This is a genomic window from Natronococcus sp., assembly GCF_047921035.1.
Classification (GTDB): Archaea; Halobacteriota; Halobacteria; order Halobacteriales; family Natrialbaceae; genus Natronococcus.
In genome coordinates, this window is record NZ_JBLRWX010000011.1 from 1 (window position 1) to 46985 (window position 46985).

General features: G+C 66.3%; 41 protein-coding genes. 24 read left to right on the top strand and 17 right to left on the bottom strand.

Annotated elements, in window-relative coordinates; all coding sequences use genetic code 11:
- The first annotated feature begins 166 nt into the window (after nt 1–166).
- Complete coding sequence (locus ACNA7R_RS03905; protein ID WP_416282238.1) at nt 167–1312, top strand: thiamine ABC transporter substrate-binding protein; 1146 nt, start codon at nt 167–169, stop codon at nt 1310–1312.
- A gap of 118 nt (nt 1313–1430) precedes the next feature.
- Nucleotides 1431–1739, top strand: a complete 309-nt coding sequence (locus ACNA7R_RS03910) for a hypothetical protein (RefSeq protein WP_416282239.1) — start codon at nt 1431–1433, stop codon at nt 1737–1739.
- A gap of 127 nt (nt 1740–1866) precedes the next feature.
- On the opposite strand, the gene ACNA7R_RS03915 is transcribed toward ACNA7R_RS03910, so the two are convergent.
- Both ACNA7R_RS03915 and ACNA7R_RS03920 read right to left on the bottom strand, forming a co-directional pair.
- Complete coding sequence (locus ACNA7R_RS03915) at nt 1867–4248, bottom strand: ATP-dependent DNA helicase (RefSeq protein ID WP_416282292.1); 2382 nt, start codon at nt 4246–4248, stop codon at nt 1867–1869.
- 108 nt (nt 4249–4356) lie between these two features.
- Complete coding sequence (locus ACNA7R_RS03920) at nt 4357–4983, bottom strand: metal-dependent hydrolase (protein WP_416282240.1); 627 nt, start codon at nt 4981–4983, stop codon at nt 4357–4359.
- Nucleotides 4984–5104: 121 nt separating this feature from the next.
- Between ACNA7R_RS03920 and ACNA7R_RS03925 the strand changes: the two genes are divergently transcribed.
- Complete coding sequence (locus ACNA7R_RS03925) at nt 5105–5680, top strand: DUF1684 domain-containing protein (protein WP_416282241.1); 576 nt, start codon at nt 5105–5107, stop codon at nt 5678–5680.
- A gap of 81 nt (nt 5681–5761) precedes the next feature.
- On the opposite strand, the gene ACNA7R_RS03930 is transcribed toward ACNA7R_RS03925, so the two are convergent.
- Entirely contained in the window at nt 5762–6442 is a 681-nt protein-coding gene (locus tag ACNA7R_RS03930) for a class I SAM-dependent methyltransferase (RefSeq protein WP_416282242.1), read from the bottom strand.
- Between the two features lie 236 nt (nt 6443–6678).
- Here ACNA7R_RS03930 and ACNA7R_RS03935 point away from each other — a divergent pair, with 236 nt between their 5' ends.
- The 3 genes from ACNA7R_RS03935 to ACNA7R_RS03945 all read left to right on the top strand — a co-directional run bounded on the left by ACNA7R_RS03935 (nt 6679) and on the right by ACNA7R_RS03945 (nt 10367).
- Complete coding sequence (locus tag ACNA7R_RS03935) at nt 6679–7863, top strand: extracellular solute-binding protein (protein ID WP_416282243.1); 1185 nt, start codon at nt 6679–6681, stop codon at nt 7861–7863.
- Between the two features lie 152 nt (nt 7864–8015).
- Entirely contained in the window at nt 8016–9620 is a 1605-nt protein-coding gene (locus ACNA7R_RS03940) for an ABC transporter permease (RefSeq protein WP_416282244.1), read from the top strand.
- A gap of 168 nt (nt 9621–9788) precedes the next feature.
- Complete coding sequence (locus ACNA7R_RS03945) at nt 9789–10367, top strand: hypothetical protein (protein WP_416282245.1); 579 nt, start codon at nt 9789–9791, stop codon at nt 10365–10367.
- Here the strand turns inward: ACNA7R_RS03945 and ACNA7R_RS03950 are convergent.
- The 4 genes from ACNA7R_RS03950 to ACNA7R_RS03965 all read right to left on the bottom strand — a co-directional run bounded on the left by ACNA7R_RS03950 (nt 10364) and on the right by ACNA7R_RS03965 (nt 13591).
- The gene (locus ACNA7R_RS03950; RefSeq protein WP_416282246.1) at nt 10364–11146 is read right to left on the bottom strand and encodes a hypothetical protein; all 783 of its coding nucleotides are present in this window, start codon (nt 11144–11146) and stop codon (nt 10364–10366) included. The genes ACNA7R_RS03945 and ACNA7R_RS03950 overlap by 4 nt on opposite strands.
- A gap of 352 nt (nt 11147–11498) precedes the next feature.
- On the bottom strand, nt 11499–12542 hold the full coding sequence (locus tag ACNA7R_RS03955) for an OapC/ArvC family zinc-ribbon domain-containing protein (protein ID WP_416282247.1): 1044 nt from the start codon (nt 12540–12542) through the stop codon (nt 11499–11501).
- The gene (locus tag ACNA7R_RS03960; protein ID WP_416282248.1) at nt 12542–12946 is read right to left on the bottom strand and encodes a DUF2073 domain-containing protein; all 405 of its coding nucleotides are present in this window, start codon (nt 12944–12946) and stop codon (nt 12542–12544) included. The genes ACNA7R_RS03955 and ACNA7R_RS03960 overlap by 1 nt, the downstream gene beginning before the upstream one ends.
- 6 nt (nt 12947–12952) lie before the next feature.
- Complete coding sequence (locus tag ACNA7R_RS03965; protein WP_278301256.1) at nt 12953–13591, bottom strand: Era-like GTP-binding protein; 639 nt, start codon at nt 13589–13591, stop codon at nt 12953–12955.
- A gap of 1245 nt (nt 13592–14836) precedes the next feature.
- Between ACNA7R_RS03965 and ACNA7R_RS03970 the strand changes: the two genes are divergently transcribed.
- Entirely contained in the window at nt 14837–16483 is a 1647-nt protein-coding gene (locus ACNA7R_RS03970; RefSeq protein WP_416282249.1) for a Cdc6/Cdc18 family protein, read from the top strand.
- Nucleotides 16484–16686: 203 nt separating this feature from the next.
- On the opposite strand, the gene ACNA7R_RS03975 is transcribed toward ACNA7R_RS03970, so the two are convergent.
- Nucleotides 16687–17697: a S26 family signal peptidase gene (locus tag ACNA7R_RS03975; RefSeq protein ID WP_416282250.1), complete on the bottom strand. Its 1011-nt coding sequence runs from the start codon at nt 17695–17697 to the stop codon at nt 16687–16689.
- A gap of 105 nt (nt 17698–17802) precedes the next feature.
- On the opposite strand from ACNA7R_RS03975, the gene ACNA7R_RS03980 reads away from it, so the two are divergent.
- Complete coding sequence (locus ACNA7R_RS03980) at nt 17803–19419, top strand: DNA-directed DNA polymerase II small subunit (RefSeq protein ID WP_416282251.1); 1617 nt, start codon at nt 17803–17805, stop codon at nt 19417–19419.
- Nucleotides 19420–19473: 54 nt separating this feature from the next.
- Here the strand turns inward: ACNA7R_RS03980 and ACNA7R_RS03985 are convergent, their stop codons facing one another.
- Nucleotides 19474–19923, bottom strand: coding sequence for a hypothetical protein (locus tag ACNA7R_RS03985; protein ID WP_416282252.1), 450 nt, complete (start codon nt 19921–19923; stop codon nt 19474–19476).
- A 193-nt stretch (nt 19924–20116) separates the two neighbouring features.
- Here ACNA7R_RS03985 and ACNA7R_RS03990 point away from each other — a divergent pair, with 193 nt between their 5' ends.
- Both ACNA7R_RS03990 and ACNA7R_RS03995 read left to right on the top strand, forming a co-directional pair.
- Nucleotides 20117–21295 (top strand): aspartate kinase, encoded by a 1179-nt coding sequence (locus tag ACNA7R_RS03990; RefSeq protein ID WP_416282253.1) that lies wholly within the window; start codon nt 20117–20119, stop codon nt 21293–21295.
- Between the two features lie 126 nt (nt 21296–21421).
- The gene (locus tag ACNA7R_RS03995; RefSeq protein WP_005554807.1) at nt 21422–21568 is read left to right on the top strand and encodes a DUF1328 family protein; all 147 of its coding nucleotides are present in this window, start codon (nt 21422–21424) and stop codon (nt 21566–21568) included.
- A gap of 119 nt (nt 21569–21687) precedes the next feature.
- Here ACNA7R_RS03995 and ACNA7R_RS04000 read toward each other — a convergent pair whose 3' ends face one another.
- Complete coding sequence (locus tag ACNA7R_RS04000) at nt 21688–23316, bottom strand: long-chain fatty acid--CoA ligase (RefSeq protein ID WP_416282254.1); 1629 nt, start codon at nt 23314–23316, stop codon at nt 21688–21690.
- A 225-nt stretch (nt 23317–23541) separates the two neighbouring features.
- Between ACNA7R_RS04000 and ACNA7R_RS04005 the strand changes: the two genes are divergently transcribed.
- Entirely contained in the window at nt 23542–24891 is a 1350-nt protein-coding gene (locus tag ACNA7R_RS04005; protein ID WP_416282256.1) for a tryptophanase, read from the top strand.
- Between the two features lie 52 nt (nt 24892–24943).
- On the opposite strand, the gene ACNA7R_RS04010 is transcribed toward ACNA7R_RS04005, so the two are convergent.
- Both ACNA7R_RS04010 and ACNA7R_RS04015 read right to left on the bottom strand, forming a co-directional pair.
- The gene (locus ACNA7R_RS04010) at nt 24944–25303 is read right to left on the bottom strand and encodes a hypothetical protein (RefSeq protein WP_416282257.1); all 360 of its coding nucleotides are present in this window, start codon (nt 25301–25303) and stop codon (nt 24944–24946) included.
- 62 nt (nt 25304–25365) lie between these two features.
- Nucleotides 25366–25764, bottom strand: a complete 399-nt coding sequence (locus tag ACNA7R_RS04015) for a GNAT family N-acetyltransferase (protein ID WP_416282258.1) — start codon at nt 25762–25764, stop codon at nt 25366–25368.
- 137 nt (nt 25765–25901) lie between these two features.
- On the opposite strand from ACNA7R_RS04015, the gene ACNA7R_RS04020 reads away from it, so the two are divergent.
- Nucleotides 25902–26609 (top strand): TOBE domain-containing protein, encoded by a 708-nt coding sequence (locus ACNA7R_RS04020; RefSeq protein WP_416282259.1) that lies wholly within the window; start codon nt 25902–25904, stop codon nt 26607–26609.
- A gap of 31 nt (nt 26610–26640) precedes the next feature.
- Here the strand turns inward: ACNA7R_RS04020 and samp2 are convergent, their stop codons facing one another.
- Nucleotides 26641–26859 (bottom strand): ubiquitin-like small modifier protein SAMP2, encoded by a 219-nt coding sequence (samp2, locus tag ACNA7R_RS04025; protein ID WP_416282260.1) that lies wholly within the window; start codon nt 26857–26859, stop codon nt 26641–26643.
- A 56-nt stretch (nt 26860–26915) separates the two neighbouring features.
- Complete coding sequence (locus tag ACNA7R_RS04030) at nt 26916–27386, bottom strand: hypothetical protein (protein ID WP_416282261.1); 471 nt, start codon at nt 27384–27386, stop codon at nt 26916–26918.
- Between the two features lie 160 nt (nt 27387–27546).
- Between ACNA7R_RS04030 and ACNA7R_RS04035 the strand changes: the two genes are divergently transcribed.
- The 3 genes from ACNA7R_RS04035 (at nt 27547) to alaS (ending at nt 34584) form a co-directional block, all read left to right on the top strand.
- Nucleotides 27547–30636 carry a replication factor C small subunit gene (locus ACNA7R_RS04035; RefSeq protein WP_416282262.1) on the top strand — a complete coding sequence of 1030 codons (3090 nt, stop codon included), beginning with the start codon at nt 27547–27549 and terminating at the stop codon, nt 30634–30636.
- A gap of 553 nt (nt 30637–31189) precedes the next feature.
- Nucleotides 31190–31684 carry a hypothetical protein gene (locus ACNA7R_RS04040; protein ID WP_416282263.1) on the top strand — a complete coding sequence of 165 codons (495 nt, stop codon included), beginning with the start codon at nt 31190–31192 and terminating at the stop codon, nt 31682–31684.
- Between the two features lie 119 nt (nt 31685–31803).
- Nucleotides 31804–34584 (top strand): alanine--tRNA ligase, encoded by a 2781-nt coding sequence (gene alaS / locus ACNA7R_RS04045; protein ID WP_416282264.1) that lies wholly within the window; start codon nt 31804–31806, stop codon nt 34582–34584.
- Nucleotides 34585–34615: 31 nt separating this feature from the next.
- On the opposite strand, the gene ACNA7R_RS04050 is transcribed toward alaS, so the two are convergent.
- Together ACNA7R_RS04050 and ACNA7R_RS04055 are read right to left on the bottom strand one after the other, a co-directional pair.
- Nucleotides 34616–35602, bottom strand: coding sequence for an acetamidase/formamidase family protein (locus ACNA7R_RS04050; RefSeq protein WP_416282265.1), 987 nt, complete (start codon nt 35600–35602; stop codon nt 34616–34618).
- Between the two features lie 112 nt (nt 35603–35714).
- Nucleotides 35715–37019 carry an ArgE/DapE family deacylase gene (locus ACNA7R_RS04055; protein WP_416282266.1) on the bottom strand — a complete coding sequence of 435 codons (1305 nt, stop codon included), beginning with the start codon at nt 37017–37019 and terminating at the stop codon, nt 35715–35717.
- A 208-nt stretch (nt 37020–37227) separates the two neighbouring features.
- Between ACNA7R_RS04055 and ACNA7R_RS04060 the strand changes: the two genes are divergently transcribed.
- From ACNA7R_RS04060 to ACNA7R_RS04100, 9 genes are all read left to right on the top strand, one after another.
- Entirely contained in the window at nt 37228–38271 is a 1044-nt protein-coding gene (locus ACNA7R_RS04060) for a Bug family tripartite tricarboxylate transporter substrate binding protein (protein WP_416282267.1), read from the top strand.
- A 196-nt stretch (nt 38272–38467) separates the two neighbouring features.
- Complete coding sequence (locus ACNA7R_RS04065) at nt 38468–39355, top strand: hypothetical protein (protein WP_416282269.1); 888 nt, start codon at nt 38468–38470, stop codon at nt 39353–39355.
- On the top strand, nt 39352–40863 hold the full coding sequence (locus ACNA7R_RS04070; protein WP_416282270.1) for a tripartite tricarboxylate transporter permease: 1512 nt from the start codon (nt 39352–39354) through the stop codon (nt 40861–40863). Before ACNA7R_RS04065 ends, ACNA7R_RS04070 begins: the two co-directional genes overlap by 4 nt.
- 73 nt (nt 40864–40936) lie before the next feature.
- Nucleotides 40937–42175 (top strand): ArgE/DapE family deacylase, encoded by a 1239-nt coding sequence (locus ACNA7R_RS04075; RefSeq protein ID WP_416282272.1) that lies wholly within the window; start codon nt 40937–40939, stop codon nt 42173–42175.
- Nucleotides 42176–42229: 54 nt separating this feature from the next.
- Nucleotides 42230–43027, top strand: coding sequence for an alpha/beta fold hydrolase (locus tag ACNA7R_RS04080; RefSeq protein WP_416282273.1), 798 nt, complete (start codon nt 42230–42232; stop codon nt 43025–43027).
- A 21-nt stretch (nt 43028–43048) separates the two neighbouring features.
- Nucleotides 43049–44284, top strand: a complete 1236-nt coding sequence (locus ACNA7R_RS04085) for an AMP-binding protein (protein ID WP_416282274.1) — start codon at nt 43049–43051, stop codon at nt 44282–44284.
- Between the two features lie 102 nt (nt 44285–44386).
- A complete protein-coding gene (locus ACNA7R_RS04090; RefSeq protein ID WP_416282276.1) occupies nt 44387–45118 on the top strand; it encodes a type 1 glutamine amidotransferase in 732 nt (243 codons plus the stop codon).
- 232 nt (nt 45119–45350) lie between these two features.
- Nucleotides 45351–45629: a hypothetical protein gene (locus tag ACNA7R_RS04095; RefSeq protein ID WP_416282277.1), complete on the top strand. Its 279-nt coding sequence runs from the start codon at nt 45351–45353 to the stop codon at nt 45627–45629.
- Entirely contained in the window at nt 45626–46066 is a 441-nt protein-coding gene (locus tag ACNA7R_RS04100) for a type II toxin-antitoxin system VapC family toxin (RefSeq protein WP_416282278.1), read from the top strand. Before ACNA7R_RS04095 ends, ACNA7R_RS04100 begins: the two co-directional genes overlap by 4 nt.
- A 60-nt stretch (nt 46067–46126) precedes the next feature.
- Here ACNA7R_RS04100 and ACNA7R_RS04105 read toward each other — a convergent pair.
- On the bottom strand, nt 46127–46985 hold an 859-nt coding region (locus tag ACNA7R_RS04105; protein ID WP_416282279.1), incomplete at its 5' end, for a (Fe-S)-binding protein.

The following is a 46985-nucleotide window of genomic DNA, read 5'->3' on the forward strand; positions in this document are numbered from 1 at the left end:
CCGCGACGACGACGCCGAGCACGTAGCGCCGCCGCGGCGAGTTCGTGGTGGCTGTCACACGGGCCGATGGCCGTCGACCGTCATAGCCTTTCCGTGACGAGGGCGACCGATCGGTATCCGTCGGGCGATCCCGGCGCTTAAGGCGACACGGCGTGTCACTCCCACCATGAATCGGCGTTCGGTCGTGCGGGCCGTCGGCGTCGGCGCGCTCGCCGGGACGGCGGGCTGTTTCTCCCGCGAGGACGACGAGGAACGCGAGGAGAACGGAGACGACGAGGACGCGACCGACGCGACCGAGCGCGACGACACCGAGCGCGGCGATCCCGATCTCGAGGGGACGTTTCGCGTGGCGACGACCGAGTCGACGGTCGTCGGGGAGCGAGCCGCCGGCGAGTGGCTCAGGGAGGCCTTCGAGGAGGAGTTTCCCGACGCCGAACTCCAGTGGACGATCCCGGAGGCCGGCCTCGATCACTACCGCAGACGCGCCGAACAGGGCGCCGAGATCGACGCCGACGTGTATCTCGGGCTCACGCCGCCCGACCTCGCCCGTCTCGACGCCGATCTCGCGCCGAACACTCTCTTCCGGGACGTCGACGCCGACCGGCTCCCCGCGGCCGAGCGGATCCGTGACGGCCTCGAGTTCGGGGATCCATCGGGGCGCGTCGTTTCGACTGGGGTACGGTACAGCTGTCTGTGGTACGACGAGGGCGACCTCGAGGAACCCGACGGGCTCACCGATCTGCTCGACGAGGAGTACGAGGGGACCCTGCTCGCTCCGCGTCCCGATCGCTCCGAGGCCGGTCTCGCCTTCCTGCTCTGGACGATCGAAGCGGTCGGCGACGACGGCTACCGCCGCTACTGGGGCGACCTCGAGGAGAACGGGCTCGAACTCGTCGACGACTGGATAACGTCGACGGCCGCGTTCGCCGACGGCGACCGACCGCTCGCGGTCGGCTACTCGACCGACGCCGCCGTCGCCGAGCGGGAGGGGCGGGATACCGACGACTGGGAACTCGCGTTCCCGGAGGAGCAGGGGTACGAGACGCCCGTCGGCGCGGCCGTCTTCGAGGACGCCGAACAGGTAGAGCTCGCCTACGACTTCCTGAACTTCCTGCTCTCGAGCGACGTTCAGGCCGAGCTCGCCGTCCGTCAGTCCCAGATACCGGCCCTCAGTCGAGCGTTCCTCGAACTCGACGAGACGTTCGAGGAAACGGCGGCGGTCCCGTCCGAACCCGTTTCGGTGGGCTACGATCGACTCCGCTCCGACCTCGAGCGGTGGCTCGACGGCTGGAGTGAGACGATCGGTCAGTGACGAATCCCGACGGTTCCGCTCGAGTGGGAACCGGCCACCCGACTGAAGTACCAGCGTGATCCAGCGGTGAACGAACGGGTCCTCGAGCGGGCTCCCCGCTCGAGGCTCGAGGAACCACATGAACGAATACAGCGTCCTCATCGCAATCGCGAACACGGCAACGTTGCTCACCGGCGGCGCGGTCGCGGCGCTCGCCTACCGCGCGTTCCGGCGAACCGGAGCCGGACCGCTCCGGGCGGTCGCCGTCGGGTTCGGACTGCTCGTCGCCGGCTCGGTCCTCGGCGGAGCGATCCACCTCGTCGGCGGGCGGATCGCGCTCGGCGTCGCCGTCCAGAGCTCGTTCACCGCCGGGGGCTGTGCGGTGCTGCTGTACTCGCTGTACGCGGAGACGCCGACGACGACCGTCACGGTGCGAAAGTCGACCTGATCGGTCGTCGACCGGGATCGTCGGCGGACGCCACCGAATCCGCTCGCTCGAGCCCGGCTATAGTAGCCACTGAAAGTCAGTGCGCACCCGATCGCACAGCAGTCGTGCGATCGGTGTGCAAACAGTTTCAGTTGTTACTATAGAGCCGCGACCGGAACCGATCGAGCCCGACCTCGAGCATGTCGGGACTGACGGGCTGGAACTCGCCGTCGTCGGGGAGGTACTCCCGCACCGAGTCCCAGCTATCCCGGGCGTAGCGCTCGTCGAGCAGCACCCGGACGCCGACGTCCTCGGCCGAACGGATGACCCTGCCGACGGCCTGTCTGGACTTTCGAACCGCGGGGATGGTCAGGGCGTACTCGAACCCGTCGCCGAAGGCGTCGTCGTAGGCCCGGCGCACGGCCGTCGTCCGCGGGCTCGAGGTGTTGACGATCGGGACGCCACAGACCACGGCGGCCGCGAGGCGGTCGCCGCTGTAGTCGACGCCCTCGGTGAGCGTCCCTCGCAGGCTCGTGACCAGCACCTTGCCCTCGCCCGCGAAGAAGTCGCTCTTGAGCGACTGGGTCGTCTCGTCGTCGCTGGCGGAATCGAGCAGAACCGGTTTCTCGATCCGGTCCTCGAGGGCGCCCGCGATCCACTCGGCCTCCGCGTAGCTTGGCATCCCGACGAGCACGTTGCCGGGAAGGCGGGCGACCGACGCGACGGCGTCGGCGTAGTGGGTCCGCGTCGAGTTGGTCTCGCCAGGTCGCCCCCGGTTGTCGTAGGTGTACTTCGGCGCGGCGACCGCGAAGCTCTCGCGGTTCTCCTCGGGAAAGTGCAGCCCGTACCGGCGTTCGACCACCGGTCGGTCCTCCTCGTCGGCGAGGTAGTCGAGTCCCGTCACCTCGGTGAACGCGTCGACGGGCTCGAGGGTCGCGCTCATCAGGATCCCGCCGCCGAACGCCGCCAGCCGATCGCCGATCGCCTCGCTGGGGACGCAGTTGTGCAGGGCGAGCCGGGCGGTGTAGGCCCGTCGCCAGGAGTCGGCGGGCTCGGTCTCGTCCCAGGTGCGCTCGAGTTCGATCTCCCGGAAGTAGTCGGTGTGATCCCGCCGGTACCACTCCCCGAGGACGCGACCGACGGCGGGCGCCGCGCGGGTTCGGTCCTCGTCTTCTGCCTCGTTCAGCACGCGCTCGGCGACGGCGCCGACGTCCTCGGCCCGGACCCAGACGGCGTCGCTGTAGCCGGCGCCGGCGGCCCACTCGGTGAGATCGTCGACGGCCGGTTCCTGGGGATCCCGGAGCGGAATTTCGGCGTCCGAGAGTTCGGTGAGATTGGACTGCCACCCACGGTGGTTCCGGTCGAGGTGGGCGATAACGCGGCGATCGAGTTCGTCCCGGAGGTCCCGAACGAACTCGAGCGTACGCGAGAGTTCCTCGACGGAGACGTCGCTGTCCTCAAGTTCGCCCCGCACGAGGTCGGCGTCGGCGGTCTTCGAGCCGCCCTGTGCGTCGCGGCCCTCGCGCTCGAACCTGATCGGCTGGAGGACTCGGGAGAGTTCCGTCTCGGCGTCCCGAAGCGTTTGGTCGGCGACGCCGTCGCTGACTAGATCGCGCACGCGGGGCTCGAGCATGTGGGCCTCGTCGCAGACGACGAACGTCGAGTCGTCGAGGAGAGCCCCGGTAAAGGCGGTCGTCGTGGTCGGATCGAACGCGTGGTAGTAGTTGCCGATGACGACCTCGACGTGGCCCAGCGCGGCGCCCATCACGGAGTGGGGGCAGGTACCGTTGCGAACCGAGCGGGCGACGAGGTCGTCGGGGGTCATCATTCCGGTACTCGTGAAATCGAACGGGACCGCCTTGGCCGCGTCGCCCTCGCTCTCTTCCTCGGGAAGGTCCTCGAGGTACTGGGCGTAGAACGGACAGTACTCCGTCTCGGCGCCGACCGCGCCGCCGTCGGAGTACGTCGGCATCTCCGGCGGGTAGGCCGCGGTCTCCCCGGCGGTCTCGAGGAACCGTCCCGTCGCGCCAGTCGTCCCGCTGTCGGCGAGTCCGGTCTGTTGCTGGCGGGCGCGGGCGGTCAGCGTGCCCGCGGTCGTCTCGCCGCCCTCGCCGGTCAGCTCGCGGGTCCGGTCCCGAAGGCTCTCACACCGGTCGTAGACGTTGCCGTCGTCGATTCCTCCTGCACCGGCGCGGTTGTACGGACAGACGTCGGCCTTCCCGACCAGCGTCAGCCCCGAGACGGGGTTCCAGTCGTCCGGGAGATTGTCGTTGATCGTCTCGAGGTCGGCCTCGAACTGGCGAAGCTGCTGTTTGACGCTCGTGAGGACGAAGACGCGCTCGTAGTCGGTGCCGGGGTCGCGCACGAGGTCGATCCCGGCCGTGAGCGCGATCATCGTCTTCCCGGTGCCGCAGGCCCCCTCGACGACGGTGTAGCCGCCGTCTCGAGCCGTCTCGACCGCGGTCTCGATACCGTCGACCTGCTCGTCGTAGGGCTGGGGGTGGCCGAAGATCGAGCGCCAGTCGGTCATTCCTGCCGTACTCATCGTCGGTCGCTCATAGCGTTGACGGACCGTAGCCGCGCCTTCGGATATAAACGTCGGGCGTCCTCGAGCGGAGGCCGACGGCGGTCGGTCGCGTCAGCGGCTTCGGGACCCGGTCGCCGACTCGACCGCCCGCTCGAGAAGGTGCTTGACGGCGAGAAGCGACTCCCGGAGGACCGGGGCGCCGTCGTAGAGCCACAGCAGCGCGGCGAAAGCCGCCAGTCCGAACTGGAACAGGAGGTACGACGAGGGGTCACCGGAGAGCAGCTGGAAGAGGTACCGGAAAAAGTACACGAAGAACTGGTCGACCACGCCGATGCTCGTCTCGCGGGCGTGGAGGTGGGCCTCGTCCTGGCGAAACGGCCACAAGAGGATCCAGAAGCTGAGGTGGCCGTCGCGGAGGTAGCCGTCGAGGACGTCGGCGGGCAGATGCAGGAGATAGCCGAGGCCAAAGGCGAGGCCGGCCCGGAGCCGACCGCGAGAGCGCGCGAGCGCGCCGACGGCGATCGACAGGGGAACGGCAAAGAAGATCGAGTGGCCGATCGCGTAGCCGATCTCGAAGACCTCGAACTCCCAGGCCAGGGGTTTGTCGATCAGGTCGGGGAGCACGGAGGCGAAGACGACCGCGAACGCCTCGAGTCCGCCGGGCGAATCGCGGTAGTAGGCGTGACAGAACAGCGAGTACGCCACGTACCCCACGATCGCGTGCTCCCAGGGCCACATACCCCGCCCTCGGGTCTCGGGAATAATAACCCTTCCTGGGTAGTTAGTAACAATCGGCATATACGTGTCGGGCGCGACGGCGGAGCACAACGCCTTCCCCGTTCGGTTTCCAACTGGCGGTATGACCGATTCGATCGACGTCGAGGAGTGGCGCGCGGAACTCGAGTCCAAACGCGCCGAGAAGGACGACTTCTTCGCCGAACATCCCCAGTCGCCGGTCCCGCCCGAGGACCGCGAGGGGTTCGAAGGGCTGGACTACTTCGAGCCCGATCCGACCTACCGGGTGACCGCGACCGTGACCGCCCACGACGATCCCGAGGTCGTCCTGATGGACACCACGGCGGGTCGGGAGATGCGCTACCTCCGGGCGACGACGCTCGAGTTCGAACTCCGGCGCGAGGACGAGGACCTCGAGGACGGCAGCTTCGAGCTGGCGGCCTACCAGCTCGAGAGTCCGAACGAGGAACCGTACTTCGTCCCGTTCCGAGACAAGACGACGGGCCAGCAGACCTACGAGGGCGGGCGGTACATGGAGCTCGCGGCGGATCGGGATCTCGAGACCGGCGACGAACTGGTTGTCGACTTCAACCTCGCGTACACGCCCTTTTGCGCCTACAGCGAGACGTTCGACTGCCCGCTGCCGCCGGAGGAGAACTGGCTCGAGGTGACGATTCCGGCGGGCGAACGGTTCGAGTAGCGTTGCGCGGGTCCGCCGTCTCGAGCGGAAACCGGCGAGGTGCCCGAACCTCGAGTGGAAATCAAGGGGTTCGGCCCGAAATCAGGGCGCGACCCCGACCGTCAGCAGGGTGCCGTACTCCCGGTAGCGCTCGACCATCGCCTCGCGGGTGTCCCAGTCCTCGAGCGGAAACGCCGCCTCGCTGGGAATGCTTATCTCCCGGTCGGGGATGTTGTCCTGGCCGGCGACCGAGAGGCCGGCCGCGCGGAACGCCTCGCGGTACTGGTCGCGGTCCCACCGGGTCATCTCGACGGCGATCTTCTCCTGCCACTCGTGGGAGTGGACGTTCTCCTCGTAGTAGTTGACCGCACAGTAGAAGGTGCCGCCCGGCCGGAGGATCCGCGCGATCTCCTCGAGGGTCTCGTGGGGGTCGGCGGCGTAGTAGAACGCTTCCATCGACCAGACGTGATCGATCGAGTCCTCGGCGAACGGCAAGGCACCGAAGTCGCCGACGACGTAGCCGACCTGCGGATCGTCGGTGTAGTCGGCGGCGTTGCGTGCCATCTCGGGTGAGCCGTCGAGTCCGTAGACTCGACCGGCCTCCTTGGTATCCCGCAGCGCGCGGCCGGCGTAGCCGCTGCCACAGCCCAGATCGAGAACCGTGTCGCCCGGTTCGACGGGCATCCGCGCGAGCGCGTGTTTGGCGGTGTGCCAGTGGCGCTCCTCCATTCCCCTGTCGCGGCCGCTCGTAGCCCACTCGTCGAACTCCTCGCGTACGCTCATACCGACTCGTTTCCCCCAGAAGGTCAAAATCGATTCGGCTCCCCGACCCGAGAGCCGGGAGCCATCGACAGTTTCTTTAGGCTGCCCTAAAAAGCCTGAACCGGAGGTTTAGGTCGGCCGAAATCCGTGGGCATCGGACGAGGGCCGAGCGGGAAGCCGTAACTATCCCGACCTCTCGAACCTTCTCCCGGGAACGATCGGAAGGTATTAGTGTTTTAGGTCGACCTAAAAGAACTATGCACCAGCACGACGACGACAGCTCGAACCGAGCCGTAACCGGTCGCCGACCGTTCCTCGCCACCGCGGGAGTCTCCGTCGCGGGGCTCGCGGGGCTGGCCGGCTGTCTCGGCGAGGACGGCAACAGCGAGAACGGCAACGGCGGCGGTGCCGGCGCGGTCGCGAGCGCCGAACCCCTGGGAGAGGCGGTCGACTCGGAGGCCGTCTCCTGGGACGACCTCGGCGACCTCGAGGGCGAGATCACGATCTACTCCGGGCGAACCCGGGATCAGATCGACCCCGTCTTCGTGGCGCTCGAGGAGGAGTACGACGGGCTGACGCTCAACGTCGATTACGACGACAACGACGTCCAGGTCAACCAGATCCTCCAGGAGGGCGACGCGGTCGCTGCCGACCTGATGTACTCCCAGGACCCGGGCGCGCTGGGCGAACTCGAGCGAGAGGGCGCCGTTCAACAGCTTCCCGAGGACGTCGTCGACGCCGTTCCGGAGAGCTACCGCGAACCCGAGGGCTACTGGACCGGCGTAACGGGTCGGGTGCGCTCGATCCAGTACAACACCGAACGCTGGGACGGCGACGCCGACGACTTTCCGACCGACATCATGGAGTTCGCGACCGACGATCGGTTCGAGGGGGTCATCTCGACGCGACCGAACTCCGGGACGTTCCGGGGATTCATCCAGGCGATGGTCGAACTCGAGGGCGAGGAGGAGACCCGCGAGTGGGTACGGACCATGGTCGACGAGCAGGAGATCCAGCTGTTCTCGGGCGGCTCCGACCAGGCCGAAGCGATCAACAGGGGCGGCGACGACGACCCGATCCTCGCGCTCGGAAACAGCTACTACGCCGCCCGCATCCTCAACGAGGACCCCGACGCACCGATCGACGTGGCGTTCACCGAGAACGATCCGGGCTGTCTGTTCAGCGTCGCGGGCGTCGGCATCATGAACGACGTCGACGACCCCGAGCTCGTCGCGGAGTTCGTCCGTCACCTGCTGGCTGCGGAGGGCCAGGAGTTCATGATGGACGCAAACGGCGAGTATCCCGTCGTCGAGGGCGTCGACTACGTCGGCGACCTGCCCGACCTCGAGGAGATCAACCCGCCGGAGTTCGACCTCAGCGACTTCGACATGGACCTCCAGGAGGCCCAGGATCTCCTCAACGAGGAAGGGATGACGGTCTGACGACGCTCCGAACGGAAACACCCGGACGAACGCGACGGTACGACCGTTTTCAGTCTTCTCGCCGCTCGGGAACGCTTCGGGGGATTTAGGAGCGCCTAGCTCCAACGGCCGACTACGTCCGCGACGTCGACGGACCGGGTGGACAATCTCCAATGAAACTAACCGATCTCGATTCTTCGCGGCCGCTCGAGTCGATCCGGGACCGGTTCGGGGAAACCGACCGTCCGACGGTAGCGCTGGCTCTGCTGAGCGCTCTCGTCGCGTTTCTCGTCGTCTCCCCGATGTTCTGGCTGCTCTGGCAGGCGACGACGGTCGAACTGGCGCGCGCGTACGACCTCGTCGTCTCCGCACGGACCGCACGGATCACGCTCAACAGTATCGCCCTGATGGCGTTCGTGACGGCGTTTTCGATCCTGCTCGGCGTCCCCCTCGCGATACTGACAACCAGAACCGACCTCCCGTATCCGCGCGTCTGGACCATCGTCGCCGCACTTCCGCTCGTGATCCCGAGCTACATCGGTGCGATCGCGTTCGCCGGGATGTTCGGTCCTGGCGGCGAGGTCGATTCGCTGTTCGGCGCGACGATCCCCCGCATCGACGGGCTCTCGGGTGCAGTCCTGATTATCACGCTGTACACCTATCCGTACGTGTTCCTCACGACTCGGGCCGCGTTGCTGTCGATGGACAACTCGATCGTCGACGCCGCACGAACGCTCAACGCCGGTCCCCTCGAGGCGTTCCGGCGCGTCACGTTCCCACAGATCCGGCCGGGAATCGCGGCCGGTGCATTGCTCGCTGCCCTCTACGCCGTCTCGGACTTCGGGACGCCGGCGTTCATGCAGGCCGACGTCTTCACGAGCACGATCTACTGGGAGTTCAGCGGCTTCGCCGTCGAGTACGCCGCGTTGCTCGCCCTGCAGCTGATCGCGATCGTCGCCATTGTGCTGGTCATCGAGGCCGGGATCGGCCGCGACGAAGACGTCAGCGGCGGCGCGGCGAAGGGAAGCGTCATCCGCCTCGGACGCTGGAAGTGGCCCGCGATGGGGTTCGTCTCGTTTATCGGCTTTCTCACGCTCGTCGTCCCCGTGGCGATCTTTACGAACTGGCTGTTTCGCAGCGAGGGCGACCCCATCCCCTCGCTCGAGTTTCAGCCCGAGTTCGCGTTCAACTCGGTGTATCTCGCCCTGCTCGCCGCGCTGGTCGCGTGTCTGTTCGCGCTGCCGGTCGCGTACTACTCCGGGCGGTCGAACTCGCTGGTTTCGCGGATCCTCGAGCGGGTGACCTACGTCGGCTTCGCCGTTCCCGGCGTCGTTATCGGCCTCGCGCTCGTCTTCCTCGGCACCAGAACCCTGCCCTCGTTCTACCGAGAGGGCGTCGCCCTGCTCGTGTTCGCGTACGTCGTCCGATTCCTCCCGCAGGCGGTCGGTACCGTCCGATCCTCCGTACTACAGATCGACGACAAGACCCTCGAGGCCGCCCGTACGCTCAACGCCGGTCGGCTCGAGACGTTCCGCCGGGTCACGCTGCCGTTGGTCACCCCCGGGCTGATCGCCGGCGGCGTTCTCGTTTTCCTGACGACGATGAAGGAGCTCCCGGTGACGCTGATGCTCCAGCCCGTCGGGATGGACACGCTCGTCTCGATCATCTGGGGCGCACAGGACGCGCTGGCCTATCGGTACGCGGCCGTCCCCGCCCTCCTGCTGGTAGTGATCTCCGGGCTCTCGATGCTCGTGCTCCTGCGACAGGAGGACGTGTGACTCTCAACGGTTACCGTCGCACGCGCCCGATCGTCAGCACGACACCCCCGGTCGACCCCTCGGTTCGACTCGAAAGCCGGGACGATGGCCCGACTCGGGGCGGTCGTCGCGTGCTGTCGGGCGACACATCCGCAGAATTAAGTCGGTTCCGGCAATTGATCACGCAGTATGGAGTACGAACTGGCGATCGAGGGGACGCCCGAGACGGTCCCCGGGGGAACCGGTATCCTTCTGTTGCATCCGAGCACCGGCGAAACGGACCGCATCGACACTGACTTCCTCAAGACCGACACGGACAACTTTCTGGTCGTCTCCACCCGAACGACCGCCCGCGAGGCCAAACAGAAACTCGAGTACTACGACGTCGACGAGAACCGCGCCGAGATCCTCGACACGCTCTCCATCGAACGCGGCTACTCCCGACGGACCAGCGACACCGTCCACTACGTTGCCGCGCCGGACGACGTCGACGGCATCGTCGACCACATCGACGGCTTCCTCTCGGATCACGACGGGAAGCTCCGACTCAGTTTCGACTCGGTGACCGAACTCGCCTACTACGCCGGCGAGGAGCAAGCGCTCGAAGCCGCCGAGCGCATCCTCGAGCTGCTCGAGGAACACGACGCCGTCGGGCTGTTCCACCTCTCGGAGGACCCCCACGACGAGGAACTTGTCGAGGAGTTCCGCGCGCTGTTCGACGGCACGATCGATCTCGACGAGGACGGCAGCATCGAGGCGACGTTTTAGTCCTCGAGCGCGGCGAACGTCTTTTCGGCCCACGTTATCGCGTAGTCCGGCCCGTGATCGCGGTAGGCGTCGGTGTCGAGCGCGGCGAACGGCGCCGGCAGCTCGAGGCCGTGTTTGATCGCGGCACAGGCCAGCTCAGTCGCGTCGGCGAAGTCGGTCTCCCCGCGGGCGACCGCGCCCGGAAGGCCCGAAACGCGGTCCTCGAGGCGAGTTCCCGCGTCCCGCCAAGCGTCGGCCAGTTCCGGGTGGTCGTCGTCCCACCCCGCGAACACCTCGCGCGTGTGAAGCGCCTTCCAGCCGTCGTACAGCGCCGCGGCGACCTGGTAGGTGCCGGCCGGATCGAGCGCCGTCGCCCGCTCGAGGTCGCGGTACTCGGCCTCGAAGAAGCCGAGGAAGTGTTCGGGAACGTCGAGCCCGACCTCGACGAGCGCCTCCGCGAGCAGGAACTCGATGAACGGTTCGGGCGAGCCCTCGACGCGGGGTTTGATGATGACGGTCGGCGGCACGGTCTGGCGGGTCCAGGCGATGCTCCCATCGCCGGGCATTCCGACGGTGAAGTCCGACCCGGCGTAGCGGACGAGCAGCTCCGGAGCGTCCTCCGGGAGCCACTCGGCCGGGTACGTCGCCGGCTCGAGCGCGTCGACGAGCAGTCCGAGGTCCTCGGCCTGAGCCGGCGCCAGCGTCTCGAAGTCGCGCTCACAGTCGACGACGACGGCGTCGGGCGCGTGCTCCTCCCGAATCGCCGCGACCGGGCTCGAGAGCTCTCGAGCGGTGAACATCAGACGAGAACGGTCTGGAAGATGATCAGCGCCGACAGCAGCGCCGACGCGGCGATCGTCGCGAGGACGGCCTTGGTTGGGGTACTCATGTTCGGACGCTATCGGTCGCGTCGCTTAAATCCATCTGTCTCGGCCGAAACCGCGCGGCAGTCGGGCGTTTCGATCGCTCGAGACGTGCCCCACTCTCGAGCCACGCTTCAGGGATATCCCTTTCTCCTCGAGCCACTTCTCACATCCCCGCTCGTTCGAGACCCACCCTACACCCCCGGTTCGACTGCAACGCGACACCCGGGACGAGGGACTCGTGGAGTGGTAACGGTCGTCTACAGTCGAACCGAAGGGGTCGGCCGGTCTACTCGTCGCCGTCGTCGTGCCAGGACTCCGGAACGTCGATGACGTACCGACCGTCCTCCTGCAGCGAGATGATGTACTCGTCGCGGTTGTACAGCTCCATGAGGTTGAGTTCGTACTGGCCCGGACGGAGGATCTTGATGCTCTCGAACTGCTCGTTGAGCTCCGCGCGGAGCTCCTCGATCGAGGGCTGTTCGCCGGAGGGCTCGCTGACGACCCGACCGTGATCGGGCGTCTCTTCGGGGTCGTCGTCGACGGGACCGACCTCGGTGATCGGATCGCCTTCGCCGGCCGCGCTCGAGCCTGCCGGGAGATCGTCGGCCGGGACGACTTCGCTGCGGGCGGTCGCCTGCGCGGAGTCCTCCGACTCCGCCATCGTCGCCGTCTCGCCCTCGAGGTCGGAGGGGGCGCTTGAGGCGTCCGCACTCGAGTCGGCTCGCCGGTCGCCCGTCGACGGCTCCGGGGCGGACCGATCGTCGGTAGCGTCCTGGGTCGCAGAGTCCGCAGACGACGAGCGGTCCTCGGGTCGGCGGGCCGAATCCGGCCACTCGGTGAACGACTCGTCGTCCCGGTCGGCGCTCGCTCGCTCCCGGTCTCCGGATCGGGTCGACGGCGAGCGCGGGTTTCGGCTCCGGGCCGATTCGCCGTCCCGAGAGCCGTCGGTCGTCTCGCCGCTCCGCTTTTCGTCGGAGCCCGGCGAGTCTGCACTCGCCGCCGCCTCGTCGACTGCTGGCGGCTCGTCGGCCCCCGGCGACTCCGCCGGACCGGACGCCGGCTCGTCGCTCGAGTCCGAGCCAACCCAGCCGCGAACGGTCTCGGCCGCTCGAGAGGCGACGCCATCGGAACGCTCGTCGGAGGGGTCGGTAGTCGTTGCCGGTGTTTCGGGGCTAGCGTCTCCGGCAGCCCTGTCGGCTTCGGTCCCGGCGGCCGACTCCGAGTTCGGCGTGAACTGGAACTTGTTCCCGCCACAGTCCGGACAGCCCGAGAGCATCTCCTTCGAGCCATCGGGAAACGTGTGGCCACAGTTCGTACACTGGTGTGGCATTAGTTGCGGGACACGAGCGCGCTGATCAGCGTTTCGTCCTTGTGAAGCGTCTCGATCTGGTTCGCGGGACCGATCACCGTCAGCTTCGCCGTCGACTCGTTTGAACCCATGAGCCGACCCAGCAGCGACGAGTCCTTCGTCTCCGATTTGGGGTAGGTCTCGATCTCGATGCCGTTGAAGCCGGCATCGGGACTGATCTCGGCCATCGTCATCTCGATGAGCTTGCTCTCCTCGTCGGGGGTGAGCCCCTCCTCTAAGATGACGATGTTGCCGTCGTGGACGCCGTCGAGGATCATCCGGATCTTCTCCGTGGAGGCGAGGGTGTCCATCCGCTCGCCGCTGATGAGATCGATCTGTACGCCGTCGTCGCCGTTGGGGTCGTCCGGGTTAGTTGCCTTGGGCACGACTGATCACCCGAAGTACTCCGCGATGTTGTCGTAGACCTCGTCCATGTTCTGGCCCTCTTTCGCGGAGAGCGGAACCGTCTTGTGCTGGGGGAACGCGTCTTCGATCCGTTTCACGCTCGCTTCGTCGAGGTCGATCTTGTTCGCGAAGATGAGAACCGGCAGATCGCGGGATTCGATGATGCCGATCAGCATCGTGTTGACCTGCGTGATCGGATCCTCCGCGCTGTCGAGGACGTAAATAACGCCGTCGACGTCCTCGCGAAGCCAGTGCATCGCCTCGGCGACGCCCTCCGTGGCCTCGCGGGACCGGCGGATCGCGTCGTCTTCCTCCATCTCGTCGGTGAACTCCTCGTAGTCCACCTTCGTGGTTACGCCGGGCGTGTCGACGATGTCGATCGAGACCGACTGCCCGTCGCGTTCGATCTCGACGTCCTCCTTTCGGCGTGCGCGGCGTGTTTCGTGTGGAACGTGACTTTCGGTTCCGACCGCATCGCCGGTCCAGTCCCGTGCGATGCGATTCGCGAGCGTCGTCTTTCCAGCGTTGGGCGGTCCGTAGATTCCGATTCGTTTGGGTTGGTCGTCGGTAAACAGCCGATCCGTAACCCGGGAGATACTATCTTTGAGTCCTGTTAACAGTCCCATCCTTGGCCCTCTGGCACCGCGAAGTGCGTCTGCGCGTACTACAAACTGAATTCACTTAAGCCTACGTCAGACGTGTAGAGAATTCGACTACTGTGAAAGAAAGCCATGAAAGAAGGTACCAAACAGCTCACGAAGCAGTATAGGGAGTAAGTGTCAATCTGAGAAGTGGCCGGTCGAAGTCGAGTGGCTGACTGTCTACGGACAGGAAAGTCAGATCGAACGAACGTTCTCGGGGAACGGCGAGGATGCCCCCCACCCCTTCGTTTCAACTGGAGAGCAACGAGGGGAGGGGAGGGTGATTGGGGAGAACGGGAAGGGTCTGCAGGACTCAAACGGCCGATTTCGGGAGATTCGAGGTGTATACTGGAGGGACTGGAACTGGTGGTGAGGAACAGTCGTATATCTAGATAGTTCAGGAATCAGCTAGTAACTATAGAGTCTAGCTAGTGATTCCTAGCAAGTATATTTCACTATATCTAGTACGGATACTGTTTCTAGCCTATCTAAATAAAACCTTCTACTCTAGAGACTCCCCCTCCCCCACCCCCGATCCGGAGCGTTCCAGTTGAAACGAAGGGGTGGGGGGCCACCCTAACTCCCTCTCTTCGACTCGAGAGATCGATCACCGCCGACGTCGAAACCGGCTCGTTCCCTCGAGGGTCTCGACCTCCGCTGTTTCGGATCGAACGTATCCGAGTGACTCGATCAAATGGAAGCGATTCGATCGGATAGGAGTCGTGAGTCGAGAGGGATGGTCGATCGCTTCGGCAACTGACCGAACGAGGGCCGTCGATCACGAGTATCGGTCTCTCACTCGCTTCGTGCTCGCGGGTCGTCCCTCTCCGGTCGTATTTCGCGGTTCTCACTCACTCCGTTCAGTCAACAGTTCGCGCCGCCGCAGCGGAGGGGAGACGGATCGAAGGGAGAGACAGTTCTCCTGAACAGGACACGCGCTTCATACTCGAGGAGTCGAGAACTGTGACCAACGACCACCGAGAAAACCACCGTTACGCTCGGTCGTCGGCTCCGACTCGATTCGCGCGGGGATCCGTCCAAAAAGAATCATATCCTACGTGAGTGAAAGGGAAGAATTTAATATGGCGGTGTTCCTCTGTTTCGTTTGCATCAACTGGATCCGGAACCGATCGCTATTCCGATTGATCGGCCGTACTGGCCGTTCAAACGCTGTATCACTGCTTTCGGATCCGTCTCTCCACACGAAACGAGGGGGTATCCCAACGACGGATGTCAGACGACAACTCAGAGCCGCCACGAACGGACGACGTCGAGGGCGAGACCGACGGGTTCTCGACGACGCTCGAGGAGGCGGCGATCGGCGACGAGGAACCGAGCCAGGGACTGTTCGACGACCTGCTCAGTGGCGAGCCGATCTTCGAGAACAAGGAGGTGCTGCGTCCGTCCTACACGCCCCACGAGCTTCCCCACCGGACCGACCAGATCAACAAGATGGCGACGATCCTGGTCGCCGCGCTCCGGGGCGAGACTCCCTCGAACATCCTCATCTACGGGAAGACGGGAACCGGAAAGACCGCGAGCGCGAAGTTCGTCAGCAAGGAACTCGAGAGCACCTCCCAGAAGTACAGCGTCCCCTGTGACGTCGAGTACATCAACTGCGAGGTGACCGACACCCAGTACCGGGTCCTCGCGCAACTCGCGAACAAGTTCATCGAGAAGAATAAGGACCGGATCGACCGGCAGGTCGAGTCCCTCGAGGAGCGCCTCGAGGCCCTCGAGGAGTACGACGGTGGTCGCGACGGCTCCGCCGGACGAGTCCTCGAGGACGACACCGACCCGAACGACGACGTTTCGTTTGCAACCGACACCGAGTCGCAGTCTGCGGGTTCTCCAGTCGAAACGGAGGGGTCGGCGGATTCGTCGGACGTCGACGGCGCCGGTTCGGAGCACCCGCTCGCGTCCACGCCGTTTTCCGATCGCGAGGAGATCGAGGATCGGATCGACTCCCTCGAGGAGGACAAGGAGTCGTTCCAGGAGGTGCCGATGACGGGGTGGCCGACCGATCGCGTGTACAGCGTGTTCTTCGACGCCGTCGACTACGACGAGCGGGTCGTCGTCATCATGCTAGACGAGATCGACAAGCTCGTCGAGAAGAGCGGCGACGACACGCTGTACAACCTCTCGCGGATGAACTCCGAGCTCGAGAACTCGCGGGTGTCGATCATCGGGATCTCGAACGATCTGAAGTTCACCGACTTCCTCGACCCCCGCGTCAAGTCCAGTCTCGGCGAGGAGGAGATCGTCTTCCCGCCCTACGACGCCAACCAGCTTCGGGATATCCTCCAGCACCGATCGAACGTCGCGTTCAAGGACAGCGCCCTCTCGGACGACGTGATCCCGCTGTGTGCGGCCTTCGCAGCCCAGGAGCACGGCGACGCGCGCCGTGCGCTGGACCTCCTGCGAACCGCGGGCGAACTTGCCGAGCGGTCCCAGGCCGAGACGATCGTCGAGAAACACGTCCGTCAGGCCCAGGACAAGATCGAACTCGACCGGGTCGTCGAGGTCGTCCGCACCCTTCCCACCCAGTCGAAGCTCGTCCTCTTCGCGATCATCTTACTCGAGAAAAACGGCGTCCACAGCATCAACACCGGCGAGGTGTTCAACATCTACAAGCGCCTCTGTGAGGAGATCGACGCCGACGTCCTCACGCAGCGTCGCGTGACCGATCTCATCAGCGAACTCGACATGCTCGGGATCGTCAACGCCGTCGTCGTCTCGAAGGGCCGCTACGGCCGTACCAAGGAGATCAGCCTCTCGGTGCCGATCGACGAGACCGAGGCCGTCCTGCTCTCGGACTCCCGGCTGAGCAACATCGACGATATCCAGCCGTTCGTGCAGGCCCGATTCGAGAACTAACGCCCGCGACGTCCCGCCAATCCGATTCTGACTCGATTCGCTCGTTCCCTCGAGCGACCGCCGTCCCCCTCGGTTTCGACTCGAGCGGACACAACGATACATCCGACAGACACACTGACCGATCCCGGTAGACACACTGACCGATCCCGGTAGACACACTGACCGATCCCGGTAGACACACTGGCCGATCCCGCTACTCACTCTTATCGACGCCGGCGGCCCGCAGCCATCGCAGCCCCCGTCCCGGCTGCGGCGACGCCCGTCGCGCCGGCACTCGCTCCGACGGTTCCGGCGCTCGAGAGCGGCGTGTCGGCCCCGATCGGTCCCGCGACGGTCTCGAGTCCCGGGTGCGGCGCGAGCATCCCGCCGAGGATCGAGTCGAACGTGAGCCGGACGTAGCCGAGCCACGGGACCCGGAACGACGCCTTTCCGGTGATCCAGCCGGGCTGGACCACGTCGGTGTTCGCCCCGCCGCGCTGGTACTGGTCGTAGTAGGGGTTCGCGTCACCCTTCGTGATGAAGCCGTCGTGGGCGGCGGGACAGGTCCGGAGCTGATCGCAACTCGCCCCGTCGACGTACTCGGGCTCGGCCTTGGTGTCGACCCAGTTCTCGCCCTCCTCGACCCAGAAGTGTGTGCGGTGTATCACGGGTGTCTGATGGGCTTGCCCGTTGGGTTCGAAGACGACGACGTCGCCGGCCTTGCCGAACTTCTCGTGATCGTCGCCGTCCTCGTGGGTGACCACGCCCGTGTCATCGGTGGCGCCGTCGCCGACGAAGCGGTCGTCCGCGACGACGAAGATGAGGTCGCCGACCTCCATGTTGGGTTCCATGCTCCCGCTCTCGACGGCGACCAGCGGCGGCCAGACCCCGCTGATTCCGAACAGCAGGAGGCCGATGACCGCGACGATGGCGACGCTGCTCAGGATATCCCGGACGAGGACGACCGAGTCGTCGTTCGTCTTGAAGAACCACCGGACGAACCCGTCGTCCTCGATCGAGACCTCGTCGTGCTCGGAACCGGAACCGCTCCGTTGGACGATCGACTCGTCGTCTCGGTCGTCGGCGGAGGCGTCGGCCGGAATCCGTTCGTCGTTCGCGGACCTCCGGCCGCGTTCCGGATCGTCGATCCCGTCCGACGGGGCCTCGCTCGGGTCGTGGCGGCGTGACTCGCCGCTATCGTCGCTTCTCTCGTCGCCGGGGTCGGGACCGCTCATCGTCCCGTGTTATACCGGGCCCGGCCATCAAGGTTCTGTTCATCGGACCGACGTGCCCGACGGGTATCCGCTACCCTTTTGACGCCGCTCACGAATGCGAGGCGTGTGCCACTCGAGGGGCCCGCCCGGATCGTTAGCGAGCTGACGAGCCGCGGCTACAACGCCGAACGCGAGGCGGTGACCCGGATCGCGTCGACCGAAGATCCGGCGGCGACCCTCGAGGCCGTCCTCGAGGCGCTGCCCGAGGACGCGCTGGTCGTTCGCTCGGACCACGTCGATCCCGTTCTCGAGTCCGAGCCCGCTTCCGACGGCGGTCGAACCGCCCACCCGACGGGCTCCGTCTCCGACTCCTCCTCGGTTTCGACTGGAGCCGAAACAGCGCCACCATCGCCGCAGGCTAGCGACGATCCAGTCGAAACGAAGGGGGTTGGCGAGAGGAACGAAGACGGCGACGACGGGAGGAAAGACGCGGTAGTGCAGAGCGGTCGGTCGTCGGACCCCCTCGAGCGCTCCCTCGAGATCGCCGGCGACATGACCGGTGAGAGCACCGGAACCGGCGAGTACGGCGACTTCGTCTCGGTGTTTCGGGATCGGCTCGAGCGGCTGGGATCGAAGCTCCGCGGGCGGGTCAACCACCGACCCGCGACGGCGATCCAGTCGATGCCCGGCGGCAGCGAGGCGGGGATGGTCGGGTTGGTCAACGACGTGCGATCGACCGCCAGCGGCCACTGGCTGATCGAACTCGAGGACGCGACCGGAACGTTCCCGTGGCTCGTGATGAAGGATCGCGAGTACGCCGATCTGGTTGACGAACTGCTGTACGACGAGGTGCTGGCGATGGAGGGTACCCTCGCGGACGACTCGGGAATCGCGTTCGTCGACTCGATGTACTTCCCGGACGTTCCCCGGACCCACGAGCCCTCGACGGCCGACCGACACGTGCAGGCGGCACTGATCAGCGACGTTCACGTGGGGAGCCAGGAGTTCATGGACGAGGCATGGAACCGCTTCGCCGACTGGCTCCACACGCCCGAGGCCCAGCACGTCGAATACCTGCTGATCGCGGGCGACATGGTCGAGGGCGTCGGCGTCTACCCGAACCAGGACGAGGAACTCGACGTCGTCGACATCTACGAGCAGTACGAGGCGTTCAACGAGTATCTGAAACGGGTTCCCGGCGACATCGAGATCGTCATGATTCCGGGCAACCACGACGCGGTTCGGCTCGCGGAACCCCAGCCCGGCTTCGACGAGAAACTCCGGAAGATCATGTCCGCCCACGACCCCCGGATCGTCAGCAACCCCTCGACCGTGACCCTCGAGGGCGTCTCGGTGTTGATGTACCACGGGGTCAGCCTCGACGAGGTCATCGCCGAACTCCCCGAGGAGAAGGCGAGCTACGACGACCCCCACAAGGCGATGTACCAGCTGCTGAAGAAACGCCACGTCGCGCCGCAGTTCGGAGGCCACACCCGGCTCGCGCCCGAGGAGAAAGATTACCTCATCATGGAAGAGGTGCCGGACATCTTCCACACCGGCCACGTCCACAAGCTCGGCTTCGGCAAGTACCACAACGTGCTCGCGATCAACTCCGGCTGTTGGCAGGCCCAGACGGACTTCCAGAAGAGCGTCAACATCCAGCCCGACGCCGGGTTCGCGCCGATCGTCGACCTCGATACGCTCGACGTGACGGTCCGGAAGTTCAGCTATAGTAACAACTGAAACTGTTTGCACACCGATCGCACGACAGTCGTGCGATCGGGTGCGCACTGACTTTCAGTGGCTACTATAGGACTCGAGGCGAAACCGGACCGTCGAGGCGCCGTTGAACCGCGGCCCCGGCCCGTAACGATCGAACCCTAACTCCTGAGCGGCGTCCTCGATGAGGTCGGCGTCGGACGCAATCAGCACCTCGACGGCCATCCCCTCGCGCTCGGCGAACCGGACCGGCTCGGCGAGCAGTCGCTTGCACGCCTCGGGGGTGCCGTCGAGCTGGGTGACGTGGACGGTGTCCTCGCGGGCGTCGAAGCTGACGAACCCAAGCAGATCCTCGGGGTCCGAGCCGCCGTACTGGGACTCCGAGACGTCCGCGTTCGGGTCGTGGGTGCCGTCCTCGGCGACCCGGACCGTCCGGTCGTGAACCAGGTTCCGCATCACGTCGGTCGGAGAGTCGGCGATGGCCGCCAGCGCGTCGGCGTCGGCCTCGAGTGCGTCCCGTACGTTCATTAGGGTGTGGTAATGATACCCACAAACATAAATCCAGTTGGAACCCGCGCGGGCTCGAGCGCGCGTCGTCTGTACGGGAAGCGGATCGATGTGGGTAAAAATGCGGGCGATGAGACACAGTTATCTGCCCGCCCTTGCAACGACCTCGCATGAGTCAATCCACCAGGTTGCCGGCGGACCGCGAGGTGTCAGCATGCGGGTCGTAGCGAAGTTCGGCGGCACGAGCCTCGGCAGCGGCGATCGTATCAATCGCGCCGCCGACTCGATCGCCGCGGCCGTTGAGGACGGCCACGAGATCGCGGTCGTCGCCAGCGCGATGGGGTCGACCACGGACGAACTGCTCGACGAGATCACGTTCGAGACCGACGAGGCCGATCGAGCCCAGATCGTCAGCATGGGCGAGCGGACCTCGGTCCGGATGCTCAAGGCCGCCCTGACCGCGCGGGGCGTCGACGCGGTCTTTTTCGAACCCGGCAGCGAGAACTGGCCGGTCGTCACCGACGAGTACGGCGAAGTCGACGTCGAGGAGACCCAGCGTCGCGCCCGCGAGGTCGCCGCGGATCTCGACGAAACCGTGCCGGTGATCACCGGCTTCCTCGCGGAGGGGCCGGACGGCTCGGTGACCACGCTCGGTCGCGGGGGCAGCGACACGACCGCCGTGATGATGGGCAAGTACATGGACGCCGACGAGGTCGTCATCGTCACCGACGTCGAGGGCGTCATGACCGGCGACCCGAACGTCGTCGAAGGCGCCCGCAACGTCGGCGAGATCTCGGTCGACGAGCTTCGAAACCTCTCGTTTCGCGGCGCCGAGGTCGTCGCACCCTCCGCGCTCTCCTACAAGGAGGACACGCTCTCGGTTCGGGTCGTCCACTACCAGCACGGGGACCTCCTCTCGGGCGGGACGAGCATCGAAGGGGAGTTCGAGAATCTGGTCGACCTCCGCGAACGCCCGCTTGCCTGCCTGACGATCGCCGGCCGGGCGATCCGCAACCAGCCAGGCGTCTTCAACCACCTCTCGAAGCCGCTCAGCGAGAGCGACATCAACGTCGACGCCGTCGCCAGCGGACTCGACAGCGTCACCTTCTACGTCGACGAGGAGGACGCCGAGCGCGCGGAGAACATCCTCCACCGCGAGGTCATCGCCCGCGACGAACTCTCGAGTGTCACCGTCGACGAGTCCCTCGCCGTCGTCCGCGTTACCGGCGGGGAACTTCCCAACCAGCCCGGAATCATCGGCGAAATCGTCAACCCGCTGGCGGAGGCTCGTATCAACGTCCACGACATCATCACGAGCGCGACCAGCGTCGCCATCTTCGTCGACTGGGACGACCGCGAGGAGACCCTCGAGCTAACCCAGGGACTCTTTTAGCTCGAGCGCAGTCTGTCCGCCCGCTCCGTTCTCGCGGGGTTGTCCGCCGCGAATCCGTTCTCGAAAAGTTACCGCATGGCAGATTCAGGCTCAACGCACTTTTAGTACCCTCCCGAAGATAGAGGTATGCTAGAACTGGCAATCGTGTTCTTCGTCATCGCACTGATCGCCGCCGCGCTCGGTGCGGGCGGCGTCGCAGGTATGTCCATGGCCATCGCGAAGTGGCTCGTACTCGCGTTCCTGGTCCTGGCCGTCCTGTCGCTGCTGCTGTGACCGCAGGGCGACCCTGACCGCGTATCGTCACGCCAACCGACCCTTTTCCGCCGTTCACCCGTCCGAAAGCCGACGGCCTACCGATCCGAGGGGCCGTCGAGCCGCAGCCGCGCGAGGACTTACTCGTCCTCGAGCAGATCCGCTGTCTCGTACTCCTCGCGGAGCGTCTTCTTGTCGAACTTGCCGGTCGCCGTCTTGGGCACCTCGTCGATGCGGACGACCGCGTCGGGGGTCCACCAGTCGGGGTAGTCCTCGGCGACGAACGCCTGGAGCTCGTCGTGGAGTTCGTCCTCCCCCAGTTCGGCGTCGGCGGTGGGGACGACGAACGCGACGGGCCGTTCCTGCCACTTCTCGTGGGGTGCGCCGATGACAGTCGCCTCGCTGACGTCGTCGTGGGCCATGATGGCGTTCTCGAGTTCGACCGAGGAGATCCACTCGCCGCCGCTCTTGATCACGTCCTTCGCGCGGTCGACGATCTTGACGTAGCCGTCCTCGTCGACGGTGACGATGTCGCCGGTCTTGAGCCACGACCCCTCGAAATCGGCCTCGTTGGCGTCGGGACGCTCGAAGTAGGAGTCGGTGACCCACGGGCCGCGGACGTAGAGTTCGCCGAACTCCTCGCCGTCCCAGGCCACCTCCTCACCCGAGTCGTCGACGACCTTGAACTCGAGGCCGGGGACGACCAGCCCCTGTTTGGCCTGCTTCTCGTAGCGCTCCTCGGCGGGCAGGTCCTCGAGGTCGGCCTTGAGGTGGGCGACGGTGCCAAGCGGGGACATCTCGGTCATCCCCCAGGCGTGGACGACCTCGACGCCGCGGTCGTCGAACTCCCGGATCAGGCTCTTCGGGGCCGCGCTGCCGCCGATGACGATCTGGTCGAGCGAGGAGAGGTCGGCGCCGTGTTCCTCGACGTACTCGAGGACGCCCATCCAGACGGTCGGGACGCCGGCGGTGATCGTGACGCCCTCCTCCTCGATGAGTTCGACGAGATCCGCGGGGTCGGGCGAGGGACCGGGGTAGACGTGTTTCGCGCCCGCGGCGGTCGTCGAGAACGGGAGCCCCCACGCGTTGACGTGGAACATCGGGACCACCGGCATGATGACGTCGTCCTCGGCGATGCCGAGTCCTTGCGGGGTCAGCGTCATCATCGTGTGGCTCCAGAGCATCTGCTGGGTGTACTCGACGCCTTTCGGCTTGCCCGTGGTTCCCGAGGTGTAACACATCCCCGCCGGGTTCTCCTCGTCGAGTTCGGGCCACTCGTACTCGGCTGACTGGGCGCCGATAAAGGACTCGTAGTCGGTGACCGGCTCGAGGTCGGTCTCCGGAACCGACTCTCCCATCACCACGAACTGCTCGACGCTCGAGAAGGCGTCGGCGTCGTAGGCCGCCTCGAGGGGCTCGAGCAGCGACCGATCGACGAACAGCAGCCGGTCTTCGGCGTTCTCGACGATGTACTGGATGTGCTCGGCCGGCAGCAGCGGGTTGATCGTGTGGAGCTGGCTCCCGCTGTTTGGCACCGCGAAGTACGCCTCCGCGTGGCGGTGGTGGTTCCAGCAGAACGTGCCGACGCGGTCGCCGTCCTCGAGCCCCGCGTCCTCGAGGGCGTTCGCGAGCTGTCGGGTTCGATCGGCGTACTCCGCGTAGGTGTTGCGAACGATCCCGTCGTGGGTTCGCGAGACGACCTCCTGATCGGGGTGGAGTCGTTCGGCGCGCCAGAGGAACGGTTGCAGCGTCTGGTCGTAGCCTGCCATACTCGATAATTATTATCGGGGTTTAATAATGGTGCGTCTATCGGACACTTCGTTTACATTGTTTCGAGGGGTACCGTTTCGCGGCACACCTCGATCCGCGAACCCGTCCCTCGGTGGCGATGTTCGGTCGACGAACGCCGGATCGGTCCGTCGGGGGCCGACCGCAACCGTCCGTGAGCACGTTCCGTCACTCGAATTGAATTGCGCGGCTCCCGAAGGGGGCGTATGGTCGGATACAAGTCGAAGGTCGTCGAGCAGATCCACCTCCCATCGAGGACGAAACGCGAGCGCGCCCTCGAGGAGGCCGGCTACAACGTTTTCAACCTCGACTCGGCGGACGTGTTCGTCGATCTGCTTACCGACAGCGGGACGGGCGCGATGAGCGACGAGCAGTGGGCGGCGCTGCTCCGGGGCGACGAGGCCTACGCGGGCTCGCGCAGCTTCGGCGAACTCGAGGACGCCGTCGCCGACGTGATGGGCTTCTCCCACGTCGTCCCGGCCCACCAGGGTCGCGGCGCGGAGAACGTTCTCTACGGTGTCCTCGTCGAGGAGGGCGACGTCGTCCCGAACAACACCCACTTCGACACCACGCGAGCCCACATCGCCAACCAGGGCGCCGACCCCGTCGACTGTCCGGTCGACGACGCCCGCGACCCCGCGGCCGACGGGCCGTTCAAGGGCAACACCTCGCTCGAGGGCGTCCGCGCGGTCGTCGAGGAGTACGGCCCCGAACGAGTGCCGGTCGTCGTCCAGACGATCACGAACAACTCCGCGGCGGGCCAGCCGGTCTCCGTCGGGAACACCCGGAACGTCCGCGAGTTCGCCGACGAGATCGGCGCGACGTTCGTGATCGACGCCTGCCGGTTCGCCGAGAACGCCCACTTCGTCACCGAGCGCGAGGCGGAGTTCGCCGACGCCTCGGTCGCCGACGTCGCCCGCGAACAGCTCGGCCTGGCCGACGCCGTCGTGATGAGCGGGAAGAAAGACGGGCTCGCCAACGCGGGCGGGTTCGTCGCCACCGACAACGAGGCGCTGTACGAGCAGTGCAAACAGCGGGCCATCCTCTACGAGGGATTCCCCACCTACGGCGGGATGGCGGGCCGGGACATCGCGGCGATGGCCGTCGGCCTCCGGGAGGCCGTCGACGAGGCCTACGTCGCCGATCGTGTCGAACAAGTGCAGGAACTCGCCGACGCCCTCGAGTCCGTCGGCGTGCCGATCTACACGCCCGCGGGCGGACACGCGGTCTACCTCGACGCCGGCGCCTTCCTCTCCCACCTCGAGCCCGAGGCGTTCCCGGGCCAGGCGCTGGTCTGCGAGCTCTACCGGGAGGGCGGCGTCCGCGGTGTCGAACTCGGGAGCTTCGCGTTCCCCGATACCGACCGCCCCGAACTGGTCCGGCTGGCGCTGCCCAGACGAACCTACCACCGCGAGCACATCGAGCACGTCGCCGAGACGGCCGCCGCCGTCCTCGAGCGACGCGACGAGGTCTCGGGCCTCGAGATCGTCGAGGAGCCCGAGATGGCCGAGATCCGCCACTTCACGGCGACGCTCGAGCCGACCGGCTCCTCCTGAGCCGAGCGAACTGCGACGGCACTGCGAGAAAAGCCGAGGACCGAACCCGGGACTACCGCGAGACGGCGTCTCGAGCGCGGTCGCGGAACGTCGGCTCCGGCTCCGGTTCCCCGCCGAGCTTTCGTTTCGCGACCGAACGGACGCCCTGCCTGGCGGCCTCGGACTGGGCGGCGCTGGCCAGCCAGTCCGGAACCTGCGACTCGATCTCCTCGCGCTTTTCGGCCTTGAGCTGGCTGTACTTCCGGAGCGTGATGCCCACGCCGAGGAACAGCGCGGCGTCGATCAGCTCCCGTCGGAACCGGTTTCGATCCTTGTAGACGACGATCGCCTTCGCGAGCGAGAGCAATCCGATCGCGATGTACAGCTTCGAACTCTTCGACGGGTCTCCGCTGAGCAGCCGTTGGAGCGCCATGCGACGGATCGTACCACGCACTGCGTGTTAAACTTCCGCCGGCACGAGACGGGAGCCGGCGCTCACTCGCCTTGGTCCGCCACGGCGACACCCCGGTGTCGGCCCTCGTCGATCGGTTCGATCGTGAACCCGAGCGCCTCGTAGAACGGCCGGACGCCGTCGTCGAACCGCGCGGTGAGCCGGCGCTCGCGCTCGAGCGCTCGCTCGATCAGCCGTCGACCGATCCCCTGCCCGCGGTGACGACGACGGACGCCGACGCTCGCGACGTGGGCGCCTCGCTCGCGGGGCTCGCAGACGAGCGCGCCGAGGATCCGCTCGGTCGAGTCCGCGCCCCGCCGGTCCCCGGCGATGAGGACGTCGCCGTCGAGTCGCGCCTCGACGTCTCCCGGCTCGAGCATCGCGGCGTCCAGTATCCGCCGGACCTCGAGGGCGTCGTCGGGGCCCGCGATTCGGACGTGCATCGGTCGGTCGTACGTCGCTGTCCGCCAACAGTCCGTCGGTCACGTCCCCGACGAAAACCGTCCGTCGATCACACCCTCGACGAACCCGGACGTTTATCGATCGCGGGCTGGTCTGTCGGATCACGCGAGGAGGAACGATGGGGATCCAGAAGGACTTCAGTACCAAGCTCTCGGCGGGTGACCTCACGATCGACCGCCGCGACATCGAGATGCTCGAGGCGATCGACCGGCAGGGATCGTTACACGGCGCGGCCGAGGAGCTCGGTCGCTCCTACGCGCGCCTCCAGAATCGGGTCGTCGAACTCGAGGACGAACTCGGCGAGCTGACCGAGCGAACGCGGGGCGGCCGCGACGGCGGCGGCACCCGGCTGACGGAGACCGCCTACGAACTTCGTCGGCAGTTCGACCGCCACGAGAGCGAACTCGACGGCGTGGCCACCGCGACGGAGTCCGTCTTTCGGGGGACCGTCCTCGAGCGAACCGGCGAGCTCGCGACCGTCGAAACCGCCGTCGGCCCGATCACGGCGCTGGTTCCGCCGGACGCGAGCGAGGTACAGGTCGCCGTTCGGTCGGACGCGGTCGTCCTGTCCGATCCGACGGAGACGCCCGAACCGGACGCCACGAGTCTCCGGAACCGATTCCCGGGAACGGTCGCGGCGATCGACGACGGCGAGGCGATCGCCAGCGTCACGCTCTCGCTGGCCGACGGCGTCGCCCTCGAGGCGCTCGTCACGCGCTCGAGCCGCGAGGGGCTGGGGCTCGAGCCAGGTCGCGAGGTCGTCGCCTCCTTCAAGGCGACCGCGGCGCGGGCGACGGGGCTCGAGCCGGCCGAGACCGAGGAGTAGCGACGCTCGAGGCCGGAGTCGCGACGCGAGGTCAGCCGCCCTTGATCAGTCGAAGGACGGTCACGCGCTCGCTCTCGACGGGCTGGTCCTCGGGGACGGGGCGGCCGTCGACCAGCACGCTCACCTCGTGGGGGCTGAGACCGACCTCCCGGAGCAGGTCCGCGTAGGTCGGCTCGGGGGCGTCGGTCGCCACCTCCTCGAGTTCGAGTTCGTGGCTCCCCTCGCCCTTGACGTCGACGGTGACGCGCATGGCGGTGCTTGCTCGAGAGTGGACTTGAGCGCGTCGACTGCAGGTGTGTCCGAGTCTCAGTCGCTCGCCGGCTCGTCGGGGCCGATCCGATCACGGCGACCGGGCTCTCGAGCCCCCGCGGTCCGTCGATGCGCGTACAGCCCCCAGGCCAGCGCGCCGAGTCCGAGCAGGAGGATCAGGAAGTTCAGTAGCCCGCCCACGAACGGGAGCTGGGCGAGGATCGCCCCGCCGATCATGCCGACGACCAGCGCGAGCCACCGGTTCTCGAGGTCGCCCCCGACCTCGCCCCCGCTTTCGATCCGCACGTCGCCGGCCGCGGCCGAGACGTCCCCCGTCACGGTTCCCTCGACGACGACGGTGCCGGCGACGGCCTCGAGTTCGTCGATCGTTTCCCCTTCCCCGACGACGACCGTCCCGCCGACGGTCGACTCGGACTGCGCGGCGACCCCCGTCGGTAGCGTCCCCAGCAGGACGACGACGAGGAGGACGACCGCGAGTCGCTTTCGGACGGACGTTTCGGACGCCATAGATCACTCCTCGTCGTGTGAGCTGAAAAACATGACACCCGCGTCCACGAACTCGAGAGGGGTCGACGCGGACCGTCCTCGAGTCCTCCGGCGGACCCGCACTGACGCCTCGAGGACGACCTTCGGGCGATTTATCTGGCGGCTCCCCCTCGTGGTGGGTATGAGCGAGGCCGACGCCGAGGCGGCGGAGCCGACTTCCGGCAAGACCGAGGTCTGGATCGAGAAGTATCGCCCGGAGCGGCTCGACGAGATCAAGGGCCACGAGAACATCGTGCCGCGCCTCCAGCGGTACGTCGAGCAGGACGACCTGCCCCACCTCATGTTCGCGGGGCCAGCGGGAACGGGGAAGTGCGTCACCGGCGAGACACCGGTGCTAACGAACGAGGGCGTCGCCCCTATTTCAGCTGTCGTCGGAGACGTCGATGGATTCGACGAACCTGACAAAGATCTCGAGATACTGACGTACAGTGACGACGGCTCGTTCGAGTATGTCTCTCCGTCACACACATTTTCGAAAGAGGCGGCCGAACTTGTTTCGGTCAAAACACGAGACGGAAACGAGTTCACGGTCACACCGGAACACAAGCTCCTCATTGCAAACGAGTCAGGTCTCGAGTGGCGAGAGGCTGGGTCGCTCTCCGGTGAAGAACGGATCGTCCGCCCGCTGGAAACGCCGGTCGCCGACGACTCGGATACGTCGCTCAACTGGCTTTCGTCGATGGACGGCAACCGGACGTTGGTCACCGTTTCGGAGTCGTTTGCCACGCGATACGAGATTCCGGCCGAAGAAAATTTTGTCGGACAGAAGAAGACGGTACTCGGTTGTCTTCGTCGCGGTTATACGGTCGAGGAAATCGCTAGCGAGTACGATATTTCCCGGAAAACTGCTGCGAATTACGCGCGAACGGTATCGATCGACCTCGAAGAAGCCTCGACAACCTGTTCTCTCGGCTATCTCCGATCACTCAACGTCGAGGAATCGGAACTTCGATCTCACGTCGAATCGGTCCGCTACGTAACACCGTTCAACAGACGGTCCAGTCCGATTGTGCCTCCGTGGGAACTTACGCCGGAGCTAGCACGTTTCGTCGGTCTCGCGGTCAGCGAAGCGCGTATCGAGAACGGCCGCATCAAGTTCTACAACACCGACGAAGCACTCCGCAAATCGTTCGAACGACTCGCACAGGATCTGTTCGACGTCGAGACGACCCGCGGCGTTCAAAAAGACGTTCCATACGTGGAACTTCGAACCAAGTCGCTCCACCACTTCCTCGAGTCGTGTTTCGACGTTTTCGGTGATTCGCCGACGTCCGCGGTTGGGTCAACCCTGATCCACGCTCCGGCAAACGCTCGCGCGGCCTTCCTGCAAGCCGTCTTCGATTCGGAAGCCTACGTCGCGGAACAGGCAACGGTCGAACTGACACAGAAGGATAAATCACTCATCACGCTCTGTTCGTACCTGCTCGCCTCGTTCGGGATCCCGGTACGGCGAAAACGGGACGAAAAGGCGGCGACAAACGGCTCTGGGACGACTCGCGAGTACCACACACTATATCTCTCTGGAGTTTCGGCGCTTTCTCAGTTCGAGAACACCATCGGATTCACTATCGACTACAAGTGCGACCGACTCGCCGACGTTACGGAAGGTACCGGAAATCCGAACCACGATACAATTCCCGCTCAGAATGCCGTCGACGACCTGTGCCAGACTCTTTCCCTAACGAAAGAACCGCTGATCACCGACTCGTTGAATCCCGAAAACCCTGGCCGTGAATCCTATCTCGAGGACATCGATCGCGTTCTCGAGGCGGCATCCGCCCGCCTCGAGGCGGCACAGAAGGTAAAACAGGATATCGAACGAGTTCGTGGCGATATCCAGTCGGTGAGTGCCGTGCCAGCGACGTGGGTCGATCAGCGGAGCGAACTGGAACCGCTCGAGTCGCGAAAGCAGATCCAGGCAGCGACCGGAATAAGAAGCGATCGCCTGCTCGAATACTCGGACGGGCGGCGATCGCCAGTTGCGAGCCGTGCAGGCGAGTTGCTCGTCACGCTCGCATCGCGTACCGAGACGCCGAACACCGTCTCCGTCCAAGAATCGCTGCGGGAGGCGATCGACTCGCTCAGCGTCTCGGACAACCGAATCGCCGACGGCACGAAACTGACCGGGATGGACGTGCGGAACCTTCTCGAGAACGACGATCACGATCTCGCGTCGCTACCGCGATTCGAGACCGTTTCTGGTCGAATTCTCGACGTCGCATCGGAGATGTGTTCGATGGAAGTCGTCGAACAACTGGTTGCACTCGACCGTCTTTCGCGAGAGACGCTCTATTTCGACCGAGTAACCGACATCGAGCGAGTGGAAGACGAGCGTCGCGTCTACGATCTCACTGTCCCCGGAACGCGAAACTACGTCGCAGGTGACGTTCCGACCGTTATGCACAACACGACCGCAGCCCAGGCCATCGCCCGCGAGGTTTACGACGACGACTGGCGCGAGAACTTCCTCGAGTTGAACGCCTCGGACCAGCGCGGGATCGACGTCGTCCGCGATCGGATCAAGGACTTCGCGCGCTCTTCGTTCGGCGGCTACGATCACCGAATTATATTTCTCGACGAGGCTGACGCCCTCACCTCCGACGCCCAGTCTGCGCTGCGACGGACGATGGAGCAGTTCTCGAGCAACACCCGCTTTATCCTCTCGTGTAACTACTCGAGCCAGATCATCGACCCTATTCAGTCTCGCTGTGCCGTCTTCCGGTTTACAGAACTGACCGAGGACGCCGTCGAAGCGCAGATCCGCGAGATCGCCGCCAACGAGGGGATCGAGGTCACCGACGACGGCGTCGACGCGCTCGTCTACGCGGCCGACGGCGACATGCGTAAGGCGATCAACGGGCTCCAGGCCGCGGCCGTGATGGGCGAAGTCGTCGACGAGGAGACCGTCTTCGCGATCACTTCCACCGCGCGACCCGAGGAGGTCGAGGCGATGGTCGATCAGGCCATCGACGGCGACTTCACGGCCGCCCGCGCGGCCCTCGAGGACCTGCTGACCGAGCGCGGACTGGCGGGCGGGGACGTGATCGACCAGCTCCACCGCTCCGCGTGGCAGTTCGACATCCCCGAGAAAGCGACCGTTCGACTGCTCGAGCGCCTCGGCGAGGTCGACTACCGGATCACGGAGGGGGCGAACGAACGCCTCCAGCTCGAGGCGATGCTGGCGTCGCTGGCGCTCGAGAACGAGGACTGAACGCGACGTTCGGCACCGGTAGTCGGGCTGCGAGTTCGTTATTCAGTGTGGCTTGTGAAACACCTGTTACGTACAGGGGAACTTCGTATCACCAGATATCGACCACCCCTCGTTGCGGGGGCGTGCGCTGTCGACCGACCGAGCGCAAGCGAGGGCGGTCGGCAATACCGCACGAGGGATGAGCGAACAACGTGAGCGAATCGGTTGGGGAGGGCGTGGTGAACCCCTGTGTTCGGGTGAACAGGACCTGCTACCCGTCGGTATCAGCGCGAAAGCCCCTGGGCCGCTCGTGGACTGCGACTTGCTGCGCGCCTCCCTCGCTTCGCTCGGTGCAGTGCTTACGTCGTCTCGCCCCTCGAGCGGCCCAGCCCCTTTCAGTCCCACCGCGGCGGTTGGCCGGTACTGGAGACTCGAGGCCGGACGATGCATTCGTGCGTGTAGTGTCTGGAACTGCCCAACGGAGTCCCAGAAACGGTTCTCAAAGGAGACTCACGCTACTGATATCGATTCGTCGACGTGACTTTCGCAGTTCGGAACGTACCGCTCGCCAGCCGTGGCCCCCTCGACCGGTGGAATCGCCGTCCTCCTCGCCGTCGCCGTCGGCTGTCTCGCGCTCGCGCTGGCGTCGCTTCGCTCCGGGAGCTGGACGCGGCGGTTGTACGGCCTCGAGCCGGACGACGAGGCGAGCGCTCGAGCGAACGCCGCCGTCCTCGGGATCGTCGGCGTCGGACTGTTCGCGCTGGCTGGGGCGATCGTCCTCGAGTTCACCTCGGCGCTCGTCGCGACGGCGACGATCCTCGCGAGCGCGCTGCTGTGTTTCGTCCTCGGCTGGCTCGTCGCGGTTCGGGACCGCCGGGAGCTACTGACGACGCCGAACGTCGACCGGGAGACGGGCCGTCGGCTCGGGTTCGTCGCGATCGGCTGTGGTGTCCTGTTGCTCGCGTTCGCTCCACTCGTCTGGCTCGAGGTCGACGACACGGTCGTCGCCGTCGTCGCGCTGGCGAGTACGGTCGTCGTCCTGCTGACGGTGGCGTTCGCGTACCGGTGACGACGGATTTCGGGGCGTCGATCGACAGCCCTCGAGCCCGAGACCGCCGTCGTTGGGCGATCTATCCCGAATAACGGTTGCGGAACTATTTTACCCGCTGCGGGGCCAACACACGTGTAATGAGTGAACTGGAGGAGGAGTACCGCCTCGAGTACTTCGAGGAGGAAGGCTTCGAACGCAAGGAGTGTCCCTCCTGTGGCGCCCACTTCTGGACGCGCGACCACGAGCGAGAGACCTGCGGCGAGCCGCCCTGCGAGGAGTACGACTTCATCGGCAACCCCGGGTTCGACGAGGAGCACAGCTTGGAGGAGATGCGAGAGACGTTCCTCTCCTTTTTCGAGGAGCACGACCACGAGCGTATCGAGCCCTACCCCGTCGCGGCGAACCGCTGGCGCGACGACGTCTTGCTGACCCAGGCGTCGATCTACGACTTCCAGCCGCTCGTAACGAGCGGCGAGACGCCGCCGCCAGCGAACCCGCTGACCATCTCCCAGCCCTGCATCCGGATGCAGGACATCGACAACGTCGGGAAGACGGGCCGACACACGATGGCCTTCGAGATGATGGCCCACCACGCGTTCAACGCGCGCGAGGATCTCGAGGATCCCGACCAGTACGCCTACCAGGGCGAAGTCTACTGGAAGGATCGCACCGTCGAGCTCTGCGACGAGTTCTTCGCCTCCATGGGTGTGGACCTCGAGGAGGTCATCTACATCGAGGATCCGTGGGTCGGCGGCGGCAACGCCGGCCCCGCGATCGAGGTCATCTTCAAGGGCGTCGAACTCGCCACGCTCGTCTTCATGTCGATGGAGCAGGATCCGGACGGCGAGTACGAGATGAAAGACGGCAACCGCTACAGCCCGATGGACACCTACATCGTCGACACGGGTTACGGCCTCGAGCGCTGGACCTGGGTGTCCCAGGGGACGCCGACGGTCTACGAGGCGATCTACCCCGACATGATCGACTTCCTGAAGGAGAACGCCGAGGTCGATCACTCCGACGAGGAGGCCGAGCTCGTCCACCGCGCCGCCAAGCTGGCGGGCCACATGGACATCGACGAGGCCGAGGATATGGAAACCGCCCGCAAGGAGATCGCCGCCGAACTCGACGTCGACGCCGCCGAACTCGAGGAACTGATGGTGCCCCTCGAGGACATCTACGCGATCGCCGACCACTGCCGCACCCTCGCGTACATGCTCGGCGACGGAATCGTCCCCTCGAACGTCGGCACGGGCTACCTCGCCCGGATGGTGCTGCGCCGGACGAAGCGGCTCTGTGACAACGTCGGCGTCGACGCGCCGCTGGACGAACTCGTCGACATGCAGGCCGAGCGCCTCGAGTACGAGAACCGCGACACGATCCGTGACATCGTCCGCACCGAGGTCGAGAAGTACCGCGAGACCTTAGAACGGGGCGGTCGCCGGGTCGAGGCCCTCGCGACGGAGTACGCCAAGAAGGGCGAACCGATCCCGACCGAGGAGCTGATCGAACTGTACGACTCCCACGGGATCCAGCCCGACATGGTCGAGGAGATCGCGGCCGAGGCCGGGGCCGACGTCGACGTCCCCGACGATTTCTACAGCCTCGTCGCACAGCGCCACGACACCGTCGAGGCCCTCGAGGAGGCGGCAGGCGAGACCGACTCCCGGTTCGAGGACCTCCCCGAGACGGAGAAGCTATACTACGACGACCAGCAACGCACCGAGTTCGAGGCCGTCGTCCTCGACGTCTTCGAGCGCGAGGACGGCTACGACGTCGTGCTCGACCAGACGATGTTCTACCCCGAGGGCGGGGGCCAGCCCGCCGACACGGGGACGCTCTCGACCGACGACGCCACCGTCGAGGTCGAGGACGTCCAGATCGAGGACGGCGTCATCCTCCACCGGACAGACGCCCACCCGGGCAAGGGCGAGTTCGTGAAGGGGTACATCGACGTCGATCGGCGCCGACAGCTGATGCGTCACCACACGGCGACCCACATCGTCATCCATGCCGCCCGGCAGGTGCTCGGCGACCACGTCCGCCAGGCCGGCGCCCAGAAGGGCGTCGACTCCTCGCGGATCGACCTGCGCCACTACGACCGGATCGACCGCGAGGACGTCAAGCGAATCGAACGGACGGCAAACGGGGTCGTGATGGACAACGCTCCGGTCACCCAGGAGTGGCCCGACCGCCACGACGCCGAGGCCGAACACGGGTTCGACCTCTACCAGGGCGGCATTCCGCCGGGCGAGCAGATCCGGCTGATCCACGTCGACGAGGACGTCCAGGCCTGCGGGGGCACCCACGTCGCCCGCACCGGCGAGATCGGTGCGATCAAGATCCGCTCGAGCGAGCGGGTCCAGGACGGCGTCGAGCGGCTGACGTTCGCCGCCGGCGAGGCCGCCGTCGAGGCGACCCAGGAGACCGAGGACGCCCTCTACGCGGCCGCCGACGTGCTCGACGTCTCCCCCGACGAGGTACCGGACACCGCTGAACGGTTCTTCGAGGAGTGGAAGGCCCGCGGCAAGGAGATCGAGGACCTCCAGGAACAGCTCGCCGCGGCCCGCGCCGGCGGCGGTGGCGGCGGCGAGGAGGTCGACGTCGGCGAGACGACGGCGGTCGTCGACCGCATCGACGCCGACATGGACGAGCTTCGCGCGACCGCGACCGCGATCCGTGATGAGGGCAAGATCGCAGTACTCGGAAGCGGCGAGAGCGGCGCACAGTTCGTCGTCGCGGTTCCCGACGACATCGGCGTCAACGCCGGCGAGGTCGTCGGCGAACTCGCCGCGAAGGTCGGCGGCGGCGGGGGCGGCCCGCCGGACTTCGCCCAGGGCGGCGGGCCGAACGTCGACGAACTGGACGACGCGCTCGAGGACGCGCCCGACGTCGTCCGGCAGGTTCTCGACGCCTGAGCCGACTGGTGTCGACGTTCGACCCGTCGGCTCAGATCGTGTCGACACCCGAGTCGGGGAAGATGCTCTCGGGCAGGTACGCCGAGACGACCCAGTTCGGCGCGTCGACGATCTCGTTGATTTTCAGGTCGACCGCGGCCGAACAGAGGATGTAGGCCTCCCCGCGGGTGAGATCGCGCTTCTCGTGGAGGTGATCGATCATGTGTCGCACCGCGAGCCGAGCCGCCTCCATCAGATCGTCGGCGATCCCGGTCGTCCCGTACATCCGCTCGTCGCGCCCGGTCGGCGTGAACGGGCCATCGGTCTCGAACTGGGGCTGTTCGATGTCGGCGTCCTTCTGCAGGTCGAACCGGGCGGTGACGAACATCGGCGCCTCGATCCCCGTCACCGACACCTCGCCGTCGCCCTGTGCGGCGTGACAGTCGCCGATCGAAAAGAGGGCGTCGTCGACCTCGACGGGGAGACGGACGGTCGAGCCCGCGGTCATGTGTTTGACGTCCATATTGCCGCCGACGCGACGGGGCGGGAGCGTGTCGTGTTCGCCCGACTCGGCCGGTGCGACGCCGATCGTCCCCGGGAACGGGTCCAGCGGTACCTCGATTCCGTTGACGAAGTGACCGACGTCGTCCTCGAGGTCCCAGATGTGAACCCCGGCCTCCGGAAACTCCTCGGGAAGGAGACCGAGTCCCATCTCTCCCGGCAAAAAGCCCGTGTACCCCCAGCCCTTGTGCTGGAAGCTGCGCAGTTCGACGACGAGGGCGTCGCCCGGTTCGGCCCCCTCGACGGCGACGGGGCCCGTCAGCGGGTGGACGGGATCGAAGCTGACGTTCGAGAACTCCTCGGGACCGGACTCGATCGTCACCTGACCGTCGACGGCGTCACGGCACTCGAATCGGACGACGTCGCCCGGTTCGACCGTGAGAACGGGTTCGAGGCTGTTGTCCCACGCGTTGTGGATGTTGTGGTCGGCGTCGCTGAGGTGGTAGTCGACGCGGTGTCCGTGGTGTTGGTTTGCCATTCCATCTCACGAGACGATCTTTCGGGAAATAAGTGTGGACCTCTCACATCGCTGGCGTGTCGTGATCCACGGACGCCGGCGGGTGACGGCGCGAACGCTCGAGCCTCGTGAGTTACTCCGCGAGCCCGCAGTAGTCGATCGCCGACGTCGCGAGCGTCCGGGCGGTCTCGAGCAGCGACGTGACGGTCGTGTACTCGTCGACGCCGTGGAGGTTCGGCCCGTAGGGACCCGCCGTAACGACGGGAACGTCGTAGTACCGCTGGTAGAACCGCTCGTCGAGCGCGGCGTTGCCGCCGACGAACGTTCCCGCCTCGCCGGTGATCGACTCGGCGTTCCCTTTGACGGTTTCGACGATCTCGGCGTCGCGGGGGACCTCGTGGGGCGCGGCGTTCCAGCCGGTCCACTCGACGATCGGCGGGTTCTCGGCGAGCCACTCGTCCTCGCTCGCGGCGTCTCGAATCGCCCTCTCGATCGCCTCGCGGACCTCGGCGCGGCTCTCGCCCGGGGGCCACCCCACCCGTCCCTTCAACAGCACCTCGGCGGGCACCGAGGCGGGCCAGTCGCCGCCCTCGACGACGCCCAGGTTGATGTTCGTCACGTGGCCCTCGAGGTCGGGATCGGCGCCGTAGGCCGGCGGGAAGTCGATGGTCGCCTGCCGTTCGTCGTTCAACTTCTCGAGCGCGCCGCGAACGAGACAGGCCTTGTCGAAGGCGCTGACGCCCTGGTGTCCCCAGGCGGCGTGGGCCTTCTTTCCCGGTACCGTGACGTCGAAGAACATCACCCCGGCGCTGGCGATGCCGACGTTCGGCAGACCGAACGGCTCCGGAACGATAGCTGCGTCGGGGACGTAGCCCCGCTCGAGGACCGAGAGGAGGCCGCCGACCCCGCCCGCTTCCTCCTCGATCGTGCTCTGGACGTAGAGATCGCCCGCGAGGTCGATCCCCTCGTCCTGCAGGGCGTCGACGGCGACGAGCATGGCGGCGAGCCCGCCCTTCATATCGGAGACGCCCCGGCCGTAGAGTTCGTCGCCCTCGCGGCGGAGCGTCCAGGGGTCGGACTCCCAGGCCGACTCCGGATCTGCGGGGACGACGTCGATGTGCCCCGAGAGAGCGAGCGTCAGACCGTCGCCGGCGCCCGGAACGGTCGCCACCGCGTTCTCCCGGCCCTCGTAGCCGTGCTCGTCGTACGACGACGTCCGGAAGAAGCCGGGGTGGCCCTCGAGGTCCTCGACGCTTGGCTCCCAGGTGTCGACCTCGAGCCCCAGGTCGTCGAACGCCTCGCACATCACGTCCTGTCCGCGCGGTTCGTATCCCGTCACCGACTTCGCGGCGACGAGGTCCTCGAGCAGTTCCAGCAGCTCGTCCTCCCGATCCGCGATCGCCTCCTCGACTCGGTTTCTCGCCGTTCGGTCGTCCATGCGAGACGGTAGGGAAGCGGGAGGATATATTTACGGAGGATTCGACGCCAGTTCTTGAAGTGAAGATTACATTTATCCAGGAATCGCGTCGGGATATGTAACCAGTAACGGTCCGCCGAATAATACGGAAAACTCAATAATTTTCCGGATCGCTTCTCTCCGGATATTCAAAACTATTATGTACTCCTGATTCGTGTTCTCGGTTATCATGGACCGACGAACGTTCGTCCAGACAACGGGTGCAGTTGGGGCTGTGGGATTGACCGGACTCGCGGGGTGTCTCGGGGACGAGAATGGTGATAACGGGGACGACTTCCCCTCCGAATCCTTGACGTGGATGATTCCCTGGGGAGAGGGTGGCGGAACGGACACGTACGCCCGCCAGATGGCGCCGCTGATGGAGGACCCGCTCGACCAGTCGATCGAGATCGACAACCGGGAGGGGGCCGGCAGCATGCTCGGCAGCGAGTGGCTCGTCGAGCAGGATCCGGACGGCTACACGTTCGGGACCGTCAACCCGCCGGGATGGAGCTTCACCTGGCGGGCCCAGGAGGTCGACGGCTGGCACCCCGACGACCTCGAGCCGATCGCCCACTCGGGCGTGTTCGGCTACACGATCATCATCAACGACAGCTACGACATCGAAACGTTTGACGAACTCCGAGACGGCTACGCCGACGGCGAGATCAGCGGCTTCGCGTACCAGGGCGCCGGCAGCGACAGTCACCTGACGACGCTGTTGCTCCAGGACGAGTACGACCTCAACGCCGACAACATCGTTCCGTACGACGGCGGCGGTCCGGTCCAGGAGGCGGTCCTGAGCGACGAGGTCGCGGCCGGCATCGCGACGAACACCTCCGCGATCTCCGCGGTCGAGTCCGGCGAGGCACGCGCCATCGTCAACCTGATGGACATCGACCTCACGGGGACGTTCCCGGAGATCGATCCGATCACGGACTACGGCGACAGCCTGGCCTGGATCACGGAGTTCTACCAGGTGCAGGTCGCGCCACCGGAGACGCCCGAGGAGGAACGCGAGGTCATCATGGAGGCGGTCCGGGAGGCGACCGAACACGAGGATACCCAGGAGTGGGAGGAAGAGACCGGGAACATCGTCGAGTTCGGCGACATGGACGACGCCGCCGACCAGTACGTCGGCAGCGTCGACGAGATCGAATCGCAGGTCGAGGACGCGATCGGCGGCTTCGACGAGTTCCAGCAGATGGTCGAGGACGCGGACGCCGAGGAGTAGTCGCCGACCCGGACCGTCGAAGCCGTTTCCGAATCGAGACGCCGACCACGTTGCCCGTGAAGCCACCAAAAAGAGAGATGTTACGGAACGAATCTACCGTTATCGCTGCTGTTAGCAGCGCTTGCCGACGATATCGCATCGGAACCGGCGCCGGCCGAGACGCACCCTCACTCATCGCCGTCCGACGGCACCAGCCATGGAACAGGACGACAGCGTAGGCTCGGTCGCGGACCGCGTTCGGGACCCCCTCGAGACGGTGCTCGGCGAGCGACCGACGATGGAACACGTCCTATTGGTGCTGTTCTTCGTCGTCGGACTCTACATGTACCGGGGCGCCTCGGAGTTCGCCCCGGACGCCCAGACGTTCCCGCAGCTCATGGCCGGCGGAACGGTCGTCCTCGCCTTTCTCCTGCTTGCCCGGAACTACCTGACCGTCGTCGCCCCGCTGGTCGGCGCCGGCCTGGGTGCGTACCTCGCGTACGGCGGCGGTACCGTCTTGCTCGAGGACGGCGGCGGACTGGTTCAGCTTCTCGCGGGCGTCGCGTTGCTGGTCGCGGCGGTCGGCTTCCGCGAGCGGTTCGGCGAGTCCGTCGAGTCGTTCGTCGCCGAGCCGATGCAGGTGATGGGCGACAAGGAGACGACGGACGCGCCGACCGACGAGACCGACCTCGAGGAGCTGCCGGCCGACGAGGCCGATCCGGAAGCGGCCGACGCCGACGCATCGTCGGGCGACGAGGAGAGCGACTCGGCCGCGATGTACGTCTACGAGATCGACGACCCGAAGGGGCCGGTCGTCACCGGCTTGCTCTGTGTCGGCTACATGCTGCTGACCTTCACGATCGGAATGCTGTACGCGACGCCGATCTTCGTCGTCGCCTGGGCGATCTGGGCTCGGATGAGCGTGGTCAAAGCCGTCGCGCTCACCGTCCTCAGCTTCGTTACCGCCTACCTGTTCTACGACCTGATCCAGGACGACATCGCCGAGGGGTGGCTCACCGGCTGGGAACTCCCGGCGCCGGACGACCTGCTCGGCCTCTGGATCCACGCCGGTGACCTGCTCCAGTGGGGCGTGGTACTCGCATGACGGTCGAATCCTTCGTCGGCGCGGTCGAGGCGCTGTTGACCGTCGAGACGATGATCTGGCTGCTCGCCGGCGTGCTCATCGGCATCATCGTGGGCGGCCTGCCCGGACTCGGTCCGCCGCTGGGGATGGCGATCATTTTGCCGTTGACCCTGCCGCTCGAGGCCGCCAACGCGATCATCCTGCTGGTGGGCGTCTACAGCGGCTCGATGTACGGCGGCTCGATCGCCGCGATCCTCATCAACACGCCGGGGGTGTCCTCCTCGGCGGCGACGATGTTCGACGGCTATCCGATGTCACAGCAGGGGCGGGCGGCGACGGCGCTCGCCATCTCCGCCACCGCCTCGGCGTTCGCGGGCCTCTTTACGATCACCGCGTTGATCCTGTTCTCGCCCGCGCTGATCGAGATGGTGCTCGCGGTCGGGACGCCCGAGCGGTTCCTCGTGGCGATCCTGGGACTGGCGATGATCACCGTCGTCACCCGGGGGTCGTTCGCGAAGGGGATCCTCGCGGGCGTGGCCGGACTGCTGGTCACGACCGTCGGTATCGCACCGATGTCGCTCGACCAGCGCTACAGCGAGACGATGTACCTCTACGACGGCATCGACTTCGTCGCCGTCCTGATCGGGCTGTTCGCGATCGCGGAGATGATGAAACTCGCCGGCCAGGAGGGCGGCATCGCGAAAGGTGAGGTTACGATCGACAGGGCGGGTATCACCGAAGGGATCCGGTCGACGGTCAAACACCCGATCACGGTGTTCAAGTCCGCGAACATCGGGATGATCGTCGGTGCGATTCCCGGCGCGGGCGCGACAGTGTCGAACTTCGTCGCCTACTCCGAGGCGGTCCGCTCCTCGAGCGATCCCGACTCCTTCGGGTCGGGCAACGAGATCGGCGTTATCGCCTCCGAAGCGTCGAACAACGGCACCGTCGCGGGCTCGCTCGTTCCCGCCATCTCGTTTGGCATTCCGGGCAGTTCCTCGACGGCCGTCCTCATCGGCGGCCTGCTCATGCACGACCTCCGACCGGGGCCGAGCATGTTCGATCCCAGCGGCGAACTCACGCTGACGTACACCATGTTGCTAGCGCTGCTGGTCGGCAACGTCGTTATCCTCGTCTTCGGGCTGTCGGCGGTGACCCGGCTGGGGTACCTGACGAAGATCGACACGGACTACATCATCCCGATGGTCGTCGTCCTCTCGTTTTTGGGGACCTACGCCCTGCGGATCAACCCGATCGACATCCTGACCGTGATCGTCTTTGGCGTGATCGGCTTCTACATGGTGCGGTACAACTACTCGGTGATCGCGTTCGTCCTCGGGGTCGTCCTCGGGGATATCGCCGAGGAGAACCTCTACACCGCCCTGCAGCTCTCGGACGGTTCGTACATGATCTTCGTCAACCCGCTCGAGTACGGCCGCTGGCTCTCCCTTATCCTCTCGACCCTGATCGCGGCGCTGCTGTTCGGCCCGTTCCTCAAGCGTTGGTGGGAGGACAGGCAGTCGGCCTGACCGCGCTTTCGGGCTCCGCTCGAGCACCTCGATGCCACGCGGTATTTTGTAGGCGCGGTCCCTCGCTCCGTGCATGGACTTCGAGACGGCGTGGGACGCCGAGCTACGGTCGTTCGCCGACGAACTCTGCCGATTCGAGACGACGGCCGGAAACGAAGCGCCCGCCCAGGAGTGGCTCCGCGAACGGCTCGTCGAGTGGGGGTTCGAAACCTACAGCTGGGAGGCCGACGCCGAGGTGCTCGCGGCCCACCCATCCTTCCCGAGCGACCCCGACGAGATCGAAACCGCCGAGAGGCCGAGCGTCGCCGGCGTGCTCGAGTTCGGCGACCCCGACGCCGGGCAGACGCTCGTCCTGAACGGCCACATCGACGTGGTGCCGGCGGGCAGCGGCTGGGAGGGCGATCCGTTCGAGCCCCGGTGGGCCGACGGCCGGCTCACCGCGCGGGGTGCAGCGGACATGAAGTGCGGGCTGGCGGCCTGTGCGTTCGCGGCCCGCCAGCTCGAGGCCTCGAGCCCCGAGATCGACGGCCGGATCGTCGTCGAGAGCGTCGCCGGCGAGGAGGAAGGCGGGATCGGCGCGGCCGCCGCGGCCCTGGACAACCCCTACCCCTTCTCGCGGGACGCGGCGATCGTCGCCGAGCCGACCGACTGTCGCCCGGTGGTGGCGACCGAAGGGAGCCTGATGAAACGGCTCCGGCTCGAGGGCCGCTCCGCCCACGCGGCGACGCGCTGGCGCGGCGAGTCGGTGCTGCCGGCGTTCGAGCGGATCCGACGGGCGCTCGAGGACCTCGAGGCCGAACGTGGCGAACGCGTCTCCCACCCCCTGTACGAGGAGTTCCCGATCGCGTGGCCGGTTTGTGTCGGCCGCCTCGAGGCGGGGCGCTGGGCGTCGTCGGTCGCGGACGAACTCGTCGCCGAGATCCGCATCGGCGTCGCGCCGGGCGAGACCGTCGACGAGGTCGAGCGGGAGTTCGACCGGCGGCTGGCCGAGGCCGTCGCCGAAACCAACGTCGACTGCGAGTTCGAGCGGTTCTCGATCCAGTTCGAGCCCGCCGAGATCGACCCCGACGAGCCGGTGGTCCGGTCGGTGCAGTCGGCGATGACGGCCCAGGGGCTCGAGGCGATCGACCCGCGGGCCGGGACCTACGGTGCCGACAGCCGACACTACGTCGAGGCCGGAATCCCGACGGTCCTGTTCGGTCCGGGGAACATCGGGCAGGCCCACTTCCCCGAGGAGACGATCGCGTGGGAGGACGTGCTCGTCGCCGGCGAGACCCTCGCCGCGGCCGCCGAGTCGTACCTCGCGGCCTGACACCGGTACTCGCGAACCGAAACCGACCTGGGCCGCGAACGCTATTCCTCGAGTATGTCTACCGTTTCGAACGACGGCGTCTCGCTGTACTACCACCGCGAGAGCGGGGGCGAGGACGAGGGTGAGCCCGTCGTCTTCGTCCCCGAGGCCGGCCTCGGGGGCTGGTCGTGGGGGTGGCAACACGCCGCGCTGACCGGTCCCTACGAGACCGTCGTCTGGGATCTCCGGGGGACCGGTCGATCCGACGCGCCGCCCGGACCGTACTCGATGGAGACGCTCGTCGCGGACCTCGAGACGGTCCTCGCGGCCGTCGACGCCCGGAACGCTCACCTCGTCGGCGCGGGACTGGGCGGTGCGGTTGCGCTCGCCGCGGCCCGGGAGTCGACGCGGGTCGCGACGCTATCCGTGCTCGGCACCGCGGCTCGGAGAGCGGCGTTCGACCTCGAGCCCCTGCTCGCCGACCCCGACGACCGCGCGGCGCTCCGGAAATCGCTCGAGACGGGCCTCTCGGCCGACTTCCGCACGAACCAGCCCGATATCGTTGATGGCATCGTCGACTGGCGAGCCGACGGCGACGCCACCAGGGAGGGATGGACGGCCCAGCTCGCCGCTCTCGAAGGGTTCGACGCCGACGACTGGCTCGTCGAGGTGACCCAGCCGACGCGGGTCTTCCACGGTACCGCCGACGAACTCGTTCCGGCCGAGGCCGGCCGCGACCTCGCGGCCGGGCTTCCCCGGGGGGAGTTCGTCCCGCTCCCTCGAGCGGGCCACCTCGTCGGGATCGAGCGATCCCGGGCGATCAACGATCGGCTGCTGGGCTTTCTCGAGTCGCGGGCAGACGACGAGGGGTGATCGGTCGGTCGGGGCTTGCGCTTGTCCCCCTATGCTACTACGGCGCTGGCCGCCGAAGACGCCGACGTGACTCTCTCGCTGGCTCGTCGCGCCGAGCGCTTTCCCGACCGAACGGCGATCGTCGACGCCTCCGAGGACCGGCTCCACGCGCCGGCCGAAACCGTCCACGAGGACCGCGTCACCTACGCGGAGCTGTCCCGGATCGCAGGTCGGCTCGCGGGCGCGCTCGAGGACCGCGGCGTCGACCCCGGCGACACCGTCTGTCTCGTCACCCGGAACCGGGTGGCGTCGCTGGCGCTCGTCTTCGCGTGTCGCCGACTCGGGGCGACGCTCGCCCCGATCTCGCACCGGCTGACGCCCGCGACCGTAACCCGTCCGTTCGAGGTTCTCGAGCCGGCCGTCGTCGTCGCCGAGGCGGCCCAGCGCGATCTCGTTCGCTCGATTCCCTCCGATCGAACCGTGACGCTCGAGGAACTCGCGGCGGCCGACGCGTCGGCCGTCGACGCCGGAACTGAGCGGGGCGACGACGCGCCGTTGCTCGCGATCCACGACGAGTCGGGCGAGTCGGTGGCGACCTTCTTGTCGGAAACCCTCGAGTGGAACTGCATCGACGCCGTCCTCGAGTGGGGGCTCTCCCGCGAGGACTCGGGGTTCGTCCTCGACCCGCTGTCGACGGCCGACGGGCTGTTTCGAACCGCGCTCCCCGTGCTGTACGCCGGCGGCCGCCTCCTGCTCGACCGCGCGTTCGATCCCGGCGACACCCTGGCGGCGATCGACGAGAGCGGGGTGACGGTCGTCTCCGGCCGACGGGCGCCGATCCGCGAACTCGCGATCGACGAGAACGCCGGCGCGCTCGCGGGCCTCGAGCGCGCGATCTGCGATCACACCGTCGAGGAAGCGTCCGTGGAGACGCTGCTCGAGCACGGCGTCGCGGTCTCGCGGGCCTACGGCACGCCGGCGTGTCCCACGGCGACGACCCGGACGGTGTCGGGACCGACCGACGGCGAGGCGATCGGGAAGCCGGTGCTCGACTGCGACGCGCGACTGGTCGACGACGAGGGAGCCGTCCTCGAGGGGGAGACGACGGGACGGTTACAGCTTTCGGGCCCGGTGGTCGCCGACGAGTACGCAACACCTGCCGACGACCGCGACGGCAGCGAGGCGGCCTCGAGCGAGACGCTGGGGTTCGTCGACGGCTGGCTCGACACCGGGGAGCGGTTCCGCCGGAGCGACGACGGGAGTTACCGTCGAGCGTGAGCCGTCCCCGGATCGGTACGGCTCGAGGATGCCGCTCCGAACTTCCGGCAACGCCCGGCCGTAGCAGAAGGCATTTTTCCTCCGAGCGGCCAGGGAGTGGTGATGGGTCAGCTACGCATCGCCGTCCTGAACGCAGCTCACGAGGACGCGAACACGACACGAAACTTTCGACGCGAACTCGACGCCTCGCTGGCGGAGTTCGACATCACGCAGGGGGAACTACCCGAGACGTTCGCCTTCGACGGCGCCGTCGTCACGGGCTCGCGAACGTCGGTCTACTGGGCCGAGGAGTGGATCCACGCGACCAAGGAGTGGGTCGACGAGGCGATCGCTCGCGACGTGCCGTTCCTGGGGATCTGTTGGGGCCACCAGCTGCTCGCCGACGTCCTGGGTGGTACCGTCGAGGATATGGGCGCCTACGAGGTTGGCTACAGCGGGATCGAACACTCCGGCGAGTCCCGGCTGTTCGAGGGGATCTCGAGCGAGTTCACCGCCTTCACGAGCCACGCCGACGAGGTCTCGGCGCTGCCCGCCGGCGCCGAACCGCTCGCCGCAAACGACTACTCCAACCACGGCTTCCGCAAGGACCGGGTCTTCGGCGTCCAGTTCCACCCCGAGTACGACCAGCAGACGGCCCGCGAACTCGTCCACCGCAAGGAGCTGTCGGACGAACGGCGCGACTCGGTGCTCGCGGAGATCACCGACGAGAACTACCGGAGCGCGTGCGAGGCGAAGCTCGTCTTCGAGAACTTCCTCGAGTACGTCGCGGAACTGCAGTCGGTCGAGACCGCTTCGAGCGGAGCGACGTCGACGCGAGCCGGATCCTCGGATTGATCGGTACAGACGGAACTGATACCGCCGCAGCCGGTCGTCGAGCGCAGCACCCGCGAGCGACCAGCGGGAGCGAGCGACTTTTTAGCGTGTAGATTTTTGCAAGTGGTTCGAGCGACCGCAGGAGCGAGGACCCGCAGCAAAAAGGTACGTTTGCACCCTCGGCCCCGATTTCCGAGTGGCCGGATCGAATCCGGCGGAACAGTTTTCTCAGTAGCATCCGCTACTACCCGCTATGAGCACCTCGGTCAAAGTCACGGACACGACGAAATCGCGACTCGAGGAGTTACAGGCGGAGATCCGGCTCGAGACAGGTCAGAACGTCACGCAACAGGAACTGCTCGAGCGAATCGTCATCGGTGCGTACGAGTCGAAGGACGAACTGATCGAGTCGTTTCGCGACGATTTCGAACCGCTGTCCGACGAGGAGATCGATCAGTGGCTCTCCGGAACGGTAGATTCGGGCGTCGAGACGAGCGAAGACGAGATCGACGACGTGTTGTACGGCGAATGACGGTCTTCATCGACACCGGCGTTTTCTTCGCTCAGCACGACGTCGCAGCGGCGAGACACGACGCGGCGACGGACGCGATGCGTGCGGTCCTGACGGGACGATTCGGGCAACCGTACACGAGCGACTACGTGTTCGACGAAGCGATAACGCTCACGCGAACTCGAACCGGAAGCTACGAAGACGCCTGGACCCTCGGTCGGCGGATCCTCGGACACGGACCGTATCCCGACCGGATCGAACTCGCGACGATAACGCCGGAACTGTTCGAGGCGACGCTCGAGACGTTCGAGCGGTACGCCGACCACTCGCTCAGTTTCACGGATGCGAGTACGATCGCACTCGTCGAGGACTACAATCTCGACGCCGTGCTCAGCTTCGACGACGATTTCGACGGTCTCGTGGATCGAATCGACCCCGAAACGATCGCGAGCGAGTAGCGATACGGAAACTGCGCTCGGGCATATCAGGAGGGCCTCCGGCCGAGAACCGACAGTTAGCTACTCCGGCGCGACCTCGAGTCCGGCCTTCTCCTGCGCATCGATCGCCTCGACGAGCAGTTCGGCGACGTCGACGACCTCGATGTCGTCCTCGAAGCCGCCGGTCTTGCGCCCGTCCTCGTACATCGTCATACACATCGGACAGGCGACGACGAACTTCTCGATGCCCGAGCCCGCGTCGGTGTCCTCGAGGGCCTCCCGGATGCGTTCCTCGCTGGGTTTGGGATCCTCGTCGAACTCCATCCAGAGGCCGCCGCCACCGCCGCCACAGCAGAAGGAATCCTCGCGATTGCGGGGCATCTCGTCGAGTTCGCAGCCCGTCGCTTCGATGATCTCGCGGGGGGCCTCGTACTCGTCGTTGTACCGCCCGAGGTGACACGGATCGTGGTAGGTGACGGTGTAATCGAGTTCCGTGCCCGACAGCTCGAGTCGGCCCTCGTCGACGAGTTCCTCGACGGCCTGGGTCCAGTGGTAGACCTCGACCTCGCCGTCCGCGTTCCACTGGGCCTCGTAGTCGAAGGGCATCATCGGATCGTCGGCGAACTCCTCGAAGTCGACCTCGGGGTACTCGTTTTTGAAGGTGTTGTAGGAGTGGGGGTCCGTACAGACGATTGTGTCGAACTCGCAGTCCTCCCAGGTCTCGACGTGGTGGCCGGCGAGTTCGACGTAGAGGAACTCCTCGCCGACGCGGCGGATGTCGTTGCCGTCGTACTTTTCGTCGTCGAAGAGGATGCCGAAGCTGACGTCGGCCTCCTGGAGGATGGTCGCCAGCGAGCGGGCGACCTTCTTGTTGCGGTCGTCGTAGCTGGGGTAGTCGCCGACGTACCAGAGGTAGTCGACCTCCTGTTCGCGGGCGTCA

Excerpts from the sequence above, each read along its gene's own strand:
- ACNA7R_RS03905 (WP_416282238.1), top strand. The coding sequence starts at position 167 with ATGAATCGGCGTTCGGTCGTGCGGGCCGTCGGCGTCGGCGCGCTCGCC.
- ACNA7R_RS03910 (WP_416282239.1), top strand. The coding sequence starts at position 1,431 with ATGAACGAATACAGCGTCCTCATCGCAATCGCGAACACGGCAACGTTG.
- ACNA7R_RS03915 (WP_416282292.1), bottom strand. The coding sequence starts at position 4,248 with ATGACCGACTGGCGCTCGATCTTCGGCCACCCCCAGCCCTACGACGAG.
- ACNA7R_RS03920 (WP_416282240.1), bottom strand. The coding sequence starts at position 4,983 with ATGTGGCCCTGGGAGCACGCGATCGTGGGGTACGTGGCGTACTCGCTG.
- ACNA7R_RS03925 (WP_416282241.1), top strand. The coding sequence starts at position 5,105 with ATGACCGATTCGATCGACGTCGAGGAGTGGCGCGCGGAACTCGAGTCC.
- ACNA7R_RS03930 (WP_416282242.1), bottom strand. The coding sequence starts at position 6,442 with ATGAGCGTACGCGAGGAGTTCGACGAGTGGGCTACGAGCGGCCGCGAC.
- ACNA7R_RS03935 (WP_416282243.1), top strand. The coding sequence starts at position 6,679 with ATGCACCAGCACGACGACGACAGCTCGAACCGAGCCGTAACCGGTCGC.
- ACNA7R_RS03940 (WP_416282244.1), top strand. The coding sequence starts at position 8,016 with ATGAAACTAACCGATCTCGATTCTTCGCGGCCGCTCGAGTCGATCCGG.
- ACNA7R_RS03945 (WP_416282245.1), top strand. The coding sequence starts at position 9,789 with ATGGAGTACGAACTGGCGATCGAGGGGACGCCCGAGACGGTCCCCGGG.
- ACNA7R_RS03950 (WP_416282246.1), bottom strand. The coding sequence starts at position 11,146 with ATGTTCACCGCTCGAGAGCTCTCGAGCCCGGTCGCGGCGATTCGGGAG.
- ACNA7R_RS03955 (WP_416282247.1), bottom strand. The coding sequence starts at position 12,542 with ATGCCACACCAGTGTACGAACTGTGGCCACACGTTTCCCGATGGCTCG.
- ACNA7R_RS03965 (WP_278301256.1), bottom strand. The coding sequence starts at position 13,591 with ATGGGACTGTTAACAGGACTCAAAGATAGTATCTCCCGGGTTACGGAT.
- ACNA7R_RS03970 (WP_416282249.1), top strand. The coding sequence starts at position 14,837 with ATGTCAGACGACAACTCAGAGCCGCCACGAACGGACGACGTCGAGGGC.
- ACNA7R_RS03975 (WP_416282250.1), bottom strand. The coding sequence starts at position 17,697 with ATGAGCGGTCCCGACCCCGGCGACGAGAGAAGCGACGATAGCGGCGAG.
- ACNA7R_RS03985 (WP_416282252.1), bottom strand. The coding sequence starts at position 19,923 with ATGAACGTACGGGACGCACTCGAGGCCGACGCCGACGCGCTGGCGGCC.
- ACNA7R_RS03990 (WP_416282253.1), top strand. The coding sequence starts at position 20,117 with ATGCGGGTCGTAGCGAAGTTCGGCGGCACGAGCCTCGGCAGCGGCGAT.
- ACNA7R_RS03995 (WP_005554807.1), top strand. The coding sequence starts at position 21,422 with ATGCTAGAACTGGCAATCGTGTTCTTCGTCATCGCACTGATCGCCGCC.
- ACNA7R_RS04000 (WP_416282254.1), bottom strand. The coding sequence starts at position 23,316 with ATGGCAGGCTACGACCAGACGCTGCAACCGTTCCTCTGGCGCGCCGAA.
- ACNA7R_RS04005 (WP_416282256.1), top strand. The coding sequence starts at position 23,542 with ATGGTCGGATACAAGTCGAAGGTCGTCGAGCAGATCCACCTCCCATCG.
- ACNA7R_RS04010 (WP_416282257.1), bottom strand. The coding sequence starts at position 25,303 with ATGGCGCTCCAACGGCTGCTCAGCGGAGACCCGTCGAAGAGTTCGAAG.
- ACNA7R_RS04015 (WP_416282258.1), bottom strand. The coding sequence starts at position 25,764 with ATGCACGTCCGAATCGCGGGCCCCGACGACGCCCTCGAGGTCCGGCGG.
- ACNA7R_RS04020 (WP_416282259.1), top strand. The coding sequence starts at position 25,902 with ATGGGGATCCAGAAGGACTTCAGTACCAAGCTCTCGGCGGGTGACCTC.
- samp2 (WP_416282260.1), bottom strand. The coding sequence starts at position 26,859 with ATGCGCGTCACCGTCGACGTCAAGGGCGAGGGGAGCCACGAACTCGAA.
- ACNA7R_RS04030 (WP_416282261.1), bottom strand. The coding sequence starts at position 27,386 with ATGGCGTCCGAAACGTCCGTCCGAAAGCGACTCGCGGTCGTCCTCCTC.
- ACNA7R_RS04035 (WP_416282262.1), top strand. The coding sequence starts at position 27,547 with ATGAGCGAGGCCGACGCCGAGGCGGCGGAGCCGACTTCCGGCAAGACC.
- alaS (WP_416282264.1), top strand. The coding sequence starts at position 31,804 with ATGAGTGAACTGGAGGAGGAGTACCGCCTCGAGTACTTCGAGGAGGAA.
- ACNA7R_RS04050 (WP_416282265.1), bottom strand. The coding sequence starts at position 35,602 with ATGGCAAACCAACACCACGGACACCGCGTCGACTACCACCTCAGCGAC.
- ACNA7R_RS04055 (WP_416282266.1), bottom strand. The coding sequence starts at position 37,019 with ATGGACGACCGAACGGCGAGAAACCGAGTCGAGGAGGCGATCGCGGAT.
- ACNA7R_RS04060 (WP_416282267.1), top strand. The coding sequence starts at position 37,228 with ATGGACCGACGAACGTTCGTCCAGACAACGGGTGCAGTTGGGGCTGTG.
- ACNA7R_RS04065 (WP_416282269.1), top strand. The coding sequence starts at position 38,468 with ATGGAACAGGACGACAGCGTAGGCTCGGTCGCGGACCGCGTTCGGGAC.
- ACNA7R_RS04070 (WP_416282270.1), top strand. The coding sequence starts at position 39,352 with ATGACGGTCGAATCCTTCGTCGGCGCGGTCGAGGCGCTGTTGACCGTC.
- ACNA7R_RS04075 (WP_416282272.1), top strand. The coding sequence starts at position 40,937 with ATGGACTTCGAGACGGCGTGGGACGCCGAGCTACGGTCGTTCGCCGAC.
- ACNA7R_RS04080 (WP_416282273.1), top strand. The coding sequence starts at position 42,230 with ATGTCTACCGTTTCGAACGACGGCGTCTCGCTGTACTACCACCGCGAG.
- ACNA7R_RS04090 (WP_416282276.1), top strand. The coding sequence starts at position 44,387 with ATGGGTCAGCTACGCATCGCCGTCCTGAACGCAGCTCACGAGGACGCG.
- ACNA7R_RS04095 (WP_416282277.1), top strand. The coding sequence starts at position 45,351 with ATGAGCACCTCGGTCAAAGTCACGGACACGACGAAATCGCGACTCGAG.
- ACNA7R_RS04100 (WP_416282278.1), top strand. The coding sequence starts at position 45,626 with ATGACGGTCTTCATCGACACCGGCGTTTTCTTCGCTCAGCACGACGTC.